Annotated in this window: 48 protein-coding genes (1 of these 48 running past the window's edge); 29 read left to right on the top strand and 19 right to left on the bottom strand. The window is 70.4% G+C overall.

Going from position 1 to position 57,671, the window contains the following annotated elements; genetic code table 11:
* The 4 genes from mmsA to idi form a co-directional block, all read right to left on the bottom strand.
* Window positions 1–349: the 5' end (the start) of a multiple monosaccharide ABC transporter ATP-binding protein gene (gene mmsA, locus ABIC61_RS12200; RefSeq protein WP_186322120.1), read on the bottom strand. Its footprint begins 1,175 nt before the window's first position; only the first 349 of its 1,524 coding nucleotides appear in the window; it begins with the start codon at window positions 347–349; its stop codon lies beyond the left edge, outside the window.
* A 416-nt stretch (window positions 350–765) separates the two neighbouring features.
* Window positions 766–1,788: a LacI family DNA-binding transcriptional regulator gene (locus ABIC61_RS12195; protein ID WP_144757054.1), complete on the bottom strand. Its 1,023-nt coding sequence runs from the start codon at window positions 1,786–1,788 to the stop codon at window positions 766–768.
* A 193-nt stretch (window positions 1,789–1,981) separates the two neighbouring features.
* Window positions 1,982–3,031, bottom strand: a complete 1,050-nt coding sequence (locus ABIC61_RS12190; protein WP_354030107.1) for a magnesium and cobalt transport protein CorA — start codon at window positions 3,029–3,031, stop codon at window positions 1,982–1,984.
* 349 nt (window positions 3,032–3,380) lie between these two features.
* Window positions 3,381–3,923, bottom strand: coding sequence for an isopentenyl-diphosphate Delta-isomerase (idi, locus tag ABIC61_RS12185; RefSeq protein ID WP_144757056.1), 543 nt, complete (start codon window positions 3,921–3,923; stop codon window positions 3,381–3,383).
* A 21-nt stretch (window positions 3,924–3,944) separates the two neighbouring features.
* On the opposite strand from idi, the gene ABIC61_RS12180 reads away from it, so the two are divergent.
* The 11 genes from ABIC61_RS12180 (at window position 3,945) to ABIC61_RS12130 (ending at window position 13,554) form a co-directional block, all read left to right on the top strand.
* Entirely contained in the window at window positions 3,945–5,003 is a 1,059-nt protein-coding gene (locus ABIC61_RS12180) for a polyprenyl synthetase family protein (protein WP_354030106.1), read from the top strand.
* Window positions 5,000–5,917, top strand: a complete 918-nt coding sequence (locus tag ABIC61_RS12175) for a phytoene/squalene synthase family protein (RefSeq protein WP_354030105.1) — start codon at window positions 5,000–5,002, stop codon at window positions 5,915–5,917. Before ABIC61_RS12180 ends, ABIC61_RS12175 begins: the two co-directional genes overlap by 4 nt.
* Entirely contained in the window at window positions 5,914–7,548 is a 1,635-nt protein-coding gene (gene crtI / locus ABIC61_RS12170) for a phytoene desaturase family protein (RefSeq protein ID WP_354030104.1), read from the top strand. The genes ABIC61_RS12175 and crtI overlap by 4 nt, the downstream gene beginning before the upstream one ends.
* Window positions 7,548–7,889: a lycopene cyclase domain-containing protein gene (locus ABIC61_RS12165; protein WP_079238008.1), complete on the top strand. Its 342-nt coding sequence runs from the start codon at window positions 7,548–7,550 to the stop codon at window positions 7,887–7,889. Before crtI ends, ABIC61_RS12165 begins: the two co-directional genes overlap by 1 nt.
* Complete coding sequence (locus tag ABIC61_RS12160) at window positions 7,886–8,266, top strand: lycopene cyclase domain-containing protein (RefSeq protein WP_354030103.1); 381 nt, start codon at window positions 7,886–7,888, stop codon at window positions 8,264–8,266. Before ABIC61_RS12165 ends, ABIC61_RS12160 begins: the two co-directional genes overlap by 4 nt.
* Entirely contained in the window at window positions 8,263–9,189 is a 927-nt protein-coding gene (locus tag ABIC61_RS12155; protein ID WP_354030102.1) for a prenyltransferase, read from the top strand. The genes ABIC61_RS12160 and ABIC61_RS12155 overlap by 4 nt, the downstream gene beginning before the upstream one ends.
* A 73-nt stretch (window positions 9,190–9,262) precedes the next feature.
* Window positions 9,263–10,306: a Gfo/Idh/MocA family protein gene (locus ABIC61_RS12150; RefSeq protein ID WP_354030101.1), complete on the top strand. Its 1,044-nt coding sequence runs from the start codon at window positions 9,263–9,265 to the stop codon at window positions 10,304–10,306.
* Window positions 10,307–10,727: 421 nt separating this feature from the next.
* On the top strand, window positions 10,728–11,249 hold the full coding sequence (locus ABIC61_RS12145) for a hypothetical protein (RefSeq protein WP_354030100.1): 522 nt from the start codon (window positions 10,728–10,730) through the stop codon (window positions 11,247–11,249).
* A 4-nt stretch (window positions 11,250–11,253) separates the two neighbouring features.
* Window positions 11,254–12,285 (top strand): YihY/virulence factor BrkB family protein, encoded by a 1,032-nt coding sequence (locus tag ABIC61_RS12140; protein WP_354030099.1) that lies wholly within the window; start codon window positions 11,254–11,256, stop codon window positions 12,283–12,285.
* A gap of 37 nt (window positions 12,286–12,322) precedes the next feature.
* Window positions 12,323–12,805: a DedA family protein gene (locus ABIC61_RS12135; RefSeq protein WP_354030098.1), complete on the top strand. Its 483-nt coding sequence runs from the start codon at window positions 12,323–12,325 to the stop codon at window positions 12,803–12,805.
* A 53-nt stretch (window positions 12,806–12,858) separates the two neighbouring features.
* Window positions 12,859–13,554, top strand: a complete 696-nt coding sequence (locus ABIC61_RS12130) for an SDR family oxidoreductase (protein WP_354030097.1) — start codon at window positions 12,859–12,861, stop codon at window positions 13,552–13,554.
* Between the two features lie 19 nt (window positions 13,555–13,573).
* On the opposite strand, the gene ABIC61_RS12125 is transcribed toward ABIC61_RS12130, so the two are convergent.
* Complete coding sequence (locus ABIC61_RS12125) at window positions 13,574–15,151, bottom strand: ABC-F family ATP-binding cassette domain-containing protein (protein WP_354030096.1); 1,578 nt, start codon at window positions 15,149–15,151, stop codon at window positions 13,574–13,576.
* Between the two features lie 277 nt (window positions 15,152–15,428).
* Here ABIC61_RS12125 and ABIC61_RS12120 point away from each other — a divergent pair, with 277 nt between their 5' ends.
* Window positions 15,429–15,860 carry a DUF3151 domain-containing protein gene (locus ABIC61_RS12120; RefSeq protein ID WP_354030095.1) on the top strand — a complete coding sequence of 144 codons (432 nt, stop codon included), beginning with the start codon at window positions 15,429–15,431 and terminating at the stop codon, window positions 15,858–15,860.
* Window positions 15,861–16,128: 268 nt separating this feature from the next.
* On the opposite strand, the gene ABIC61_RS12115 is transcribed toward ABIC61_RS12120, so the two are convergent.
* The 4 genes from ABIC61_RS12115 to ABIC61_RS12100 are packed head-to-tail and all read right to left on the bottom strand — an operon-like array spanning window position 16,129 to window position 22,521.
* Complete coding sequence (locus ABIC61_RS12115) at window positions 16,129–19,143, bottom strand: glycoside hydrolase family 2 TIM barrel-domain containing protein (protein ID WP_354030094.1); 3,015 nt, start codon at window positions 19,141–19,143, stop codon at window positions 16,129–16,131.
* Window positions 19,140–20,075 (bottom strand): carbohydrate ABC transporter permease, encoded by a 936-nt coding sequence (locus tag ABIC61_RS12110; protein WP_079238017.1) that lies wholly within the window; start codon window positions 20,073–20,075, stop codon window positions 19,140–19,142. The genes ABIC61_RS12115 and ABIC61_RS12110 overlap by 4 nt, the downstream gene beginning before the upstream one ends.
* Window positions 20,072–21,160: a carbohydrate ABC transporter permease gene (locus ABIC61_RS12105; protein ID WP_144757079.1), complete on the bottom strand. Its 1,089-nt coding sequence runs from the start codon at window positions 21,158–21,160 to the stop codon at window positions 20,072–20,074. The genes ABIC61_RS12110 and ABIC61_RS12105 overlap by 4 nt, the downstream gene beginning before the upstream one ends.
* Window positions 21,157–22,521, bottom strand: a complete 1,365-nt coding sequence (locus tag ABIC61_RS12100; protein WP_354030093.1) for an ABC transporter substrate-binding protein — start codon at window positions 22,519–22,521, stop codon at window positions 21,157–21,159. Before ABIC61_RS12100 ends, ABIC61_RS12105 begins: the two co-directional genes overlap by 4 nt.
* A gap of 193 nt (window positions 22,522–22,714) precedes the next feature.
* Between ABIC61_RS12100 and ABIC61_RS12095 the strand changes: the two genes are divergently transcribed.
* Entirely contained in the window at window positions 22,715–23,872 is a 1,158-nt protein-coding gene (locus ABIC61_RS12095; RefSeq protein WP_354030092.1) for a baeRF2 domain-containing protein, read from the top strand.
* 104 nt (window positions 23,873–23,976) lie between these two features.
* On the opposite strand, the gene ABIC61_RS12090 is transcribed toward ABIC61_RS12095, so the two are convergent.
* Window positions 23,977–25,125, bottom strand: coding sequence for an MFS transporter (locus tag ABIC61_RS12090; protein ID WP_354030112.1), 1,149 nt, complete (start codon window positions 25,123–25,125; stop codon window positions 23,977–23,979).
* A 124-nt stretch (window positions 25,126–25,249) separates the two neighbouring features.
* On the opposite strand from ABIC61_RS12090, the gene ABIC61_RS12085 reads away from it, so the two are divergent.
* A complete protein-coding gene (locus tag ABIC61_RS12085) occupies window positions 25,250–25,951 on the top strand; it encodes a GntR family transcriptional regulator (protein ID WP_354030091.1) in 702 nt (233 codons plus the stop codon).
* A 90-nt stretch (window positions 25,952–26,041) separates the two neighbouring features.
* On the opposite strand, the gene ABIC61_RS12080 is transcribed toward ABIC61_RS12085, so the two are convergent.
* Window positions 26,042–26,197, bottom strand: coding sequence for a hypothetical protein (locus tag ABIC61_RS12080; RefSeq protein WP_186322116.1), 156 nt, complete (start codon window positions 26,195–26,197; stop codon window positions 26,042–26,044).
* Window positions 26,198–26,463: 266 nt separating this feature from the next.
* Here ABIC61_RS12080 and ABIC61_RS12075 point away from each other — a divergent pair, with 266 nt between their 5' ends.
* The 7 genes from ABIC61_RS12075 to ABIC61_RS12045 all read left to right on the top strand — a co-directional run bounded on the left by ABIC61_RS12075 (window position 26,464) and on the right by ABIC61_RS12045 (window position 35,605).
* Complete coding sequence (locus tag ABIC61_RS12075; protein WP_354030090.1) at window positions 26,464–27,531, top strand: LacI family DNA-binding transcriptional regulator; 1,068 nt, start codon at window positions 26,464–26,466, stop codon at window positions 27,529–27,531.
* 508 nt (window positions 27,532–28,039) lie between these two features.
* Entirely contained in the window at window positions 28,040–29,782 is a 1,743-nt protein-coding gene (locus ABIC61_RS12070) for an ABC transporter substrate-binding protein (protein ID WP_354030089.1), read from the top strand.
* Window positions 29,779–30,759 carry an ABC transporter permease gene (locus ABIC61_RS12065; RefSeq protein WP_354030088.1) on the top strand — a complete coding sequence of 327 codons (981 nt, stop codon included), beginning with the start codon at window positions 29,779–29,781 and terminating at the stop codon, window positions 30,757–30,759. The genes ABIC61_RS12070 and ABIC61_RS12065 overlap by 4 nt, the downstream gene beginning before the upstream one ends.
* The gene (locus ABIC61_RS12060; RefSeq protein WP_354030087.1) at window positions 30,756–31,712 is read left to right on the top strand and encodes an ABC transporter permease; all 957 of its coding nucleotides are present in this window, start codon (window positions 30,756–30,758) and stop codon (window positions 31,710–31,712) included. The genes ABIC61_RS12065 and ABIC61_RS12060 overlap by 4 nt, the downstream gene beginning before the upstream one ends.
* Window positions 31,709–33,505: an ABC transporter ATP-binding protein gene (locus tag ABIC61_RS12055; protein ID WP_354030086.1), complete on the top strand. Its 1,797-nt coding sequence runs from the start codon at window positions 31,709–31,711 to the stop codon at window positions 33,503–33,505. The genes ABIC61_RS12060 and ABIC61_RS12055 overlap by 4 nt, the downstream gene beginning before the upstream one ends.
* A complete protein-coding gene (locus ABIC61_RS12050; protein ID WP_354030085.1) occupies window positions 33,502–34,368 on the top strand; it encodes an alpha/beta fold hydrolase in 867 nt (288 codons plus the stop codon). Before ABIC61_RS12055 ends, ABIC61_RS12050 begins: the two co-directional genes overlap by 4 nt.
* 28 nt (window positions 34,369–34,396) lie before the next feature.
* Window positions 34,397–35,605: a glycoside hydrolase family 1 protein gene (locus ABIC61_RS12045; protein ID WP_354030111.1), complete on the top strand. Its 1,209-nt coding sequence runs from the start codon at window positions 34,397–34,399 to the stop codon at window positions 35,603–35,605.
* Here ABIC61_RS12045 and ABIC61_RS12040 read toward each other — a convergent pair.
* On the bottom strand, window positions 35,590–36,795 hold the full coding sequence (locus ABIC61_RS12040) for an ankyrin repeat domain-containing protein (protein WP_354030084.1): 1,206 nt from the start codon (window positions 36,793–36,795) through the stop codon (window positions 35,590–35,592). The genes ABIC61_RS12045 and ABIC61_RS12040 overlap by 16 nt on opposite strands.
* 61 nt (window positions 36,796–36,856) lie before the next feature.
* Between ABIC61_RS12040 and galE the strand changes: the two genes are divergently transcribed.
* A complete protein-coding gene (galE, locus tag ABIC61_RS12035) occupies window positions 36,857–37,861 on the top strand; it encodes a UDP-glucose 4-epimerase GalE (protein ID WP_354030083.1) in 1,005 nt (334 codons plus the stop codon).
* 81 nt (window positions 37,862–37,942) lie between these two features.
* Here the strand turns inward: galE and ABIC61_RS12030 are convergent, their stop codons facing one another.
* Entirely contained in the window at window positions 37,943–39,118 is a 1,176-nt protein-coding gene (locus ABIC61_RS12030; RefSeq protein WP_354030082.1) for a glycosyltransferase, read from the bottom strand.
* Between the two features lie 37 nt (window positions 39,119–39,155).
* Window positions 39,156–39,944 carry a glycosyltransferase family 2 protein gene (locus tag ABIC61_RS12025; protein WP_354030081.1) on the bottom strand — a complete coding sequence of 263 codons (789 nt, stop codon included), beginning with the start codon at window positions 39,942–39,944 and terminating at the stop codon, window positions 39,156–39,158.
* Between the two features lie 63 nt (window positions 39,945–40,007).
* Between ABIC61_RS12025 and ABIC61_RS12020 the strand changes: the two genes are divergently transcribed.
* Genes ABIC61_RS12020 through ABIC61_RS12005 form a run of 4 tightly spaced genes read left to right on the top strand, consistent with a single transcriptional unit; the run spans window position 40,008 to window position 45,221 of the window.
* A complete protein-coding gene (locus tag ABIC61_RS12020) occupies window positions 40,008–41,273 on the top strand; it encodes a hypothetical protein (protein WP_354030080.1) in 1,266 nt (421 codons plus the stop codon).
* 14 nt (window positions 41,274–41,287) lie between these two features.
* The gene (locus ABIC61_RS12015) at window positions 41,288–42,778 is read left to right on the top strand and encodes a hypothetical protein (protein ID WP_354030079.1); all 1,491 of its coding nucleotides are present in this window, start codon (window positions 41,288–41,290) and stop codon (window positions 42,776–42,778) included.
* Window positions 42,775–43,770, top strand: a complete 996-nt coding sequence (locus ABIC61_RS12010) for a glycosyltransferase family 4 protein (RefSeq protein ID WP_354030078.1) — start codon at window positions 42,775–42,777, stop codon at window positions 43,768–43,770. The genes ABIC61_RS12015 and ABIC61_RS12010 overlap by 4 nt, the downstream gene beginning before the upstream one ends.
* Before the next feature lie 53 nt (window positions 43,771–43,823).
* Window positions 43,824–45,221 carry a tyrosine-protein kinase domain-containing protein gene (locus tag ABIC61_RS12005; protein WP_354030077.1) on the top strand — a complete coding sequence of 466 codons (1,398 nt, stop codon included), beginning with the start codon at window positions 43,824–43,826 and terminating at the stop codon, window positions 45,219–45,221.
* A gap of 21 nt (window positions 45,222–45,242) precedes the next feature.
* On the opposite strand, the gene ABIC61_RS12000 is transcribed toward ABIC61_RS12005, so the two are convergent.
* The 4 genes from ABIC61_RS12000 to dnaK all read right to left on the bottom strand — a co-directional run bounded on the left by ABIC61_RS12000 (window position 45,243) and on the right by dnaK (window position 49,320).
* On the bottom strand, window positions 45,243–45,653 hold the full coding sequence (locus tag ABIC61_RS12000) for a heat shock protein transcriptional repressor HspR (RefSeq protein WP_354030110.1): 411 nt from the start codon (window positions 45,651–45,653) through the stop codon (window positions 45,243–45,245).
* A gap of 127 nt (window positions 45,654–45,780) precedes the next feature.
* Window positions 45,781–46,785 (bottom strand): DnaJ C-terminal domain-containing protein, encoded by a 1,005-nt coding sequence (locus ABIC61_RS11995; RefSeq protein WP_354030076.1) that lies wholly within the window; start codon window positions 46,783–46,785, stop codon window positions 45,781–45,783.
* Window positions 46,786–46,809: 24 nt separating this feature from the next.
* The gene (locus ABIC61_RS11990; RefSeq protein WP_354030075.1) at window positions 46,810–47,451 is read right to left on the bottom strand and encodes a nucleotide exchange factor GrpE; all 642 of its coding nucleotides are present in this window, start codon (window positions 47,449–47,451) and stop codon (window positions 46,810–46,812) included.
* Window positions 47,452–49,320: a molecular chaperone DnaK gene (gene dnaK, locus ABIC61_RS11985; protein WP_354030074.1), complete on the bottom strand. Its 1,869-nt coding sequence runs from the start codon at window positions 49,318–49,320 to the stop codon at window positions 47,452–47,454. It lies immediately after the preceding gene.
* Between the two features lie 859 nt (window positions 49,321–50,179).
* Between dnaK and ABIC61_RS11980 the strand changes: the two genes are divergently transcribed.
* Both ABIC61_RS11980 and ABIC61_RS11975 read left to right on the top strand, forming a co-directional pair.
* On the top strand, window positions 50,180–53,191 hold the full coding sequence (locus ABIC61_RS11980; protein ID WP_354030073.1) for a hypothetical protein: 3,012 nt from the start codon (window positions 50,180–50,182) through the stop codon (window positions 53,189–53,191).
* Between the two features lie 164 nt (window positions 53,192–53,355).
* The gene (locus ABIC61_RS11975; protein WP_354030072.1) at window positions 53,356–53,808 is read left to right on the top strand and encodes a DUF3060 domain-containing protein; all 453 of its coding nucleotides are present in this window, start codon (window positions 53,356–53,358) and stop codon (window positions 53,806–53,808) included.
* Between the two features lie 152 nt (window positions 53,809–53,960).
* On the opposite strand, the gene ABIC61_RS11970 is transcribed toward ABIC61_RS11975, so the two are convergent.
* A complete protein-coding gene (locus ABIC61_RS11970) occupies window positions 53,961–56,294 on the bottom strand; it encodes a hypothetical protein (RefSeq protein ID WP_354030071.1) in 2,334 nt (777 codons plus the stop codon).
* A 103-nt stretch (window positions 56,295–56,397) separates the two neighbouring features.
* Here ABIC61_RS11970 and ABIC61_RS11965 point away from each other — a divergent pair, with 103 nt between their 5' ends.
* Window positions 56,398–57,540 carry a class I SAM-dependent methyltransferase gene (locus ABIC61_RS11965; RefSeq protein ID WP_354030070.1) on the top strand — a complete coding sequence of 381 codons (1,143 nt, stop codon included), beginning with the start codon at window positions 56,398–56,400 and terminating at the stop codon, window positions 57,538–57,540.
* Window positions 57,541–57,671 lie beyond the last annotated feature (131 nt).

The raw sequence follows: 57,671 nt of genomic DNA, 5'->3' as shown, positions 1-57,671 counted from the left end.
CGCGGAGCTGGGCGGAGGTCCAGTCGATGACGCCGAACTTGCCGGGCTCGTTGCCGAGGAACAGGTTCTCGGTGATCGACAGCTCGGGGATGAGCGCGAGCTCCTGGTGGATGATCACGATGCCCGACTGCTCGGACTGCTTGATGTCCTTGAACCGGACCTCTTCGCCCTCGAAGACGATCTCGCCCTCGTAGGTGCCGTACGGGTAGACGCCGGACAGGACCTTCATGAGGGTCGACTTGCCCGCGCCGTTCTCGCCGCAGATCGCGTGGATCTCGCCGGCACGGACGCTGAGCGAGACGTCGGACAGCGCCTTCACACCAGGGAACTCCTTGGTGATCGAGCGCATCTCGAGGATCGTCTCGGGTGCGGTGATCGACCGGGTCTCGAGGCCGGTGTCGATCGGGGTTGACGCCACGGTGCATCTCCTTCTGCCGCTGCGATGCGGCAGTCCTTCGGGTGGTTCTGCCAGCGGCAGCGAAGGGCACAGGAGGCCTGTGTGGACTTCGTTGTCGCGTCCGGTGTCCTGTCGTGTGGCGGTCCATGTGACCGTTCACATCGGCGGAACGGAGGTAATACTACGCACGGGATCGGCGCGGCTGTCAATTCGGATTGGTCGCGTTTGTGTAACGGCCCGCGTGATCTGGCGGATGGCACCCGCGCACGTCCCCCGCGTTGGGGTACCCAGGTGACGCCATTCCGGCCTGGAGGCGCGTGGCGGCGCCGCCACGCGCCTCCAGTCCGCCCGTGGCTGCGCTGGTGCGCTCAGCGCTTGCGGGGTGCGCTCGTGGAGCCGCGCACGACGAGCTGGGGGACGATGTCGATCGGACGCAGTGCCGCGTCGTCCTCGCCCGGCAGGAGCAGGTCCACGCACCGCCGGCCGAGCTCGGCGAAGTCGACCTGCACCGTGGTGAGCGGCGGCCAGAAGTGCTTCGCCTCGGGGATGTCGTCGTAGCCCACGACGGACAGGTCCCCCGGGACGTCGAGGCCGTACGAGCGTGCCGCGTGCATGACACCGAGCGCCATCTGGTCGTTCGAGCAGAAGACCGCGGTGCAGTCCCGCCAGCGCAGGAGCTCGCGGCCGGCGTGGTAGCCGAAGTCGGCGGTCCAGTCCCCGAGGATCGGCGGCGCCACGGGCATGTCGCGGTCGGACATCTCCCGCAGGAACCCCTGCATGCGGGCGTCGGCCTCGATCCAGTCCTGCGGCCCGGCGATGTGCCGGACGTACTCGTGGCCGAGGTCGAGCAGGTGGGCCGTGGCCAGTCGGGCGCCCTCCATCTGGTCGACCCAGAGCGCCGTCGGGTCCTCGCCCACGCTCGCGCGCATCGTGACGTACGGCGTGCGGATGCCGAGTTCCTCGATGAGGTCGAACACCTTCTGCTGCGGCGCGATCACCACGATGCCCTCGACGTCGAGGTCGAGCAGCCGCTGGATGCTCTCGCGGACCGCTTCGTCCGTCGTCTCCGTGAGGGTCGAGGTGGTGACGTTGAACCCGCGGGTCACGGCAGCGTCCTCGATGGCCTGCAGCGCGACCGCCGGACCGTAGTGCGCCCGACGGGCCGTGAGCACGCCGATGGTGTGCGTGCGGCTCGTGACCAGCGCCCGCGCCGCCCGGTTCGGTCGGTACTGCAGCTGCTCCATCGCCGCGAGGACGCGGTCCCGGGTCTCCGCCCGGATGGCGTCCGAGTTGTTGAGCACGCGGGAGACGGTCTGGTGGGAGACCCCGGCGATCCGCGCGACGTCGCGGATGCTGGGCGACCGCGGTTGCTGTGTCCGCGTCGACGCCATTGCTACTCGTTTCTCGCCCGGGGCCGAAGCACGCCGATGTGCACGTTCACATTCCGAGCCAGATCATTATGCACACCTCGACGATCCGCGCCACCTGAGTCGTGGATCCCGCGACGGATGGGTCACGCTGCACGTCGTGTCCGGCACACCGCCCGTGCCGGAGCGCACCACCGCAGATCGGCCGTCGTCACGGCTACAGCCAGTTGCGCTTGCGGAAGATGGCCCACAGTATGCCCATGAGGGCGAGCATCCCGAGGATCGCGACCGGGTAGCCGTACCGCCAGTGCAGCTCGGGCATGTGGTCGAAGTTCATCCCGTAGACCCCGGCGATGAGTCCAGGAGCGAAGAGGATCGCCGCCCACGACGAGATCTTCTTCACCTCCTCGCCCTGCCGGTGTGCGGCGCGTGCGAGCTGGCGGCTCTCCTCGCCCTGCGCCAGGCTGGCGCTCGTCATGCGCCGCATCGCCTCGTTCTGCTCCTGCGACACCAGGGTCGAGTGCAGCGTCAGGGCGTTCTCGAGCAGCGCGCGGAACGAGTCCACCCGCTCGGTGACGCGCAGTGCATGGTCGAGCACGTTCCGCAGGCGGTGCTGGACCTCGTCGTCGACGCCGTACTTGTCGGCCCCGCGGAGCAGTCCCTTGACCATCGCGGGCACGGGCTTCGTGGCGCGCTGGAAGGCGAGGACCTCGCTGAGGAGCTGGTAGATCCGCTTCGAGACGCCGGGGTCGACCTGGCCGGCGAACAGTTGGTCCTCGATGGCGTCGATGTGGTCCTGCAGGATCTCGACGACCGGGGCGTAGCCGTCGACGACCTCGTCGAGCACGGCGGCGGTGACGGCCTCGGAGCCCCGCGCGAGGAACTCCGGGTCCCCCTCCACCCGGGCGCGGAGCGCCGCCAGGTCCGGGCGCTCGGCGTGCCGGACGCTCACCACGAAGCGGTCGCCGACGAACAGGTGCACCTCACCGAACTCGACGGTCTCGGCGCGGGCGTCGAACCACGCGGGCCGGAGCACCAGGAAGAGGGTGTCGCCGTACCGCTCGAGCTTCGCGCGCTGGTGTCCCTTGCGTGCGTCCTCCACGGCGTTCTCGTGCAGGTCGAACTCCGTCGCGACGGCTTCGAGCTCGGCGTCGTCGGGCCGGAGCAGCCCGATCCACGCGAGGTCGCCCCGCGTGGCGAGCGACAGGGTCGACGGCGATTCGACGCGACGTCCCTCGACGTAGATCGCGTTGTCGATCAGTGCCATGCTGTGCTCCTCTCGGGAGCAGGCAGGCGCGAAGTCATCCCGGGAGCGGTCCCCGGGGGCAGGCGTGGTTCAGCGAACGGGCACGGCGACGACCGTCAGGGGCGGCCGGCCCGATCGAGGATGGTCACCCGACATCGCGCCTCACCTGCCCTTCTGGTCCGTCGTGGCCGCGGTCCGCAGCCTCGTGGCCACACTCGTGGCCGACGGCCACACCCGTGGCCGACGACCGACCCTACTCCGCAGACGTGCGAGCGCCAAGTGAGAGGGCGCTCACGTGCCCCCCGACCTCGCGGCTCGACGAGGCGACCGCGACGGCACGCACCCGGCGAGTCCGGCGGGACAGCGGCGGTCAGCGCGTGATGTGCAAGCCGGCCGAGGACAGCTCGGCGAGCTGCCACCCGAGCCAGGGACTCCACGCGAACGGTGCTCCGGCGACGGACTCGCGCAGGGCGTCCTCGGAGACCCAGGCGTACTCGGCGACCTCGTCGTCCGCGGGGGCCGGGACGTCGTCGGTGACCGCGCGGTACACCGGGCAGACCTCGTTCTCGACGATTCCAGAGGCGTCCACCGCGCGGTACCGGAAGTCGGGCAGGACGAGCTCGATGTCGCGCACGGTGATGCCGAGTTCGCGTGACGCCCGGCGGGCGATGGCGTCCTCGAAGGACTCGTCCGGGCCGGGGTGGCCGCAGAACGTGTTCGTCCACACCCCCGGCCACGTCTTCTTCGAGAGCGCACGACGGGTCACCAGGACGTCGCCGTCGGTGTTCCGCACGTGGCACGAGAAGGCCAGGTGGAGGGGCGTGTGGTCTGTGTGCACCGTGAACTTGTCCGCTGTGCCGATCGGGGTACGGTCGTCGGCCAGCAGCACCACGGTTTCCGGGAATGCGCTCATCTGCACCGATAGGTTAGGCCAATGAGCGAGGAAGCGGCCACCGTGGCGCACATCGACCTCGCGCTCGTGGACGACTGCCTCGAGCGCTTCTTCGTCGTGTCGTCGGCGCGTGCCGAGCGCTACGGGCGTCCTTCCGAGGAACTCTGGCGGGTGCTCCGCAAGGCGAGCATGGGCGGCAAGCGCTTCCGCCCGCGCATGGTCCTCACCGCGTACACCGGCCTCGGCGGGGACGACGTGCACGCGGCCGCGAACGTCGCCGCCGCCTACGAACTCCTGCACACCGCGCTGGTCGTGCACGACGACGTCATCGACCGGGACTGGTCCCGCCGCGGGCAGCCGAACGTCGCCGGGTCCTTCCGTGACACCGGGACGACCGGCGGCCTGCCCCTGCCGACCGCCGAGCACCGGGGGATGAGCGCCGCGGTGATCGCCGGGGACCTCGCCCTCGCCGCGGCGCCGCGGTTCATCGAGTCCTCCGGGGTCACGGGTGAACGACGCGCCCGGCTGCTCGAACTCCTGGACGAAGCCGTGTTCGCCAGCGCAGCCGGCGAGATGACCGACGTCGACCTCGCGCTGGGGGTCATGCCGACCGTCGACGAGGTGCTCCAGATGGAGCGGGCGAAGACGAGCGTGTACTCGTTCGAGGCGCCGCTCCAGTCCGGGGCCGTGCTCGCCGGTGCCGACGAGTCCGTCGTCGCCGCACTCGGTGCCTTCGGCCGTGAGATCGGCATCGCGTACCAGATCGTCGACGACCTGCTCGGGGTGTTCGGGGACGAGGGCACGACGGGCAAGACCGTGCTCGGGGACCTGCGCGAGGGCAAGCGCACCATGCTCATCGCCTACGCGGCCACCACCGACTGCTGGCCCGACCTGGCCCCGTACCTCGGCGACCCGGACCTCACCGAGGAGCGCGCGGCCGAACTCCGTGCGACCCTGGTCACCTGTGGTGCCCGCGCCGCCGCCGAGTCGCGGATCGCCGAGCACGCAGCACTCGCCCGTGCCGAGCTCGCCGGACTGCCGTACGACCTCGCCGACCGCCTGGAGGGCCTCGTGACCGAACTCGTGGAACGCGCCCGGTGAACCAGAACGCACCAACGCGTCTGCCCCTGTACGACGCCACGGCCGAGGCCGCCTCGGGGGTCGTCATCGACCGCTACTCGACGTCCTTCGGGCTCGCCAGCCGTCTGCTCACGAAGGACACTCGGGAGCACATCCGCAACGTCTACGCGCTGGTCCGCGTCGCCGACGAGGTCGTGGACGGCCCCGCGACCGAGGCCGGGCTCGACCACGAGCTCGCCCGCACCGTCCTCGACGAGCTCGAGTCGGACACGGAGCGTGCGATCGCGCTCGGGTTCTCGGTGAACCCGGTGGTGCACGCGTTCGCCCGCACCGCCCGCGCCACGGGGTTCGGTCCGGAGCTCACGCGCCCGTTCTTCGCCTCGATGCGGATGGACCTCGAGCGGACCGAGCACGACCAGGAGTCATTCGACCGCTACGTGTACGGCTCGGCCGAGGTCGTCGGCCTGATGTGCCTCCGTGCGTTCGTGTACCGCGCCGGCCGGCCGACCTTCGACGACGCCGTGCTCGTCGACGGTGCCCGCGCGCTCGGTGCCGCGTTCCAGAAGGTGAACTTCCTGCGCGACCTGCACGCCGACTTCGAGGTACTCGGCCGCTCGTACTTCCCGGGCGTCGACCTCCGCACCTTCGACGAGGCCACGAAGGACCGGCTCGTCGCCGACGTCCAGGCGGACCTCGACCGCGCCGCCGCCACCGTCCGGTTGCTTCCGGCCGACGCGCGGAACGCGGTCGGCCTCGCGCACGCGCTCTTCCAGGAACTCAACGACCGCATCGCGGTCACGCCGGCGCACCGCCTGATCACGACGCGCGTGCGCGTCCCGAACCCGGTGAAGGCGCGCCTGGCCGCACAGGTGCTCGCCGGACGTGCGCCGCTGCGGTCGCGCGCGACCCACCACCGGACGGGAGGCACGGCGTGACCCCGCCCCGCGCCTCCAGTCCGAAGGGAACCGGCCCGACGACCAACCGCAAGGTGCCCGCCCGGCGCGCGGTCGTCATCGGCGGCGGCATCAGCGGACTCGCGTCCGCCGCCCTGCTCGCGCGGGACGGCTTCTCGGTGACGGTCCTCGAGCAGCGGCAGCAGCTCGGCGGCCGCGCGGGATCGTGGGAGCAGGACGGCTTCCGGTTCGACACCGGACCGTCCTGGTACCTCATGCCCGAGGTGTTCGACCACTTCTTCAAGTTGCTCGGCACCTCGGCGGACGCCGAACTCGACCTCGAGAAGCTCGACCCCGGCTACCGCGTGTACAGCGAGGGCCACGACGAGCCGATCGACCTCCGCGCCGACCGCGAGGCGAACATCGCCCTGTTCGAGTCGATCGAACCCGGTGCCGGCAAGCGGATCCGGAAGTACCTGGCGTCCGCCGAGGACACCTACGCGATGGCGATCCGCCGGTTCCTGTACACGACGTTCCAGGACCTCCGCGGGCTCGCCGCCCCGGACGTCCTCCGGCGGCTGCCGAAGCTCGCGCGCCTGCTCATCGAACCGCTGTCGACGTTCGCCGAGTCCGCGGTCAAGGACCGCCGGCTCTGGCAGGTCCTCGGCTACCCGGCGGTGTTCCTCGGCACCAGCCCGTACGCGGCGCCGAGCATGTACCACCTGATGAGCCACCTCGACCTGGCCGACGGGGTGCTCTACCCGAAGGGCGGCATCACCGAGGTGATCGCCGCCGTCGAGCGGGTCGCCCGTCGCGAGGGCGCGAAGATCATCGCCGGTGCCGCGGTCGAGCGGATCATCGTCGAGGACGGGCACGTCACGGGTGTCGTCCACCGGGACCGCCGGGGCGAGCAGCACACCGCGCCCGCCGACCTCGTGGTGAGCGCCGCAGACCTCCGGCACACCGAGCTCCAGTTGCTCGACCGGGAGCACCGCACCTACCCCGCGGCGCACTGGGAGCGGCGGGACCCGGGGCCGAGCGCCGTGCTCGTGTACCTCGGGATCGACGGCCCGGTGCCCGGACTCCTGCACCACACGCTCGTGTTCACCGAGGACTGGAAGGCGAACTTCGGCGCGATCTTCGGCCATGACCGACACGTCCCGGACCCCGCGTCGATCTACGTCTGCGCCCCGTCGGAGACCGACGCCTCGGTCGCGCCGCCCGGCTCGAGCAACCTGTTCGTCCTCGTGCCGCTGCCCGCCGACCTGTCGATCGGCAAGGGCGGGATCGACGGCGCCGGGGACTACGAGGTCGAACGGATCGCCGACCGCGCCATCGACATCGTCGCGGAGCGTGCCGGGGTGACCGACCTGCGGGAGCGCATCCGGGTCCGCCGGACGATCGGTCCGCGCGACTTCGCCGACGACTACAACGCCTGGAACGGGTCGATGCTCGGACCGGCGCACACCCTGAAGCAGAGTGCGTTCTTCCGTGAGAAGAACGCCTCCCGGAAGGTCGAGGGTCTCTACTACGCGGGTGCCTCGACGATCCCCGGCATCGGGTTGCCGATGTGCCTGATCAGCGCCGAGGTGCTCCTCAAGCGCATCCACGGGGACACCACGACCGAACCGCTGCCGACGCCGCTCGGGTCCGCGCCGGCCACTGCCGTCTGATGCCCGGGCTGTACCTCGCCGGGCTGGTCGTGTCGCTCGTCGGCATGACCGTGCTCGACGCCCGCTTCCGGCTGTTCTTCTGGCGGGCACCGTGGCGGGCGGCGGCCGTGATGGTCGTCGGCGTGGCGTTCTTCCTGTTCTGGGACGCGCTCGGCGTCGCGCTCGGCATCTTCTTCATCGGGCCGCAGAACCTGCTGACGGGCGTGCTCCTCGCGCCGGACGTCCCGCTCGAGGAACTCTTCTTCCTGCTGCTGCTCTGCTACACGACCATGAACCTGGTCGGCTTCGTGCAGCCCCTCGTCGCACGCGGGCTGCGCCGGTCCGAGCGGAGCCGGTCGTGACCGGGTCGGGCGCGTACGCGCTGCTCGCCGTGCCGTTCTTCGCCGCGGTGACCGTGGTCGCGCTCGCCGCCGGGGTCGTCGCCGCACGACGTGCCCGTGCCCGGGGCCGCCGCGCGCCTACCGGCCGGCGGATCGCGCTCGTCACCGGGCTCGTCGCCGGCATCGCCCTGCTCGTCATGACGATCGTGTTCGACAACGTCATCGTGACGCTGCGGATCGTCGCGTACGACCCGGCACTCATCAGCGGTGCGAAGATCTGGGCGATCCCCGTCGAGGACCTGGCGTACTCGATCGCCGCGATCGTGCTGCTGCCCAGCCTGTGGGTGCTGTTCGACCGACCCACCCGGCCATCCCAGGAAGAAGAACCGACCCGATGAACGCGAGCACCGCCTCCAGGCCGTCGACCCTGCGCGCCCTGTTCGTGTCGTCGCGCCCGATCAGCTGGGTCAACACCGCGTACCCGTTCGGCGCCGCCTACCTGCTCGGCAGCGGGGTCGGCGTCGAGGGCGGTGGCGGATTCTCGCTCGCGGCGTTCCTCGTCGGGGTCGTGTACTTCCTCGTGCCGTACAACCTGGCGATGTACGGCATCAACGACGTCTTCGACTACGAGTCCGACCTGCGGAACCCGCGGAAGGGCGGGGTCGAGGGCGCCCTGCTCGACAAGAGTGTGCACCGCACCACGCTGTGGGCCGTCGTCGTCACGAACGTGCCGTTCCTGGTCGCGCTCGTCGTGCTCGGCGCGGGGTCCGGGAACGGGCCGTGGTCGTGGCTGGTCCTCGCGATCAGCGTGTTCGCGGTCATCGCCTACTCGGCACCTGGACTGCGCTTCAAGGAGAAGCCGTTCCTCGACTCCCTGACCTCGTCGACCCACTTCGTGTCGCCGGCGATCTACGGTCTTGCGCTCGCCGGACCGCACTGGACCGGTCAGCTCGTCGCCGTGTGCGTGGCGTTCTTCCTGTGGGGCGTGGCCTCGCACGCGTTCGGCGCCGTGCAGGACGTCCTGGCCGACCGGGCCGGCGGGATCGGCTCCGTGGCGACCGTCATCGGCGCCCGGGCCACCGTGCGCCTGGCGTTCGTCGCGTACCTGGTCGCCGGGGTCGCGCTGCTGTTCTCGGCCTTCCCGGGACCGATCGCCGCGATCGTGGTGATCCCGTACGCCCTCAACGTGCTGCCGTGGTGGAACGTCACCGATGACGGCGCGGAGTCCGCCAACGCGGGCTGGAAGCGCTTCCTCTGGATCAACTACCTCGCCGGGTTCATCGTGACGATGGCACTCATCGCGTACGCGTTCACGCACTGAGCGCGTCCCTGACAGACTGGTCGGACGCACCGCGGCGTCCGTGGTGCGTCACCAGCCACGAGGGAGTGCACGCATGACGGTCCGGATCATCCACGTCGGTCTCGGAGGGTGGGGCGGCAACTGGGCCCGCACCGCGATCCCGGAGGTCACCGAAGTGGAGGTGGTCGGGATCGTCGACCCGGTGCCCGCGACGTTGGACGCCGTGCGCACGGACCTCGGCCTGCCGGAGTCGGCGGCGTTCGCGTCCCTCACGGAGGCGCTCGCCGGGGTCGAGGCCGACGCCGTCGTCATCACCGCCCCCGCCGTGACGCACGTGCCGCTCGCGCTCGAGGCGCTCGAAGCCGGCAAGCACGTCCTGGTCGAGAAGCCGTTCGCCAACACCACGGACGAGGCCGTCACCGCCGTCCGTCGTGCCGAGGAACTCGGGCTCGTCCTGCAGGTCAGCCAGAACTACCGCTGGTACCCGGCGCCCCGGGTCGCGCAGGAGCTGCTGGCAGCCGGCACGCTCGGCGAGCTGTCGGCGATCAACATCGACTTCCGGCAGTGGGACAACGACCTCGCGTTCGAGGAGCACCCGCACTACAAGTTCCCGCACGCGATGATCAACGACATGGCGATCCACCACTTCGACCTCATCCGGATGGTCACCGGGCAGGAAGCGGTGCGTGTCTTCGCGAAGGCGTCCTACCCGTCGTACAGCAAGTACCAGGACGAGGCGGTCGCGTCGATGATCATCGAGCTCGAGGACGGGCTCGTCGTCAGCTACCGCGGCAGCTGGCTCTCGCGCGGACCCCGGACGGCCTGGGCCGGCGAGTGGAGCATCCAGGGCGAGGACGGCGAACTCTGGTTCACGAGCCGCGACGGGTCGCCGAACGCCGTCGACGGTGACCGCGTGACGGTGCGCCGCACGCAGGACGACGAGGCCGAGGCCGTCGAGCTGCCGACGATGCCGCACACCGACCGGCAGGGCGGGCTGCAGGCCTTCGCCCGCTCGGTGTCGGGCGGTCCCGCGCCCGCGACGAGCGGCCGCGACAACCTGCGGAGCCTCGCGCTCATGGAGGCGGCGGGCCGCTCGGCGGCCTCCGGCCGTCCGGAGGACGTCGTCGTCCCGTCCTGACGCGCGGCGGCGGGGCGCCGCGGCCGGTCCCGCTTCGCCCCGTTTCGCGAAAGCGACAGTCTGCCGCCGACGTTCCGCGGCACCCTGTCGCGTTCGCGACGCTGACGGCGGGCCCGACCGCGGATGTGTCGCTTCGGCGGTACGGACTGGAGGCACGCTGCGGGCCCGACCCGCGCCTCCAGTCCGTCTTCCGGTCGCGCCCACCGCTCCGCGAAAGCGACAGTCTGCCGCCGACATTCCGCGGCACCCTGTCGCCTTCGCGACACCGACGGCGGGCCGGATCACGGATCTGTCGCTTTCGCGACGCCGACACCGGCCGGCGCACCAGCCGGCCAGCCCGTGTCACCCGGCCCCGTCCGCCGCGCGCGGGACACGCCCGGGGCTGGACACGACCCCCGCCCGAGCGTGTACGAAATGGGGAATGGCCAAGGACAGTCTCCCCGAGCTCGAACTCGCGAACGTCCGCACGCGAGAGGGCATCACGGACACCGTGACCGAGATCCGTCGTCGTGCGGACATCCCCGCGCGCACCCGTCTGGCGATCGCGAAGACCAAGCAGCGGTGGCACCGTGACCCCACCCCGCTCGTGGCGATGGGCATGATCGCCGCGGCCGGTGTCGCTGCGATCGTCGTCGGCATCGCGATCCGCAACAAGCCCGCCGGGCACCTGGCCGAGCCGCCCGTGACCTCGGCGTTCACCGCGCTGCTCCCGTTCGGCGCGCGCGGCGACGGACCCTCCGCCAAGGAGCAGGCGCAGCCCGGCCGGAAGGGTCGGAAGGCACGAGCGAAGGCGGCCGAGGAAGCCCTCGAACGGGACCCGGTGCACCGCGCACGGGTGAAGCAGCGCGCCGGCATCGCAGCCGTGCAGCGCCGTGCCGACAAGAACCGCAAGGCTGCGGTGAAGCGGTCGAAGCAGGCCGTGCAGGCCGCGGCGAAGGGCTGAGACGATGGCATCCGACCACGGCAAGCCCACCCCCGACGACTCCCGGAAGGCCGACAGCCCCGCCGACCTGCAGAAGCCGACGGTCGTCTACACGCTGAAGAAGACCCTCCGGGAGTTCTCCAGCGACCAGTGCACCGACCTCGCCGCGAGCCTGACGTACTACTCCGTCCTCGCGCTCTTCCCCGGGCTGCTGGCCGTGGTGTCGATCCTCGGTCTCGTCGGCCAGGCGGACAACACGATCAAGACCTTGCTCGACGTCCTCGGGAACGTCGGTTCGCAGCAGGTCGTCGAACTCCTGCGGGACCCCATCGAGGGACTCGTCCGGTCGCCTGCCGCCCCCGTGACGTTCATCGTCGGTGTCGTCGGTGCGGTGTGGTCGGCCTCCGGCTACGTCGGTGCGTTCGGCCGGGCGATGAACCGGATCTACAACGTCCGCGAGGGTCGCCCGATCTGGAAGCTCCGCCCGACCATGCTCGGCGTGACGCTCTTCACGGTGATCCTGCTCGTGCTCGGGCTGCTCGTGCTCGTGTCCGGCCCGCTCGCCCGCAGCTTCGGCGACGTGATCGGCCTCGGTGACGTCGCGGTCACGGTGCTGAGCATCGTGCAGTGGCCGATCCTGCTCGCCATCGCGATCATCGTCGTCGCGGTCCTGTACTACTGGGCGCCCAACGTCAAGCAGCCGAAGTTCCGGTGGGTGAGCGGCGGCTCGATCCTGGCGATCCTGATCTTCGTGATCGCGAGCGTCGGGTTCGGGTTCTACGTCGGCAACTTCTCGAACTACAACGCCACGTACGGCTCCCTCGGTGGGGTGATCGTCTTCCTGCTGTGGATCTGGATCACCAACAACGCGCTGCTGTTCGGTGCCGAGTTCGACGCCGAGCTCGAACGCGGTCGTCAGCTGCAGGCCGGCATCCGCGCCGAGGAGGACATCCAGCTCCCCGAACGCGACACCCGGCAGATCGAGAAGCAGGACGAGAAGCGCGCGCAGGACGTCCTCGACGGGATCAAGATCCGCGAGGGCGCCGACCGCCGCTGACGGAGGATTCCCGGGCGGTGCCGCTACGGTTCGCCCCGTGCCGACCTTCCTCGAGGGCCTCCCGTTCTGGTGGCTCGTCCTCGCGCTCTTCGCCGTGGTGTTCTGCCGCGCGCAGGCGACGTACTGGCTGGCGCGCGGTGCGGTCGCCGGGGCGTCGCGGTCGCGGTGGGGTCGCTGGCTCGACTCGGCTGCGGTCCGCCGCGGGTCGGCGTTGCTCGACCGGTGGGGGCTGCCGGTCGTCACGGTGAGCTTCCTGACCGTGGGCCTGCAGACGATCATGAACGCGGCCGCCGGGGTCGCCCGGGTGCCGTGGTGGCGGTACACGATCGCGATGGTGCCCGGGTGCATCGCGTGGGCGTTCGTCTACGCGACCGTCGGCATCGCCCTGTTCTGGGCAGTCGTCGCGACCGTCGCCGGGTCGCCGTGGGGCATCGTCGCGCTCGTCGCACTGCTCCTCGCCGCCGGGGCGGTCGTCTGGTCGGTGCGCCGTCGACGCCGTCCCACCTCGTCGTCGGTGTGACGGCCTGGAGGCACGGTGCCAGCCCGCCCCGCCGCCTCCGTAGGCTGGTGCGCATGACCGACACCGCGCCTCCCGTCCGTCCGACCGCCCTCGTCACGGGCGCGACCCGTGGGATCGGCCGGGCCATCGCGCTCGACCTGGGACGCACGCACCACGTGATCGTCGGCGGCCGCAGCGCGGACGCCGTCGCCGCGGTGATCGCCGAGCTGCCGAGTGCGGCGCCGTTCGTGGGAGACCTCGGCGCGGGGGACCTCCCGGCGCTGCCCGACCGGCTCGACGTGCTCGCGCACTCTGCGGGCGTCGAGCAGGGCACCACCGTCGCGGACACCCCGCGCGACGTGTGGGAGCAGGTCTTCGCCACGAACGTCTTCGCGGTCGCCGAACTCACCCGGGTGGCCCTCCCCGCGCTCCGGGCGGCACGGGGGATCGTCGTGCCGATCAACAGCGGCTCGGGGTTCCACTCCGGACCCGGCGGCGGCGTGTACGCCGCGTCGAAGTTCGCCCTGCGGGCCTTCGCGGACGCCCTGCGCGAGGAGGAACGGGCGAACGGCGTGCGGGTTTCGAGCGTGCACCCGGGCCGGACGGACTCGGACATGCAGCGGGCCCTCACCGAGAAGCTCGGCGAGGACTACGACACCGACTACTACCTCGCCCCGTCGGACGTCGCCGACGCCGTCCGGACCGTCGTCGACCTGCCCGAGCGGGGCACGATCGAGTCGCTGGCGATCCGGCCGACGCGGCGACGCTGACGGCGGTCCGCTCGCCCCCTCACCCGAGCTCGAGCCTGGCGGTGAGGTCGAGCCGCTCGAGGAACGCCTCGTCGTGGCTGACCACGACGAGGGCCCCGCGGTAGGCCCGCAGCGCGTCCACGAGCTGGTCGACGCTCGTCAGGTCGAGGTCGTTCGTCGGCTCGTCGAGCACCAGGAGCTGCGGCGGCGGGTCCGCGAGCACCAGGCTCGCCAGTGCGACCCGGAACCGCTCCCCGCCGGACAGCGCCCCGACCGGACGGTCGACCGTGTCCCCGCGCACCAGGAACCGTGCGAGACGGTTCCGCACCTCGGCCGGTGGCACGTGGGGCGCGTCCCGCCGGACGTTGTCGAGCACGGTCGCGGTGTCGTCCAGCGTGTCCTTCCGCTGCGGCAGGTACGCGATCCGGTCGACGTGCGGGACCGCCCGGGTGTCCGGCAGCGGGTGGTCCCGGGCGTCGGGCACACCGACGAGCTGTTCGAGCAACGTGGTCTTGCCGACACCGTTGTCGCCGGAGACGGCGATCCGCTCCGGCCCCTGCACGATCGTCTCGCGGCCCCGGACCGTGATCGTCGCGATCTGCCGCGACGCCGGGACGTCCGGGTCCGGCAGCGTCACGTGGATCGACTCGTCGGTGCGGAGTCGGAGCTGCGCCTCCCGCTTGAGCTCGAGCGCCGCGGCCTCGTCGTCGGCGTACCCGACCCGCAGTCGTCCGGCGGTCTCCTGCGCCTTCTTCCGCGCTTCGTTCGCGAGGATCTTCGGCATGGACCGGCCGGCCTTCTCACCGGCCTTGGCCCGGCGCGCGATCTTCGTCTCCGCCTCGATCCGCTGCCGCTTCTCGGTGCGGTGCCGCTGTTCGGCGACCCGGACCTCGCGTTCGACGGCGGCCTGCTGCACGGCGAGGTGCTCCTCGAAGGCGCTGAAGGTCCCGCCGAACACCGTCATGCTCCCGGCCCGGAGCTCGCAGGTCTCGTCGACGTGCTCGAGGAGCTCCCGGTCGTGGCTGACGACGACGAGGGTGCCGTGCCAGTCGTCGACCATGTCGAGCAGCAGCCCACGGGCACGGCGGTCGAGGTTGTTCGTCGGCTCGTCGAGGAACGCGATCGGCCGACTCCGCAGGCGGATCCCGGCGACCGCGACGAGGACGGCCTGGCCGCCGGAGAGGGTGCTCGCCGGCCGCTCGAGATCGGCCGTGGTGCCGGACAGGCCGATCGCGTCGAGCGCTGCGGCCGCCCGCTCCTCGAGGTCCCAGGCGTCACCGACCGCGTCGAAGTGCTCCGGCGACGCGTCCCCGCCGAGGATCGCCCGCAGCGCGGTGAGCGTCGGTCGGATGCCGAGCAGGTCGGCAACCGCGGCGTCGTCCCCGGTCTGCAGGCGTTGCGGCAGGTGGTCGACCGGACCCGACGTCGTGACGGTGCCCGACGTGGGGTGGAGCCGACCGGTGACCAGCCGGACGAGCGTGGACTTCCCGGCCCCGTTCCTCCCGACCAGGCCGGTGCGGCCACGGCCGAAGGCGGTGGTGAGGTGGCTGAGCGCGACGGTGCCGTCGGGCCAGGTGAAACTGACGTCGTTCAGGACGACGGACGGACTGATGGGCATGGAGATGCCTCCCCGGTTGTCGAAGCTGGGCGCTCGACACCGGACCCACCGCCCGGGGCGGTGGTGCGCCCGACGGGGCGCGTCATCACGGTGTCAGCGCGTGGGCTGAGCAGAACCGGTGATGGCCAGCAAGGCGTCTCTTCCGTCGGGGAGCCCCCGTGTCCGCCATCCGTGCTACCGGTCGGTCGTCCCGCCCCGGGAGCCCCGTGATGACGACGAGGTGCCACCACGCTACGCCCGCGTCCCGCGGACACGCAAGAGGTGACAGGCTGGGGGCATGCCGGAGAACCTGCTGCCGAACCCGACCGCGAACCCCGAGACGCTGCTGCCCGCCGAACCCGAGGTGGAGGCCGCGCTCGCCGCCGATACGCCCGTCGCGAGCGTCGTCGTGTCGCACCCGTCGTCGAGCCTGGCGTGGGCGCTCCTCGCCGACGAGGCCTGGGCGCGCGGGGCCACCCTCGAGTCCTACGCGTACGCCCGGGTGGGCTACCACCGCGGCCTCGACGCGCTCCGCAAGGCGGGGTGGCGTGGGGCCGGGCCGGTGCCGTGGTCGCACAAGCCGAACCGCGGCGTGTTGCGGGCCCTTTTCGCCCTGCGCCGCGCGGCTTCGGCGATCGAGGAGCCGGGCGAGCCCGAGCGCCTGACGGAGTTCCTGAACGCGAGCGACCCCGCGGCGCTGCCAGCGCTGTCCGCGGAGTCCGCCGAGTAGCCCCGCCGGATCGCGCCCCCGAACGAACATCGCGCCCCGCAGTGTCGGGGCGTGATGTTCGCAGCGGGGCGCGACCTGGCGCGGCGCCGCTGCGCGTCCGCGCCACCGTCCGCCGGGGTGCTGTCGGCGCTGAGCGCGACGGCCGGCCGCGGGGTCGGCCGTCGGCCATCCCGGGATCGCGCCCGTTGACGAACATCGCACCCCGCAGTGTCGGGGCGCGATGTTCGCAGCGGGGCGCGACCGGGCGATGTCGGACGGAACGCGCCCCTTACGCGAGCACGACGCTCCACGAGAACGCCTGCGGCCAGAGCTGGTGCTCGGGCAGCACATCGAGGCCGCACGCCCGGCTGCCGAGCCCGTGCTGCGCGGCGTCGAGGTACAGGTACAGGTGCTCCGACGCCGGCAGCTCGTACGGGTGCATCGCGCGGCCGATCTGCTGCGCGGTCCACGGCGAGAGCGTGAAGCCCGCCCGGTGCGCCCCGACGGTCGACACGGTGAGGTCGCCCACCGACAGCTCCCGCAGGTCGGGACGGTGCCCGGTCTCCTGCGGCATCGAGTACTCCACACCGAGCGACCGCACCGGAGCCGTGAATCGTCCGACCCGGGCAGCGTGCGACGAGTCCGCGTAGGACTCCAGCGGACCGGAACCGAACCACCTCGCGTCCCCCTCCGCGAACGAGGTCGGCAGGTCGAACCGCACGCCGATCCGCGGCCACGTCACGTCCCAGGCACCGAACGGCACGGCGTCGGTCTGCAGCAGCAGCCCGTCGTCCGTCAGGGTCCAGCGGTGCGTCACGTCGACGCCCCACCCGCTGTTCGCCGCCGCGACGCGGACACGCTGCTCCAGGCCGTGGTCGGTCCGCGACACCGACACGAGCCGGTGCGTGAGGCGGTCCAGGCCGCGCTCCCGCCAGCGTGTCGCCGACGCGGGAGCGGACGGGTCGCCGACGCCGTGGGTCAGCACCGGGTCGGCCGTCTCGTACCCGCCCTGCGACGCCAGACTGTCGTTGTCGGTCGGCGCGCGCCACAGTTCGAGCCGCGGCCCGGCCACCTCGTGCCCCTTCCAGGACACCAGGTCACCGCGGGCCGAGAACGTCCCGTCGCCGAGCCGGTCGCCGTCCCACCCCTGACTGGAGGCCCGTGGTGCGTCCGCCGGTCGGCTCGCGACGAGCGTCTGGGCGCGTGCCAGGACGTGGCCGGTGTCCGCCCACGAGGTCGGCCCCGCCAGTTCCGCCGTGACGTCGAACCACAGCTCATCGCCGGGAGCGAGCGTCGCGGCCTGGGCCTCGAGCACCTCGTCCGGTACGGGCACGGTCGCGGACTCCCGCGCCGCGACGACACCCGGGGCGAACCGACCCTCGTGCTCGACGACACCGTTGCGCGACAGGGCCCAGTGGAACCGGAGCCCGGCGGTCGACGCGGAGTGGAAGCGGTTCTCGACGAGCACGGTGCGGTCCGAGAGGGTGAACCGGATCGGGGCGACCACGGCCGCGAACTCGGCGAGTCCCGGGGTGGGGGAGTCGTCGGGCAGGACGAGGCCGTCCATCACGAAGTTGCCGTCGTGGATCACCTCACCGAAGTCGCCGCCGTAGCCGTAGTACGCCTCGCCGGAAGCGGTGTGCGTGAGGAGGCCGTGGTCGCGCCACTCCCACACGAACCCGCCGTGCAGCCGCGGGTACTTGTCCACCAGGGCCTCGTACTCGGCGATCTGCCCGGGGCCGTTGCCCATCGCGTGCACGTACTCGCAGTGGATGAACGGCTTCGACCGCTGGCGGGCAGCCTCGGCGGGACCGCAGCCGAGCAGGGGCGTGGCCGGACCGCCGCCGATCGACTCGGTCTCCTGCAGCGTCGGGTACATCCGCGAGTACACGTCGGTGTACTCGCCCGTGTAGTCGCCCTCGTAGTGGACGGGTCGTTCGGCGTCGCGGTCGTGCACCCACTGCGTCATCGCCGCGAGGTTCCGGCCCGTGCCCGACTCGTTGCCGAGCGACCACATCACGATCGAGGCGTGGTTCTTGTCCCGCTCGACCGTCCGCGCGATCCGGTCGAGGTAGGCCTCGCGCCAGTCCGGATCGTCCGAGGGGTTGCCGACCCAGTCGATGAACACGAACCCGTGCGTCTCAAGGTCGCACTCCAGGATCACCCAGAACCCGAGTTCGTCGGCGAGGTCGAGCACGCGTGGGTGCGGCGGGTAGTGCGAGGTCCGGATCGCGTTGACGTTGTGGCGCTTCATGAGCGCCATGTCCGCGCGGGCGTGGGCTTCGTCGAACACCCGACCCCGCTCCGGGTGGGTCTCGTGCCGGTTCACCCCGTGGAACACCACGCGCTCGCCGTTGACCAGGAACCGGTCGCCCGCGATCGCCACGGTGCGGAAGCCGAGCCGCAGCGAGACCGTCTCACCGCCCGCGTCGCCGCCCGCGTCGGTCCCGGTGGACACCGTCGCGTCGTACAGCTTCGGGAGCTCGGCGCTCCACGGTTCGACGCCCTCGACCTCGATCGGCGTGACGTCGTCGGCCGTGTTCCACACCACGGACACCCCGAGGTCGGGCACCACGAACCGCACCGGGAACACCGCGTCGAGCGTCGGGAACGAGATCGTCCCCGTACCCGTCGACGGCCGACCCGACGCCGCGGTGCCCGCGGTCGCCGCGGACCCGAGCGTCGAGGTCCAGCCGGCACGGACGAACACGTCGTCGACCGGGGCGGTGGGCCGCGCGAGCAGCGTGACGTCGCGGAAGATGCCGGGCAGCCACCACTGGTCCTGGTCCTCCAGGTACGAGGCGGCCGACCACTGGTGCACCCGGACGCGGACCTCGTTCGCGCCCGGTCGCAGCACCGACGTGACGTCGAACTCCGTCGCGAGCCGGGAGCCGGTCGCCCAGCCGACCTCGGCGTCGTTCACCCACACCCGGAAGTGCGACTCCACCCCGTCGAAGCGCAGGAGCACCCGGGCCGCCGCGTCGAAGGTCGTCGGCACGTCGAAGGTGCGCCGGTAGTCGCCGGTCGGGTTCTCCTCCGGCGGGTGTGGCGGGTCGATCGGGAACGGGTACTGCAGGTTCGTGTAGCTCGGCGCGCCGTGGCCGTGCAGCACCCAGTGCGCCGGCACCGGGATGGTGCCCCACTCGTCCTCCGGCCCGGGTTCCGGCACGTCCGCCACCGGTGACCACCGGAAGTCCCACTCCCCGTTCAGCGACAGGGAGGGGGCGTCGGTGTGCAGCCAGGCTCGTGGGGACAGTCGGGTGTCGGAACCCGGGGACGTGGAGGAGAGTGCGGCGATGGTCAACCCTTGACCGATCCTTCCGTGAGGCCCCCGCGCCAGAAGCGCTGCAGGACGATGATGGCGATGACGAGCGGGATGACCGAGACGAGCACCCCGCCGGTGGTGAGCTGGTAGAACTCCGGCAGCCGGTCGACCTGCGATCGCCAGTTGTTGAGCCCCAGTGTGATCGGGTACAGCTTCTGGTCGGCCAGCATGATGAGCGGCAGGAAGAAGTTGTTCCAGATGCCGACGACCTGGAACAGGAACACCGTGACGAGCGCCGGTGTCATCTGCCGCAGCACGATGGTGTGGAAGATCCGCAGCTCGCCGGCGCCGTCGATACGGGCCTGTTCGAGGAGCGCGGTGTCCACCGACGCCGCGGCGTACACCCGGCAGAGGAACAGGCCGAACGGCGAGACCAGGCTCGGGATGAGCACGCTCCAGTACGTGTCGGTGAGCCCCAGCGTCGAGAAGAGCAGGAACAGCGGCAGGGCCGTCGCGGTCCCCGGCACGAGCACACCGCCGAGGATCGTCCCGAACACGAGCTGCCGGCCCCGGAACTCGTACTTCGCGAGCGCGTAGCCACCCGCGGCGGCGAAGTACGTCGCCAGCACGGCGCCGACGCCCGAGTACAGGATGCTGTTCGCGATCCACCGGACGAAGATGCCGCCGTCGTACGTGAACACCTGCTGGAGGTTGCTGAACAGCGCGAAGTCGCCACCGAACCAGAAGCCGTTCGTGGCGAACAGCGCCCCGGTGGTCTTCGTCGCGGCGATGATCACCCAGTACAGCGGGACGAGGAAGTAGATGGCGACGATGACGAGGATGCCCGTCACGACGATCTGCGACTTCCCGGACCGGTCGAGCTTGCGGCGCTGATGTGCCGAGATCGACGTGGTGTCGAGCCGTTCCGCGTTGACGCGGGTAGCCGGCGCTTCGATGGCTTCGCTGGTCATGCGTCCGCCCCCTTCGTTCCGTTCTGCAGACCGGACCCGCCCTGGAGGCTCGGCGCGGCTTGGGTGGTGACCACCTGTCGGGCGGATGCGCGCGTCTGGAGCGCGCGCTGCGCCTCCAGGCCGTCCCGCTTCGCCCGCTTGCGGCGATCCCGTTCGTCCTTCGGCGGACGGTTCGTCAACGCGAGGAACGCGAACGACAGGATGAACGCGGCCAGCGCGATGATGACCGCCTGCGCGCTGGCGACGCCGTACTCGTTGAACGCGAACGCGTTCGTGTAGGCGGCGTAGTTCGGCGTGTACTCGGTGTCGATCGCGGGGGCGACCGTGGACAGGATCTGCGGCTCGGCGAAGAGCTGCAGTGTGCCGATGATCGAGAACACCGTCGTGAGCACCAGGGCCGGCGCGATGAGCGGGATCTGGATCCGCCACGCGACCTGGAACGCGTTCGCGCCGTCGACCTTGGCGGCCTCGTAGACCTCGCCGGGGATGGACTTCAGCTGCGCCACGATGATGAGCATGTTGTAGCCGGTGTACGTCCACGTGACGATGTTCGCGATCGACCAGAGCACGCTGTTCGCGCCGAGGAAGTCCGGCTGCAGCCCGATCGACTGCAGCAGGGACACGATCGGCGAGAGGCCGGGCACGTAGAGGAACGACCAGAGGATCGTCGCGATGACACCGGGGACGCCGTACGGCATGAAGTAGATCGCCCGGAAGAACCCGGGCCAGCGGGCGCTCGCCGACTCGAGCAGCAGCGCGAGGATCGTGCAGGCGATGATCATCACCGGGACCTGCACGATGCCGAACAGCAGCATGCGGCCGATGGAGGCGACGAAGCCGGCGTCGTTCAGCGCGGTGACGTAGTTGTCGAACCCGGCGAACCGGCCGGTGACGCCGTCCTCACCGAAGAGTCCCTGCCGGTCCACCGTGGTGAAGCTCTGGAACAGCGCGCTGACGATCGGGATGATGAACGTCAGCACGAACAGGGCGAGGAAGGGTGCGAGCAGGATCCACGGGGCGCGCTTCTGGGCGACTGTGGCCTTCGTGCTCGTGCGGAAGCCGTTCTTCGGCTGCGTCGTGGTCATCGTGCCGTCCTCACGCTGAGGCCCTTGTCCTTGAAGGACTGGACGATCTCCTTCTGGGCGAGCTCCACCGCGTCGGTGAGCTTCAGGCCGCTCGTGAGCTTGCGGCGGAACTGGTTCTGCAGGCTCGTGAAGGCCGACTGCGTCACGGGCGACCAGGACCAGTCGACGTTCTGCTCCTTGGCGGCGGGGACGAACACGTCCTCGTTGTAGTTCTGCCCGGAGAACCACTTGCTCGGCTTCTCGCGCTGCGCGCCGATGTAGTCCTTCGCGGGGGACCACCCGATGCCGCAGTGCTTGATCATCGCGTCGATGCCCTCCTTCGAGGTGGTCATCCAGGTGATGAACTCGAGCGCCTCCTTCGGGTGCTTCGAGTTGGCGAGCACGGCTGCCGTCGAACCGCCGATCGCACTCGAGCCGAAGCCGGTGTCGCCCCACTTCTGCATCGGCGCGACCTTCCACTTGCCCTCGCCGCCCTGCACCGACTCGATGAGGGCGTCACCCCAGCTCGCGCTCGTGACGGCCGCGATCTTGCCGCTCGCCGCCGAGGCGTACCAGCCGGGGGAGTACGCGCCGGCGCTCGTGTCGACGAGCTTGTCGTCGATGACGCCGTCGAAGAACTCCGCGACCATCAGGGTCTTGTCGTCGGTCATGTCGACGACCCACTCGTCGCCGTCGACCTTGAACCAGCGGGCACCGGCCTGCTGCGCGTACGCGGCGAAGGGTGAGGCGTCGGAGACCGGGAAGACCTCGAGGTAGTTCTGCGCACCCGTCTTCCGGACCTTCTCGGCGAGGTCGCGCCACTCGTCCCACGTCGTCGGGGGTTCGCCGCCCGCCTGCTCGAGCAGCGCGGTCTGGTAGTAGAAGCCCATGGGGCCGGTGTCCTGGGGGATGCCGTAGATCCCGTCGACGAACGAGACCTGCGCCCAGGCGGCGTCGTCGTACTTCGCCTCGTAGTCCTTCGCGCCGTAGCGGGCGAGGTCGACCAGGCCGTTCGCGAGCATGAACTCGGGGATCTGTCGCAGTTCGACCTGCCCGATGTCCGGGCCACCGCCCGCCGCCAGCGCGGAGTACATCTTCTGGTACCCGCCGCTGTTGCCCCCGGGGATCCAGTTCGCGTTCACCTGGATGTCCGGGTGCGTCTTGTTCCACACGTCGCAGACCTTCTGCAGGTCCTTCAGCCAGGCCCAGTAGGTGAGTTCGACCTTCTGGCCGCTCACGGCGGCGGGCACGAGGGCGGCCTTGTTGACGTTCGTCGAGCCGGGCACCGCGCACCCGGCGAGGAGTCCGGCGGCGGCCGTGCCGAGGCCGAAGCCCAACAGCTGTCGTCGTGATATCGGGCGTCGGTTCGGTTGTGGCGTCATTGCCTGGACTCCGGTTCGTCGTCGAGCGGGGTGCCCTCCAGCCAACCACAAAACCGAGCGCGGCTGTACTTTCGCGCAGACTCTGGACGTTCCCTCCGGACGTCGAACACCGTGCCGCGTCCGGGTGGAGTGTGGGCGAACACGAAACGTCGGGGTTCGTGACAGCCCCGGTGACCGTCCGAGAGGAGCTGCCATGACGTCGACCAACGCGACGAGTGAACTGCACGGGATCCTGGGGCAACGGCTGGAGGGCGGTGGCACGTGGGCGTGGGCCTACGCCGACGTGTCCGGCAACGTCGAGGATCCACGACGACAGGCGGCGCTCAAGCTCCGCGGGGTCGAGGAAGCGCTGCGTGCGCAGGGTGCGTCCGACGAGGTCGTCGACGTCATCGCCGAAGAGTTCGAACAGGAGCCCGGCGTCCCGTCGCCCGTCACCCGCTACGTGCTCGTGCACGACGGTGCCGTCGTCCTGAGCGAGGTGCTGCCGGGCCACCTGCACGGCGCGGAGTCCGTCGGTGTCGGCGCCGTGCCGGACCTCGTGCCGCTCGTCGCCCACCGCCCGGTCGACCTGCCGTTCCTGGTCGTGCACGCCGGCAAGGAGGGCGGGGCCTTCCGTGCGTACCGGCTCGGCCACGCGCCGGTCTCGCACGAGGAACAGCAGGTCGCGGGCCGGAACGACACCCTGCACTACGAGAAGGCCGGCACCGGGTGGAAGCAGCCGCACTGGCAGCAGCACACCGAGGAGATCTGGAAGCAGAACTCGTCGGAGACCGCCGCGGCCGTGGACGAGGCCGTCCGCACGCTCCGGCCCGGGCTCGTCGTCGTCGCCGGTGACGTCACCGCACGCGAGCTGCTCGTGAAGGCGCTGTCGAGCGAGAGTCGTGCACTGACCTCGGTGTTCCCGGGGGACCCGCGATCGGACTCTTCGTCGAAGCAGGCGTTCGTCGAGCACGTCGAGACCGCCCTCGCCCGTGTCGTCGCCACCCGGCGGCACGATCTCGAGGACCTGCTCCGCACCCACGTCGGGCGCGGCGACAACCTCGCGGTGACCGGGCTCGGGTCCGTCGTCGCCGCACTGCAGCAGGCCCAGGGCGCGGTCGTCGCGCTCGACGCCGTGGCGGTCGGGGACCGGACGCTCCTCGCGCTCGCCGGGGCTCCGTGGGTGGCGACCGCGCCGGAGCAGGCCACCGGGACGCCCGTGATCGGACCGGTCCCTGCCGTGTGCGCGCTCGTGCGTGCCGCGGTGCTGACGGACGCCGAGCTCCAGCTCGTCAACGCGGCGTCGCTGCCCGGCGGGGTGGCCGCGGCCGCGTTGCTGCGCTGGCCGGTGGGTCCGGCCGTCCCCGCGTGAGCCTGGGCTGATCGGGCGTACCTGGTCGAAACGGGCGTACTTGGGCGATCTTTTCGACCAGGTGCGCCCGTTTCCGCATTCCATCGCGGGCGTTCTGGGATGTTTCAGTCGTGCAGCGTCCGGTCGCGGCGGGGGACCAGGGGGAGCGCCAGCAACGGCAGGACCCCGACGATCGAGAACGACGCCGCGAACCCGAGCGCCCCCACGAGCGCGCCGACACCGGGACCGACGGCGCTCGCCGCGATGAACTGCCCGGTGTTCTGCGCCCCGAGGGCCCGGCCGGACCAGAACGGCCCCGCCGCCTCGGCCACGGACGTGTACGCGAGACCGTTGTCCGCCACGGTGACGCTCGTCGCGACGACCAGGAACACCGCGGCGGCGGCGAAGTGCGTCGTGTCCACCAGTGCGAGCAGCCCCATCACGACGGCGGCGCTCACCGCGACGATGCGCAGCGGCCCGACACGTGACCCGGCCCGGTCACTCCACGCGCCGACGAGGATCCGGCCGATCGCGCCGACGAACTGCGATGCCCCGACGAGCAGCCCCGCAGCGGGGGTCGACCAGCCGAGGCCCACGAGCCACACCAGGCCGTACGTCGAGAGCGTGAACTGGGGGACGACCAGCAGGACCGACACCGCGTGGATCCGCCAGAGGAACCCGTTCGCCCGGTACGGGTTCGCGACGTGCTCGACCGGGGCGTCCGCACGGGCCGGCCGGGGAGGGTTCGCGATGCCGATCGCGCACAGCACGGCGAGCACGGCGCACAGGACGATCGGCAGCACCAGAGCCGAGCGGATGCCGTCCGCCTCGGCGAGCTGCGGAACCGTGACCGCGGCGAGCGTCACCCCGAGCGGCTGCGACATCTGCCGGATGCCCATCGCGAGTCCCCGGCGCTCCTTCGGGAACCACCCCACCACGACCCGTCCGCTCGCGGCGTTCGTCGAGGCGCTCGTCATGCCGCCGGCGAGGAACGCCAGCCCCAGCAGCACCGGGTGGCCCGCAGCGGCCCAGGCCCCGACGACCGCCAGGGTCGTGAGCACCAGGCCGCCCGCGATGACGACGCGCTCGCCGAACCGGTCCGTGATCGCGCCCCAGGCGATGAGCGTGAGGACCATGCCGAAGGTCGGGGCCGCCGCGAGCAGTCCCGCCTGGGTGAGTGACGTGCCCTGGGCGTGCAGGTAGGGGATGAGCAGCGCGGGGGCGGACACCACGAGGGTGCCGGCGGCCTGGGCGGCGACGCCGAGGGCGAGCATCGTCCAGGCGCGGGAGGAGGGGGTCACAGCGATCGTTTCGGCTCGGAACTGATTGGGCGGTGTTGATCAACCCAGTCCAAAACGGTATACCAACTGGCGGTCAACGCTACTAGGCTGGATCGCCGTGACCGAGACGACCGATGCAGCGCCCGTGTCGCAGACGAGTCAGCTCTACGACAACCTGCGTGCCGCGATCCTGACCCTCGAGATCGCGCCGGGGGAGCGCATCTCCGAACGCGGCCTCGAAGCGCGGTTCCACGCCTCACGCACCCCCGTCCGCGCGGCACTCTCGCGGCTCGAACGCGAGGGGCTCATCCTGCACGAGGGTCGCTCGTGGACGGTCACCCCGATCGACCTCGACGAGATCGCCTCACTCGCCGAACTCCGCGGCGTCCTCGAACCCGCCGCCGCCCGACTGGCCGTCGCCCGCGCGTCAGAGCAGCAGCTCGCCGAGGTCCGCGCGCACCTCGACACCCTCCGGCCGACGCCCGACCAGCAGGCCGGCATCCGGATGGGGTCGACGTTCCACCTCGACCTCGCCGCTCTCGGCGGCAACCGGTTCATCACCGACGCCATCGCCGACGCCCTCACCCGCCTGGAGCGGACGCGCTGGATCGAGGTCCGCACGCCCGAGGCCCGGGACGCCGCTTGGGAGGAGCACAGCGCCATCATCGACGCCGTGCGCGCCGGGGACGGGGACCGCGCTGCTGACCTGCTCGCGGCGCACGTCGCCGGCACGAACGACCGCCTGCTCGCGTGGATCGCGCAGGAGCGTCGCCGTCTGCGTGGCGCGGGCATGGCGATCGTGGGCAGCACCGAGCGCTGACCCGCTCACGCGCGCCGCGTGCCCTGAAGGCGACCGATCTGCAGGAGGCACGGCGCGGGGCGGACCCGCACCGTGCCTCCAGGCTGGTGACTACGGTCTCGTCGCTGCGTCCTCAGCCGCGTCGATCTGGTCGAAGATCCAGGCGTTGCCGCCGTCGGTGTGGTCGAGCAGTGCGTCGCGCACCTCGGCCTCGTCGGTGGTGAGCCGGATCGCGCTCTTGCTGCCGGACCGTGTCGATTGGGACATCGCGTCTTCTCCTGTGTGTGTGGGCATCGTGGTCGATGCGGGCGACCTGCCCGCCAATGCGCTTCCTCACGGGACGTACTGAGGTCGCACCAGTGTGCGGGCGCTGTCCGGATCGCGCAAGGGATTCCGGTCACATGTGGAAAAGTCCCGGCATGCAGCATGCCTAGGATGGTCCGGCCGCACGGCTCGCGGCACGGAACCAGCGGACGTCGGACGGGAGGCACGGCTTGGCCGAGCAGCGCACCGCACCTCCCACGGTCTACGACGTGGCTTCTGCCGCCGGCGTCTCGATCGCCACGGTCTCGCGCGTGCTGCGCACGCCCGACGCGGTCCGCGAGGGAACCCGCGACCGGGTGCAGGCGGCGATCCGGACCCTCGGCTACGTGCCCTCCGGCAACGCCCGGGCCCTCGCGGGCAAGCGGACCGGCGTGGTCGGACTCCTGCTGCCCGGGTTCGACGTGGTGCCGGACGAGCGACCCGACCTCGTGACCGACGGTGGCGTCCGCGTGGTCGACGACCGACGGCACGTGACGCAGCCGTTCTCGTCCAACCTGTACTTCGACGAGGTCCTGCGCGGCGCCGAGACCGAGGCGTGGCAGCGCGGTCTGGCGCTCATGGTGGCGGCGGGGCGCGGGTCCTCCCGGGACGTCATCGTCAACGACGTCGCCGGACGGGTCGACGGTCTCGCGGTGCTGGCGCAGACGGTGCCGGACGACCTGCTCGAGCACGTCGCCAGACGGATCCCGGTCGTGGTGCTCGCCGACGACCGTCGCTCGCACGGCTTCGACTCCGTGAGCGTGGACAACGCCGCGGGGATGCGCACGCTCGGCTCGCACGTCATCGGTCGGCTCGGCATCCGGTCGTCGCTCGTGTACCTGGCCGGACCGATCGACTCCCCGGACGACATCGAGCGCTCCGCGGGCTTCCGGCAGGCGCTCGACGACCACGGGGTCCCGGCCTCGGCGGTCCGGGTCGTGCACGGCGACTTCGGGCGGGCGCGGGCGCGGGAGCTCGCGGCGCAGCTGCTCGACGGGGAGGCCGTCCCCCGGGCGATCGTCTGCTCGAACGACCAGTCGGCGCTCGGGGTGCTCGACGCCGCGGTCGCGCGGGGTGTGCGGGTGCCGGAGGACCTCGTCGTCACGGGGTTCGACGGCATCGACGCGGGGCGGTTCTCGGTGCCCAGGCTGACCACCGTGCACCAGCCGATGGGGGAGCTCGGGCGGGCCGCCGTCCGGGCGATCGTGGACCGGCTCGAGCGACGTGAGGGGCCGCCGCGGGCGATGCGTCTGCCCGTCGAGGTGCTGCTGCGCGAAAGCTGCCCGCCGGCGCTGTAGGGGTGCGGGGTGGTCGCACGACATGCCGTCCGCCTGTCACCGAGAGGGCGCAAAACGTCGCGCTCGCTGCCCGGCGGCGGCACTTCCTGCCCGCTCGGCGAACGTGAGCGGCACGTCGTGCCCCCTCGCGGACCGGGTGCGACCCGGCGCCATTCGCACGGTGCGCCCCGCGCCGAGAGAGCACAAAACGTCGCGCTCGGCGTCCGCAGGCAGCGCTTCCTGCCGTCTCGGCGGACGTGAGCGGCACGTCGTGCCCCCTCGACGACCGGGCGCGATCCGGCGCGGCCCGCCGCGCCAGTGCGACCGGGGCGCGACCCGCCGCGCCAGTGTGCGAGGTTCCGCGCACTGTGCGGCGCTCGGACCCTCGCACGCGGGACGGAACCTCGCACACTGCGATCCGAACCGCGCCAGCCCGTGCCGCCCCGGTTCACAAACCACCCGGTTGCGCAACGCGATGTAAGCGCATACATTGTCCCAGTACCCACTCGACACGGAGGTCGACCGAGCAATGACGCTTCCCCCACAGCGCACGCGCGGGCAACACGAGCCGCGCACCCCGGGCACCCGCCGGGGACGGCGTGGCCGTCTCATCGCGGCCATCGCCGGCATCGCGGTCGTGGCCCTCGCGGCCACCGGCTGCAGCATCCAGGTCCGGTCCCAGCCGGACCCGAGCATCGGCAAGGACACGATGCTCATCAACGCGGACCACGGCAACCCGCTGTTCGACCGCAACTTCAACCCGTACATCGCGAACGCCCGCACGGCGTCGAAGTGGATGTACGAGCCCCTCATCGAGGTGAACCCCCTCGACGGCAAGCGGAACCCGTGGCTCGCGAGCTCGTGGTCGCAGCCGGACGCGAAGACGATCGACATGACGATCCGCAGCGGCGTCGAGTGGTCGAACGGCGACCCGTTCACCGCGAAGGACGTCGTCTTCACGTTCGACCTGCTCAAGAAGTTCCCCGCGATGGACATCAAGGGCGCGTGGCAGCACATCGACACGATCGAGCGGAAGGGCGACCACGTCGTCTTCCACCTCAAGTCGGAGGACGTCCCGAGCCTGACGATCATCGGCCAGACGTACATCCTCGGCGAGAACCACTGGGGAAAGGTCAAGGACCCCACCACCTGGCGTGACCCGAACCCGGTCGGCACCGGCCCGTTCGTGCTCGGCAACTACACCGACCAGCAGTACTCGATGGACAAGAACCCGAAGTACTGGCAGGCCGACAAGATCGCCATCAAGCACCTGATCCTGCCGGCGACGAACACGCAGCTCGACACCGTCACGCGCGGCTACGACTGGGCGTACTCGTTCATCTCCGACGTGAAGGGCACCTGGGGTGCCGCCTCGAAGACGAACACGTACTGGTTCCCGCCGGGCGGTGTGATCGGCCTGATCCCGAACCTCACGAAGGCGCCGTACAACGACGTCAACGTCCGCCGGGGCATCTCCCTCGCGCTCGACCGTGACGGCATCGCCGAGACCGCGACCGAGGGCAACCTCAAGGCGGCGGCGCAGACCGGGCTGATCCTGCCGAACCAGGAGCAGTACGTGAACGACGACATCCCGAACAAGGGTGTCGTCACGCAGGACACGAAGGCGGCCATCGCCAGCTTCGAGAAGTCCGGCTACACGGTCCAGGACGGCAAGATCGTCAAGGACGGCAAGCAGCTCGAGATCAACATCATGACCGCGAACGGCTACTCCGACTGGCTCCGCGCCGCGCAGGAGGTCCGCCGCAACCTGACCGCCATCGGCATCAAGGTGACGATCCAGGCGCCGCAGCCCGCCGGGTACCAGCAGAACATCAACAACGGCACGTTCGACATGGCGATGGGCGGCATGGGCAACGGCGACGTCTACCAGGCGTTCAACTCCCTGCTCAGCACCGACTTCTACCAGCCGGTCGGCAAGTCGACGGTGAACAACTACGAGCGGTACAAGAACGCCGACACGCAGAAGCTCCTCGACGAGTACAAGGCGACGACGGACACCGCGAAGCAGCAGGAGATCCTCGACCAGCTGCAGGAGGTCGTCTACAACGACCTGCCCGTGATCGGGATGTACTACGGCGGGCTCTGGGGCCTGTTCAACACCGGCAAGTTCGTCGGGTGGCCGAGCGCGAAGGACCCCTACATGGCGCCGCAGAACTACGACTCGGCCCCGTTGCTCATCTTCTCCAAGCTGCGACTGCGTGACAGCGCCGCCGGGCAGAAGATCCTGAAGGAACAGGACGAAGCCAAGTGAAGTACATCCTCCAGAAACTCGTCCTCTTCGTCCTGACCCTCTGGGCCGCGGTCACGCTGAACTTCGTGCTCCCGCGACTCATGCCGGGCAGCCCGACCGACGCCGCCCTGGCGAAGCTCAGCCAGAACGGCCCGGTCACCGACGCCACCAAGAAGGCCATCGAGGCGCAGCTCGGCGTCCCGACCGGCAACCTCTGGGACCAGTACGTCAGCTACCTGCACCAGGTCGTCACGCTCGACTTCGGCACGAGCTACACGTTCTACCCGCAGCCGGTCGGTGACCTCGTCGCCCGAGCGCTGCCGTACACGCTGATCCTGGTCGGCGTGGTGACGATCCTCGCCTTCGTGCTCGGCACCCTGATCGGTGTCGGTGCGGCCTGGAAGCGCGGCACGTGGCTGGACTCGCTCCCGACGCTGTCGGGCTCGTTCATGTCGACGTTCCCGTACTTCTGGACGGCGCTCCTGCTCCTGTTCTTCCTCGGCTACGTGGCCCACTGGTTCCCGACGACGGGCGCCTACTCGGCGACGACGACACCGGGGCTGAACGGCGCGTTCATCGGGGACGCCCTGCAGCACGCGGTGCTGCCGGCGGTCACGATCCTCGTGACGAGCCTCGGTGGCTGGATCATCGGCATGCGCAACGCGATGATCAACACCCTCGGTGACGACTACGTGACCTTCGCCGAGGCGAACGGTCTCCGCGGCCGCACCGTGGCGATCCGGTACGCGGCCCGCAACGCGATCCTGCCGAACCTGACCGGTTTCGGCCTGGCACTCGGTGGCGTGGTCGGCGGTTCGGTCCTGGTCGAGCAGGTGTTCGGCTACCCGGGCATCGGCTACCTGCTGTTCAACGCCGTGATCGGGCAGGACTACCCGCTCATGCAGGCCCTCTTCCTGATGATCACCGTGTCGGTGCTCATCGCCAACTTCATCGTGGACGTCCTCTACGGCGTCCTGGACCCGAGGACGCGTCGATGACCAGCAACGCAACCGTCGCAGTGCGGACCCAAGACAAGCAACAGAACCAGAACGACGAGCAACGGGCGCCGTCCAAGCTCAAATCAGCAGCAAGACAGTTCGGCGTCGTCTGGAGCAACACCAAGGCCCGGATCGGCATCATCATCCTCGCGGTCTTCGTCGTCGTGGCGATCGCAGCCCCGCTCCTCGCCCCGTACGGCGCCAGCCAGAACGGCTTCGCCCGGAGCGCGGACGCCAGCTGGGCGCACTGGATGGGCACGACCGCCGCCGGCGAGGACGTCCTGTCCCAGATCATCTACGGCGCCCGGATCTCCGTGCTCGTCGGTGCAGTCGCGGGACTGCTGTCCACGCTCGTCGCCGTCGCGATCGGCCTCAGCTGGGGCTACGTCCGCGGCTGGATCGCCGAGGTCATCGGGTTCATCGTGAACCTCTTCCTCGTCATCCCGGGCCTGCCGCTCATGATCGTCATCGCCGCGTACCTGCAGAACGGCGGCATCGCGGTCATCATCGCGGTGATCGTGGTCACCGGCTGGGCCTGGGGCGCTCGCGTGCTGCGCAGCCAGACACAGTCCCTCCGCGGCCGTGACTTCGTGACCGCCGCGCAGTTCTCCGGCGAGGGCGCGACCCGCATCGTGTTCCGCGAGATCCTGCCGAACATGACGAGCCTCATCGTCGGCTCGTTCTTCGGTGCGGCCACGAGCGCGATCCTCGCCGAGGCGGGCCTCGAGTTCCTCGGGCTCGGTGACTCGTCGATCGTCAGCTGGGGCACGATCCTCTACTGGGCGCAGAACTCCAACGCGCTGCTCACCGGTCAGTGGATCCTGCTGTTCGCACCGGGTCTCTGCATCGCACTCCTCGCGATGAGCCTGACCCTGATCAACTTCGGCGTCGACGCCGTGTCCAACCCGCGGCTGCGCGAGGGCGCGCGCCGGAAGAAGGAGAAGACCGCATGAGCGGGTCGCGTGCACCGCAACCAGCAGACGGCCTGGAGGCGCGGGACGGCGCCGCCACGCGCCTCCAGTCCGACTCCACGAGCGCCACGCAGGACGTCCTGCTCGACGTCCGCGACCTGTCGGTCGTCTACGAATCGGCCGGCCAGACGGCCGTCCAGGCCGTCGACCACGTGTCGTTCCAGCTCAAGAAGGGCGAGTTCGTCGGCCTGGTCGGCGAATCAGGCTCGGGCAAGTCGACCCTCGGCTACGCGTTGACCCGGCTGCAGAAGCCGCCGGCGCGCACGAACGGCGGGAACATCTTCTTCGGCGGGCACGACATCCGTGACCTCGGCGACGAGGAGCTCCGTCAGCAGCGGCAGGGCGGCTTCGCCATGGTCCTGCAGTCCGGCATGAACGCGCTCAACCCGGTGCGGACCATCCGGAACCACTTCGTGGACGTCTTCAAGGCGCACGGCCACGTGCCGCGCGAGCGCTGGGACGCCCGGATGAAGGAGCTCATCGAGAAGGTGAAGCTCCCGACGGCGATGCTCGCCCGCTACCCGGGGGAGCTCTCCGGCGGTATGCGGCAGCGCGTGTCGATCGCCCTGGCGCTCTCGCTCGAGCCCCGCCTGATGGTGTTCGACGAGCCCACCACGGCGCTCGACGTCCTCGTGCAGCACGCGGTGATGGACACCATCATCGAGCTGCAGCAGTCCGAGGGCTTCACTGCCGTCCTCATCAGCCACGACCTCGGCATCGTCCTCGAGGCCACCGAGCGCGTGCTCGTCATGCACGAGGGGCGCATCGTCGAGGACGGCGGCTCGAAGGACATCCTGCGCGACCCGCAGGACGAGTACACGAAGATGCTGCTGTCGCACTACGCCGACCCGCGCGCCGAGGTGGTCTCGCTCCCCGGCTTCCCCGACCGGTCGCTCCGTGACCCGGCGGCCACCCGCCAGGAGACCACGTCGTCGTTCAGCACGGTCGGGTCCCGCGAGCGCAGCGCCGCCCGCAACCCGATCGTCGTCGACCACATCGTCAAGACGTACCCGGCGCCCCGTCGCGGTGAGCAGCCCGTGCAGGCGGTGCGCAACGTGTCGTTCACCCTCGAGCCCGGGCAGTCCCTCGCCCTCGTCGGCCAGTCCGGTTCGGGCAAGTCGACCATCGCGAAGCTGCTCACCGGTGTCGAGAAGCCGACGACCGGCACGGTCCGGTTCGGCGACAGCGACGTGGCGAAGCTCGGGCGGCGTGGGCTGAAGGACCTCCGCTCCGAGGTGCAGATGGTGTTCCAGGACCCGTACGCGGCGCTCAACCCGCTGCACACGGTGGAGTACACGCTGTCCCGGCCCATCGCGAACTACACCGGGCTGAAGGGGCAGGACGCGCGACGCCGCGTGCTCGAGCTGCTCGACACCGTGGGGCTCACCCCCGTGGAGCAGTTCGCGCAGAAGCTCCCGCACCAGCTGTCCGGCGGGCAGCGGCAGCGAGTCGTCATCGCTCGGGCCCTCGCCTCCGACCCGCAGGTGATCATCGCCGACGAGCCGGTGTCGATGCTCGACGTGACGCTCCGTGCCGGGGTCCTCGCGCTCCTCGAGGACCTGCGCGAGCAATGGGGCGTCTCGCTCCTCTACATCACGCACGACCTGCTCAGCGCACGCCTCATCACCGACGACATCATGGTGCTGCACGACGGCGCGGTGGTCGAGCGCGGTCGCACGGCCGAGGTGCTGCAGAACCCGCAGGACCCGTACACGATCGACCTGCTCGACGCCGTGCCGAACCCGCGCCGCGCCCTCGCGGAGGGTCGCCTGTGAGCCTCCACGCGTTCCCGTCGGTCGCGGCGTTCGGGCACCAGCCGACGCCCGACGACGTCGACGTGGTCGGCATCGACCTGCCCGTCGGCCGGCTGACTGCCTACCGGGTCGTCCCGTTCGGCCCGTCGAAGGGGACGGTGCTCATCGTTCCCGGGTACACGGGTTCGAAGGAGGACTGGCGCACCTTCATGCCGCTCCTGCGCGACGCCGGCTGGACCGCGGTGGCGATCAGCCGCCGCGGCCAGGCCGACTCGGCAGCGCCGGACGACCGCGGGGCGTACACGCTCGACCAGGAGGCCGCCGACGTCGTCCGCGTCGCCGCCCTGCTCGACGACGGCGCCCCCGTGCACCTGATCGGGCACTCGCTCGGCGGCGTGATCGTCCGCGCCGCCGCGATCGCCTCGCCGTCGTCCTTCCGTGACGTGACGTTGTTCTGCTCCGGCCCGCACGGTTGGGCGAACCGCAAGGCCGCCGAGAAGACGATCGTCGCCGAGACCTGCAGCAACCGGGCGCTCTTCGACGCGCAGAACCCGCTCTGGGCCGGCCGCCCCGACGAGGAGCTGCCCGACGACCCGCGCTTCGTCCGGGAGCGCTTCGACCACACGAGCGTGCTCAGTGTGCTCGCCGGTGCCGCGATCCTCGAGGACACCACCGACGACACCGCCGCGCTCGCGAGCACCGGGCTCCCGACCCTCGTCGCGCACGGCATCTGGGACGGCGCCTGGCCGATCCCGTGGCAGCACGACATGGCGACCCGGCTCGGCGCCGACTACGCCGTCATCCCGGAGAGCTACCACGGCCCGCAGGTCGAGAACCCGCTCGGCACGCTCGCCGTCTTCGACACGTTCATGAGCAAGCACTGACATGAACGCCCACTGAAAGGACCCCGTCATCACCACGCTCGACTTCCCGAAGGGCTTCCTCTGGGGCGCCGCCACCGCCGCGCACCAGATCGAGGGCAACAACGTCAACTCGAACTGGTGGGTGCACGAGCACGAACCCGACACGACCATCGTCGAACCCTCCGGTGACGCCGCCGACAGCTACCACCGGTACCGCGAGGACATCCGCATCGCGGCCGACCTCGGGCTGAACTCCTACCGGTTCAGCATCGAGTGGGCCCGCATCGAGCCCGAGCGCGGGTTCGTCAGCCGCGCGGAGGTCGACCACTACCGCCGCATGGTGGAGACGTGCCACGAGTTCGGTGTCGAGCCGATCGTCACGCTCATGCACTTCACCGTGCCGCGCTGGTTCGAGCGCGACGGCTTCTGGCGCGCCCCCGACGCCGCCGACCTGTTCGCCCGGTACACCGAGGCCGCGCTCCCCGTCGTACAGGACGGCGTCCGCTACGTCTGCACGATCAACGAGCCGAACATCGCGGCGATGCTCGCCGGAGGCGAGGACGCCGCGAACCTGGTGGCCTACGGACTGCCGAACCCGGACCTCGGGGTCGCCGACGCCTTGCTGGCCAGCCACAAGCGGTCGCGAGAGGTGCTGGGACAGGTGTCGGGCCTCCAGTCCGGGTGGACCATCGCGACGCAGGCCTTCAAGTCGACCGGCGAGCCCGGCGCGGACGAGATGCTCCGCGAGTACGGGTACCCGCGCGACGACTGGTACCTGGAGAACGCCGCGGGCGACGACTTCCTCGGCGTGCAGGCGTACACCCGCACGTTCATCGGCGCTTCCGGACCGGTTCCGGTGGCCGACGACGTGGAGACGACCCTGACCGGGTGGGAGTTCTACCCCGAGGCCTCGGCCGACGGACTCCGGAGCGCGTGGGAGCTCTCCGGCCACGTGCCGCTGATGATCACCGAGAACGGCATCGCCACCGCGGACGACTCCCGTCGCATCGCGTACACGCAGGGTGCCCTCGAGGGCATCCACCGCTGCATCGAGGACGGCATCGACGTCCTCGGCTACCAGCACTGGTCGCTGCTCGACAACTACGAGTGGGCGTCCGGCTTCCGCCCGACCTTCGGCCTGGTGTCGTGGGACCCGGTGACGTTCGCCCGGACGCCGAAGGACTCGGCGCGCTGGTACGGGCGGGTCGCCGCCGCCAACGCGCTCGAGGTCACCACGACCGCTCAGCCGGCCGCGTAGTACTGCGCCAACTGCTCCGCGACCGCCCGGTCGCGGAGCAGTTCCGCTCGGTCGGTGGCCGTCGATCCCTCGTCGTCCTGCGCGTTCACGTCGACGTCGAGTGCGAGGACCGAGCGGACCGTGTCCACGTCGCCGGAGTCCACCGCGGCGATCAGCAGGGTCGCGCCACGCGACCCGACCGCCCTGGTGTCCGCACCCACGGCGGCGAGCGAACGCACGACCGCGCCGTGCCCGCCCCACGCAGCGCGGACGATCGGGGTGTTGCCGTCGGCGTCCCGTGCCTCCAGGTCGGCGCCCGCGCCGGTCAGCACCTCGACTGCCCGCCGAGCGTCGCGGTCGATCGCCAGCGTCAGCGGCGTTCGTCCCTCGACGTCGGGGAGTTCGATCGACGCACCGCGGCGGAGGAGCTCCTCGAGCATCTCCGGCCGGTCGAACCACGCCGCCGCGTGCAGCGGCGCGAAGCCCCAGCGCGGGTCGAGGTCGTCGACGTCGCTCGCGTCGTCGGCCAGGTGGAGCCCGCCGAGGTCGCCGTGCGCGGCGGCGCGGACGACCTCGTCCGCCCACTCGACCCACCCGTCCGGTACCGGGCCGTGCCAGCCGCGTGCCGGACGGTCCGCGAGCTCGTCGAAGGCCGACTCCGGGACGCTGCGCACCGACACCCGGGCGTCCGTGAAGCGGATCGCGACCTCGCCGACGGGGGAGACGAGCAAGCGGAGCTCCCAGGCGTCGAGGCCGCCCACGTGTTCGAGCTCGCCGCGGGCGATGTGCGCGTCGCCGGCGAGCAGGTCGGCGGGATCGACGGTCGGCGGGTCGATCACGGCGTCGTCGAGGCGGAGGGTGACCCGGGCGTGGTTCCAGCGCCGCCAGAGGCCGTCCGCAGTGTCGAGCACCTCGTCGTTGCGGACGACGACCTCGGCGTGCACGGTCACCGGGTCCGGGGTGCCGTGCCCGGGGAGGTCCGTGGCGGACGTCTCGGCGTCCTCGTCGGGCTCGGCTGCCGGACCGCCGTGGCGAGCGGAGGCCTCGACGGTGAGGGAGGCGATCCGGGCGTCGACCCAGCGCACGGTGGCGAGCGCCGCGACGGGAGGTGGGGCGTCCTCGAGCAGGCGGACCAGGTGCTCGGTGGCGCCCTCGAAGTCCTCGAGCGACACGTAGCCGACCGCGGGCCAGTTCACTCGACTCCATCGCACGAGGTCGACTGTACTGCCTCTGATCCTGGCAACCAGTATGTGATACTGGTATTCTGACCGTATGAACCCGATCCCGACTGTTCCGCGCGTCGTCCTCGTCACGGGAGCTGCCGGGTACATCGGCTCGCACGTGGCACGGGTGCTCCGGCAGCGGGGTGAGACCGTCGTCACCGTGGACGACCTCTCCACCGGCTCGGCGTTGCGGCTGGACGAGCCCCTCGACCTCCGTCTCGACCTCGCTTCGCCCGAGGCGCTCGGCGAGCTCGAAGCGGTCCTCTCCGGCTGTGGTGTGACCGACGTGATCCACCTGGCCGCGATGAAGCAGGTCGGAGAGTCGGTCGCGCGGCCCACCCACTACATGGGCCGCAACGTCGGTGGTCTGGTCCACCTGCTGACCGCGATGGAGCGGTGCCGGGTCGAGCAGATGGTCTTCTCGTCGTCAGCGGCCGTCTACGGTCAGACGACCGTCCCGCTCGTCGCGGAGGACCACGCGCTCGCACCCGTCAACCCGTACGGGCAGTCCAAGCTCATCGGCGAGTGGATGACGGAGAACGCCGCGCGCTCGTGGGGGCTGCGTGCCGCGAACCTCCGCTACTTCAACGTCGCCGGCGCCGGCTGGCCGGAGCTCGCCGACGACGGCGTCGCGAACCTGATCCCCATCGTGCTCCGCGCCGCGGACCGGGGCGAGCCGGTGCGGGTCTTCGGCACCGACCTCCCGACGCCTGACGGGTCGTGCGTGCGGGACTTCGTGCACGTCCTCGACCTGGCGCACGCGCACGTCGCAGCGCTCGACCACGTCCGGACCACCGCCGGAGCGCGGGCGTTCAACATCGGGACCGGCACGGGCACCTCCGTGCGGAGCGTCATCGAGGTCGCCGAAGCCGTGACGGGCCGTTCGATCACCGTGATCGAGGACGCGCCCCGCGCCGGCGACCCGGCGACCGTCGTCGCCGACCCGACGCACGCGTACCGGATCCTCGGGTGGACGGCACAGTGCTCGGCGTTCGATGCAGTGGACTCGGCGTGGCGCGCCCGTACGGGCGTCCGGGGCGCCGTTCCGGTCTGACCCGCGGGCACTCGGCGGCGGAGCCCTCCCGGCGCGCAGCGTGAAGGCCCCTCGGTCCACTGACCGAGGGGCCTTCGTCGTTCAGGTCTTGCGGGCCCGTCGAGCGGGCTGCGCGTCGAGGAAGTACCGGGCGCAGCGCTCCCAGACGCCCACGCGGTCGAAGTGTTCGTCGACCTCGGTGAAGGCGTTCGCGCGGACCCTGTCCCGAAGGGCCTCGTCGTCGATCATCCGATGGAGCGCCGCTGCGAGGGCTCGATCGTCGTGCGGTTCGACCAGGAGACCGGTCGCACCGTGTTCGACGAGGTCGACGATCCCGGTGCACGACGTCGCGACGACGGGGACGCCCGTCGCCCACGCTTCGAGGACCACCGTCGGCAGTCCTTCGCGGTAGGACGGAAGACAGAAGACGTCGAACGCGGCGAAGACCTCCGCGGGGTCCGCCAGGTTGCCGGCCCGGGTCACCCAGGGAGCGTCGAGCGCTGCTCGGACGTCGTCCGCGAGGTCGTCGACCCCCTCGTCCTGCCCGACGAGGACGAGCCGCGCTCGAGTGCCGACGTCGCGCAGCGCAGCGACGGCGCGGACGAGCTCCTCGATCCCCTTGTCGCGGGTGACCCGTCCGACGAAGCCGACGACGACCTCGTCGTCGTCGGCACCCACCCGCTCGCGCTGTGCGGCGCGCAGTACCTGGTCGGAGCCGATGGTGCCGGCGCGGTCACGGTCGACTCCGACCACCGATCCCTTGCCGATGACGTCGACCCCGGACACGTCGACCCCGAGTTCGCCCAGACGGTCGCGGAGCCCGTTGCTCACGGCGACGGTGTGGGTGGCGAGTCGGATCGCCAGACGCTCGGTCTCGAGCAGGAAGCGCCGGAGGATCCCCGTCGTGGTCTCGAGACGGAGGCAGTGCAGGATCTGGATGCGGACGGGCACCCGGCAGACCCACGCTGCGATGCCACCGAGCAGGGTCGCCTTGGGTGTCCCGTAGATCACCCGGTACGGCCGGACGTCGCGCATGAGCCGGATGAGCTGCGCGAGGGTCCGGAGGTCGGTCGCCGGTGCGGGGTCGCGCTCGAGGGAGAGCACGTGCGTCTCGACCCCCTCGCGCTGCCGGACGCGCTCGAGACGACCGCTGTCGTCCGAGGCGGTGCGCACGGGAGCGAGGGGGGTGCCGGCGAGGTAGCGGAGCTGGTCGCGCAGGACGACGTCCAGGGAGTAGTCCGTCTTGACGATCAGGGTTCCGGAGCGGGGTCGGGACACGGTGTCCTCCTGGGTTCGGGTGACGTGTGGGTCGATGTCAGCGCAGGTACGCGGGCGGGCGCAGGCGCCAGTGCCTGGCGGCCTGCGACGCCGTCCACGCCAGGTTGCGGAACCGCTGCCCCGCGACCGAGCGCCCCTGCGCGCGGGCGAGCGCCGTGCGGGAAGCGCGCACGCGCTGAGCGGAGACGCTGAAGGGGCTGGTCGACCTGCTGTGCATGGTCCCGTGGACGCGGTACTGGGTGAGCCGTTCGGGAAGGTTCGAGAGGCGACCGACGCGCGAGAGTCGGAGCCAGAGGTCGTAGTCCTGCATCCGGACGCAACGGCTGTCGTAGCCTCCGACCGCGTCGAGCGCCGTGCGCCGGAGCAGTACCGAGGAGTGCACGAGGACGTTCTTCCGCAGCAGTGCGGCGCCGAGGTCCGCGCTCGCGGGGTTGTCGATGGAGCCGATCGGCGTGCCCTCGGCGTCGACCACGGTCGCGCAGGTCCCGAGGGCGACGAGATCGGGTTCGTCGTCGAGGCGTGCGACCTGCGCGGCGAGCCGGGACGGTTCCGCGACGTCGTCGGCGTCGAGACGGCCGATGTACTCGCCACGGGCTCGGAGCACGCCCGCGTTGATCGCTGCTGCGCTCCCGGATCGTCGCGGCATCCGGACGACGCTCACGCGCGGGTCGTGGTCGAGCGTGCCCACGGCGGTCGGGTCGTCCACCACGACGATCACCTCGAGGTCGTCGTGGGTCTGCTGCAGCACGGAGTCGACGGCGATCTGCAGCCACGGGTCGAAGCGGACGGTCGGGACGACGAAGGACACACGGGGAGCGTTGGACACGGTTCAAGTATTGCATATCACGTGTCAGTATTGATATTGTTGACGCAACCCGAAAGCGAGTCCATGCCTTCCTCGAACTCCCGAGCGCTGCTGCGCCGTGCGACGCACCTCGTCGTCGTGACCCTCCCGGCGTTCGGCGGTCGTGGTGTCCAGTTCCTCGCCCTCGCGGCGATGGCGCTGCTCGTCAGCCCGGCGGACTACGGCCGGTTCACGACGCTGCAGGTGCTCGTCCTCGGGCTCGCCAGCATCGCCGGGTCGACGATGGGCACGTCGGCCAACGCGATCGCCGCCCGCGCGGCACGCGCCGGCACCCGGGACGTGCGCCCGATCCTCGCCAGCCTGCTGATCGGTCGCCGCCGCGTGCTCGTGCTGAACGCCCTCGTCTCCGTGGTCGCGGTCCCCGTCGGGTACGCGATCGTGGTCGAACTGCCGACCGCCACGGACGTCTTCGCCCTCGCGGGGTTCGGACTCCTGAGCGCCGTCCTGCCGCTGGGCGAGACCGTGGTGGCCGTCCTGGCGGGTACCGGCCGCTACCGGACGGCGTCGTGGACCGATGCGGTCCGCGCCGTGGTCGGCGCTGGCCTCGCACTCGTGCTGGGGATGACGGCGGGGCCCTGGTGGGCGGTCGTCGGGATGCTCTCCGTCGACGGGGTGATCGCAGCGGTCGCCGTCGTCGTCACCCTCACCGCCGTTCGGAGCGGCGCGGTTCCCGAGCCCGTCGCCGATCCGCGTGCGGGTCTGCTCGCGGGGTTCAGCGCGAACGTCATGGGGCAGGTCACCAACTGGATCGTCCTCTGGGCGATCGGGGCCGTCGGCGGCGCTGCCGGCCTCGGCGTCTACGGCGTCGCGCTCCGGTTCGCGTCCATCGTCACGCTCGCACCGCAGTACTTCGGCAAGACCGTCATCGGGCAGCTCGCTGCGCCGGACCCGTCGAAGAACCTCTGGACGCCGCGGTCGTTCGTCGCCATGCTCGGTGCGCTCTCCGTGTCGGGGTCGGCGGCCTCGCTCGGTCTGCTCGTCGTCGTGTTCCCCGCGCTGGCCGAACGCTACGACGGGCTCGTGGTGATGCTGTCCGCGGTCCTCATCGCGACCTCGCTGCGTGCCGTCCTCATCGGTCTCGGGCACGTGTGCGTCGCCCGTGGGCACTGGCGCACGTGGGTGCTCGCCGACGCGACGAGTCTGGTGGTCACGGTGTTCGGCGTGCTGCTGGTGCTCGGCGGCTCCGCAGGGGTGGCGGGCGCGACGCTCGTCGTCATCGTCACGGCGGCTGCGAACGCCGCCGGGATCGCGACCCGCTTCTTCGGTCTGTCCCGGCCCGGCGCCGCATGAGCGGAGGTCGCCCGGTGAGCGCCACGATCGAGTCCGACGCCGTTCGGTCGAGTCGTGCGACCGTCCACTGGATGCTCCGCGGGGTGGTGGTCCTCGCCGTGGTGCTCTCCGTCGTCTTCGCGACGGTGGTCGGCGGCCCGGTGGGACCGTTCACGCTGCCCGTCCTCGTGCAGGCCGTCGTCCTGCTCGTCGGGATCGAGGTGTCCCGCGCGTCCCGAACCGGCCTCCGCGTCGATGCGCTGACCCTCTTCCTCGGGTGGGAGGCTCTGCGCGGGTGCATCGCGCCGGTGATCATCCAGTGGTTCGGTTCTGGGAGCAACTTCTTCTGGCGGCCCGGAACGCACGCAGATGCCACGCTCGTCCTGTTCATCGGGGTGGCCTTCGCTGCTGCTGTGGTGCTCACGCGCGCGGTGTGCGGGGTGCTCGGTCAACGACGGGGCCAGGCCGATCCCGCCGATGTCGTCCGGGTGGCGGAACTGGTCAACGGTCCGATCGCGCCGGCGGTGCTCATCGTGCTCGGTCTCGTCGGCCTGGTCCTCCGGTTCCCGGACGTCGGTTCGGTCACCTCGTTCCTCTCCGGAGACATCGACGGGCTGACGGGCAACGACATCGTGCCGAAGGGGCCGCTGACGTTCATCGGGATGGTGATCCGTCCCCTGTTGGTCCTCGGACTCGCGATGCTGGCGCGCAAGCGTCACCAGGAGGGGCGCCGGATCTGGTGGGTCTTCCTCTTCCTCGCCGGAGCGGTGGTCTTCGCCCTCGGGTCCTACGGGCTGAACCGCGCCGCGATCGTGTTCGCCGTGATCGCACTCGTGCTCGTCCTCGTCGATCGCAGTCGACGCCGGATCGGTCTCGCGTCGTCACTGCTGGCCGTCGGTCTCCTCGGCGTGTTCTTCTTCGCGGCCGGCACCCTGCGCTCGACCCTCTGGCTCGACCGCACCGGTCTCGACGCACCAGAGGTCGGGATCGTCCCCGCCCTGCAGTCCGTGCTCGTGTACGCGGCGAGTCCGATGCAGCTTTCCGGTGCGATGCCCTGGGCGGAGGAGACCGGCGCGTTCGGCGGCGAGACGTTCGTGAAGTCGCTGCTCGGTCCGGTCCCCGGGATCCCGGACGTGTGGCGTGAACAATCCGGCGTCGCGCTCTTCAACCACGCCGTCTACCACAGCTACATCGGCCGGGACCAGCTCCTGCCGACGTGGTTCGAAGGATTCCTGTCCTTCGGCCTGCCCGGGGTCCTGGGTGTCGCGCTGGTGATGGGCATCCTGCTGTTCGTCAGTGACCGCATGCGGACTCGCCTGGGTTCCTTCCCCGCCGCGTACGGTGCCGCCCTCGTCGCGCTCTGGGTGAGCCAGCCGAGCGCAGTCGGCAGCTACTCGATCCTGCAGAACGCCATCTACTTCGCACTCCCTCCCCTCATCCTCGCCGCTGTGACGTCGCGATCCCGTCGACCGTCGAACCGCGCGGCAGCGGTCCCACCCACCACCTCCGAAAGGCTCGCCTCATGAAGGTCCTCATGCTCAGCGGCATCTTCGCCCAGTCCGCGGAGTACCGCGCCACGCACATGCCCGAAACGCCCGACAGTCTGCTCGCCGCCGGACTGTCGGAAGCGGGCGTCGACGTCACGGCCGCCGCGCCGACGTTCCGCGGTGACTGGAGCGAGTACGACGTGGTGCACCTCAACCACCTCATGAACGCCTGCGTCCGGTCACTCGTGACACCGCGCGCCCGTGTCGTCTTCACCCCGCACTTCAGCGGGTGGAAGCCGCTGCACCACCGGATCGCCCTCCGTGCGACGGAGCGTCGCGCGGACCGGCTCGTCGTCTTCACCGACGACGAGCGCCGTCGCCTCGGCGGTCGTGTCCCTGAGGAGAAGGTCGCGGTGATCCGCAACGCCCTCGACGTGCAGCACTTCTCCGCCGTACCGCGTCACCGCCCTGCGCCCGGTGAAGCGTGGGAGCTGCTGTACGTCGGGCAGCTCGTCGAGTTCAAGCGCGTACACCTCGCGCTCCAGCTGCTGCGGCGGATCCACGACCGAGGAGAGCGCGCCGTCCTCCGGATCGTCTCGCACCGGGAGAGCCTGCGCCCCGATCTCGAGGCGGAAGCGCGACGTCTCGGCGTCCACGACGCAGTCGAGTACGTGGGCGCCCGCGACCGGGCCGGAATCGGCGAGGAGATGCGACGGGCGCACATGCTCGTGCTGCCGTCGTACCGCGAGGGGCAGTCGACCGTCGCCGGAGAGGCGATCGTGAGTGCGCTGCCGGTCCACATGTTCGACGTCGCCGCCGCGGTCGAACAGGTTCCGCGTGGTCACGAGCTGCCGGCCATCGACGACATCGAGCGGTGGCTCGACCTCGGGGTCGAGCGACTTGCCTCCTACGAGGACTGCGCTGCTGCGTTCGCGGCCCAAGCGCCGGTCGAGCGGGGACTGCTGTCCCTCGACCGAGCAGTCGGTCAGCACATCGAGCTCTACGACGACCTCGTCCGCACCCGACACTGATTCAATAACATGTGATATATTCATACTCGACACCACCGACCAAAAGGAACCCGATGGACTTCGAATCGATCATCCGCCTGGTACGCCGAGGATGGGTCGCGCTCGCACTCTCGGCTCTGGTCGGAGGCGCCGCCGGCTACGCGTTGACCCTGATCCAGCCCGCCAGCTACGAGGCCGCCACGTCTCTCTACGTCTCGGTCCCGGGTGCGTCCAACTCGTCCGAGTTGGCGCAGGGGGGCACGGCGGCTGAGCAGAAGGTCCAGTCGTTCGCGAACGTCGCGGTCAGCGGTCGGGTGCTCGAGCCGGTCATCGCGGCCCTGGGGCTCGACACGACGGCAGAGGAACTCGCGAAGCGCGTCCGCACGCAGACCCCGATCGACAGCGTGCTCGTCAACATCACGGTGACCGACCGCGATCCGGCGCAGGCCGCCGAGATCGCGAACGGCATCGGAGAGAGCCTGGCGAAGGTCGTCACCACCGAACTCGAGGAACCGGCCGAGGGTGCGAGCCCGTTCCGGATCACGACCATCGAGCCGGCGGTCGCCCCGCGGTCCGCCGCATCACCGAAGCTCTCGGTGAACGTCGCAGCCGGGCTCGCGCTCGGTCTGCTGGCCGGGTTCGCGGCGGCGGCGCTCCGCACTGCCCTCGACAACCGACTCGAGTCCCGTACGGACGTCGAGACGCTTGCTGGGGCACCCGCCATCGGGGAGATCGCACTCGAGAAGTCCGTGCGGGACGACCCGCTCGTCTTCCGTGCGCAGCCCACCAGTCCGCTCGCCGAGGCCTTCCGTCGACTGCGCATGAACCTGCAGTTCCTCGAGATCGGCCGCACGTCGCGGAGCTTCGTGGTGACGTCGTCGATCCCCGGTGAGGGCAAGACCACGACGGTCGTCAACATCGCGCTCGCGCTCGCCGAGAACGGCCTGCGGGTCGCGCTCGTCGACGCCGACCTCCGGCGACCGCGCATCGCGGACGTCATGGGCATCGACGGGACCGCGGGTCTGACGGACGTGCTCATCGGACGCCTCGAACTCGAGGACGCCGAACAGCCGTGGGGGCGTGACGGACTCGTGGTGATGCCGTCGGGGGCGATCCCGCCGAACCCCACCGAGCTCCTCGGCAGCGGAGCGATGGCCGCCGTGGTCGCCGAACTCGAGCAGCGTTTCGATGTGGTCCTGCTGGACGCGCCTCCGCTGCTCCCTGTGGCCGACGCGGCGGTCCTGTCGAAGATCGCCGGCGGTGCGCTCCTCGTTGCTGCCCTCCACCGGACCACACGGAAGCAGCTCGCCGGCGCTCGAGCCGTCCTGGCGGACGTCGGCTGTGCAGCGGTCGGCACCATCATGACGATGGCGAAGGCCCGTCGACGGTCCGTCTACGACTACCAGTACGAAGCCTCCGCCACTTCGAACCGCCTGGTGGTGGACTCTGGGTCCAGTCCACGCCACAGCTGACCGGCCCGGATCGGTTGCGGCTCAGCGCGGCCCGCGGTACAGCACGATCTGCGTGTTCCGCTGCGGCCGCGAGCCGGCCTTCAACGAGATGGCGGCACCGGACGCCGTGGCAGCGAACACCCGGGCACCCGGTCGGCTGATGAGCTGGTCGGCCAGCGCGGTCTCGAGTTCGCTCACCCGCTGCCGGAGCGCCCGGTTCTCGTTCTCGAGGTCGAGCACGCGGCGGATGCCCTCGAGCGAGACGCCCTCGGACCCGAGCCGCGCGATCTCGCGCAGCTGCGCGACGTCGCGCATCGAGTACCGACGCGACCCGCCGCGCGTGCGGCCCGGCACGACCAGGCCGAGCCGGTCGTACTGCCGCAGCGTCTGCGGGTGCATCTCGGCGAGCTCCGCCGCCATCGCGATCGCGAAGACGGGCGAGTTCTCGTCCATGTCGGTCATGGCGTGTTCCTTTCCGTCGTTCGCGTGGTCTGAAAACCAGCCTGGAGGCACGGCGCGCGTTCCTGACGGAGCCGCGCCGTGCCTCCAGGCCGGGTTGTACTGCTGTTGTTGCGTGACGCTAGCTGCGCGCCTTGGCGAGGAGGTCCTCGCGGGGATCTTCATCGGGCAGGGTCTCGGCGAGGGCCTCGACGGCCTCCCGCTGCTTGTCCGACAGGTGCGACGGCACCGCGACCTGGACGGTGGCGAGCAGGTCGCCCGTCCCGTTCTTGGTCGTGACGCCGCGGCCCTTGACACGGAGGACGCGACCCGACGGCGTGCCGGGCGCGACCTTCAGCTTCACCGGGTCGCCACCGAGGGTGGGGACCTGGATCGTCGCGCCGAGCGCTGCCTCGACGAACGTCACGGGGACGTCCAGCCGGAGGTGCTGCCCGTCGCGTTCGAACACCGGGTGCTTCCGGACGGTGACGGTGACCACGAGGTCACCGGCCTCACCGCCGTCGGGAGAGGGTTCACCGCGCCCACGCAGGCGGATCTTCTGGCCGTCGGCGACGCCCGCGGGGATGCGGACGTTCACCGGACGGCCGTTGCCCTGCGAGAGCTTGACGGTGTCGCCGGCGATCGCCGTGGTGAAGTCGAGCGTCGTCGTCGCGGAGACGTCCCGGCCCTTCGTCGGTCCCCCGAAGCCGCGGTAGCCGCCGGAGGACTGGCCGAAGCCCCCGCCCCCGCCGAACATCCCGCCGAGGATGTCCTCGAAGCCGCCGGCACCGCCTGCTCCGCCCTGGCCGAAGCGGACACGCTGTCCGCCGCCGCCCTGGCCGAACATCCCGCCGAAGACGTCCTCGAAGCCGCCGCCCTGGCCCGGGCCACCCGCGGTGAAGCGGGCACCCGAGCCCATGGCGCGGACCTGGTCGTACTCCTGCCGCTGCTCCTTGTCGGAGAGGACGGAGTACGCCTCGCTGATCTCCTTGAAGCGGTTCTCGGCGGCAGCGTCACCCGGGTTGGAGTCCGGGTGGTACTGCCGCGCGAGCTTGCGGTACGTCTTCTTCAGCTCGGCGTCGGAGGCGTCCTTGGAGACCCCGAGGACCTTGTAGAAGTCCTTGTCGAACCAGTCCTGACTGGCCATGGATCACCTACCTCCTGTCCGGGTTCAGGCCGGGACCGCCACGGCGACCTTGGCCGCACGGAGGACGCGCTCGCCGAGCTTGTAGCCCGGCTCGACGACGTCCGCCACGGTCTGGCCGGTGGCGCCCGGGGTGGGGAGCTGCACGATCGCCTCGTGGATGTTCGGGTCGAAGGACTCGCCCTTCTCGCCGATCTGCACCAGCTTGAACTTCTCGAAGCCCCCGCGGATCTTCTGCCCGATGACCTGCATTGGGCCCTCGGCGAGGTCGCCGTGCGCCTCGGCACGGGTCAGGTCGTCGAGCGCCGGGAGGAGTGCACGCACGACCTCCGCGATCGCGACCTCGCGGTTGGCCTCGCGGTCGCGCTCGACGCGCTTCCGGAAGTTCACCAGCTCGGCCTGCGCACGGAGCATGTCCGCACGCATCTCGGCGACCAGGTCGCGGTCCTCGGTGCTCAGCTTGTCCTCGGCGATGCCACGGGCGGCGTCGGCGAGGAGTGCCTCGTCCTCCGGGGAGAGGTCGGTGGCACCCCCTGCCGGCGCGTCCGTCGGGACCTCGACGTCGGGGCCTTCGGCCTCGATGAGGTCCTCCGGCTGCTCCGCGTTGGTGGCGTCCCCTTCGACCTGGGGCTCGTCCTCGTTCGGGACGCTGTCCTTGGAGTCCGTCATCTACTTCTTGTCCTTGTCGTCCTCGTCGTCCACGACCTCGGCGTCGACGATGTCCTCGTCGTCCTGCGCTGCCTGGTCGTCGGCGGTCGGCTGCTCGCCGCCGGCCGCTGCGCCCGCGTCCTGCTGGGCGTAGATGGCCTGGCCGAGCTTGCCCTGCGACTCGTTGAGCTTGTCGAAGGCCGTCTTCACGGCGTCCTCGTCCTCACCCGCGAGGGCGGACTTCAGCGCGTCAACGTCGGCCTGCACCTCGGACTTGACGTCCGCGGGGAGCTTCTCGTCGTTCTCCTTGATGAGCTTCTCGATCGAGTAGACGAGCTGCTCCGCCTGGTTGCGACGCTCGTTCGCCTCACGGCGGGCCTTGTCCTCGGCCGCGTGCTCCTCGGCCTCGCGGACCATGCGCTCGATGTCCTCCTTCGGCAGCGACGAGCCGCCGGAGATGACCATCGACTGCTCCTTGCCGGTGCCCTTGTCCTTCGCGGACACGTGCACGATGCCGTTGGCGTCGATGTCGAAGGTGACCTCGACCTGCGGGACGCCGCGAGGGGCCGGGGCGATGCCGGTGAGCTCGAAGGTGCCGAGCGGCTTGTTGTCACGGGTGAACTCGCGCTCGCCCTGGAAGACCTGGATCGCGACCGACGGCTGGTTGTCGTCAGCGGTCGTGAAGGTCTCGCTCCGCTTGGTCGGGATGGCGGTGTTGCGGTCGATGAGCTTCGTCATCAGGCCGCCCTTGGTCTCGATGCCGAGCGACAGCGGCGTGACGTCGATGAGCAGGACGTCCTTGCGCTCGCCCTTCAGGACACCGGCCTGCAGCGCGGCGCCGACGGCGACGACCTCGTCCGGGTTGACGCCCTGGTTCGGGGACTTGCCGCCGGTCAGCGACTTGACGACCTCGGCCACGGCGGGCATGCGGGTCGAGCCACCGACGAGCACCACGTGCGCGATGTCGTTGACCGAGACACCGGCTTCCTTGATGACGTCGTTGAACGGCTTCTTCGTGCGGTCGAGCAGGTCGGAGGTCATCTGCTCGAACTGGGCGCGCGAGATGGTCTCGTCGAGGTTGAGCGGGCCGTCGGCCGTCAGCGTCAGGTACGGGAGCTGGATGCTCGCGCTGAGCTGGCTCGACAACTCCTTCTTGGCCTGCTCCGCAGCTTCCTTGAGGCGCTGCTTCGCGATCTTGTCGGTCGACAGGTCGACGCCGTGCTCGTCCTTGAACTTCTTGATGAGGAAGTCGACGATGCGCTGGTCCCAGTCGTCACCACCGAGGCGGTTGTCACCGGAGGTCGCGCGGACCTGGATGGTCGAGAAGTCGTCGTCCTTGCCCACCTCGAGCAGGGAGACGTCGAACGTGCCGCCACCGAGGTCGAAGACCAGGATGAGCTCGTCTTCCTTGCCCTTGTCGAGGCCGTACGCCAGTGCAGCAGCGGTCGGCTCGTTGATGATGCGGAGGACGTTGAGCCCGGCGATCTCGCCGGCATCCTTCGTGGCCTGGCGCTCGGCGTCGTTGAAGTACGCCGGCACGGTGATGACCGCGTCGGTGACGTCTTCGCCGAGGTACTGCTCGGCGTCGCGCTTGAGCTTGCCGAGGGTGCGGGCCGAGATCTCCTGCGGCGTGTACTTCTTGCCGTCGATCTCCGTCGTCCAGTCGGTGCCGATGTGGCGCTTGACCGACGCGATGGTGCGGTCGACGTTCGTGACGGCCTGGCGCTTGGCGGTCTCGCCGACCAGCACCTCGCCGTCCTTGGTGAAGGCGACGATCGACGGCGTGGTGCGGAGGCCCTCGGCGTTCGCGATGACGGTGGGCTCACCGCCCTCGAGCACGCTGACGACCGAGTTGGTGGTTCCGAGGTCGATGCCTACTGCACGTCCCATGTGGTGATGCTCCTTCGATTGGTGCGGAAGTCGTTGGACTTGCGTCCGATGGGCTCAACTCTACTCCGGACAGGAGGCACGTCAACCGCGCGTACGAAAAGTTGCGTCGTTCGCACTCAACTCACAGCAGGTCTCGAATCGGTATCGCCGTTCGTATATTGGTATGTCACGTGATATTCTGGATGTACATGCAGCGACGGCGAGGCCGTCGCGTGTGTGCTTCCCTCCCGCACAGCCGCCGTCGCGCGGCCTGTCCTGAAAGATGCACATGTCTCACAAGAAGAGGGCCGCGTCGGCCTTCAAAACCCTCGGCGCAGCCGGGCTAGCCGCGGCCACGCTCGCGTCCAATTTCTCGCCTTCTCCCGCTGAAGCCAACACCAGCGCTCCTCCTGCAATCCGTTCGAATGCTGCTACACAGGATGTGTCCCCGCGCTTGAGTGGCAAATTTGTCATGTCGCAGGGCGGGCTATATTTCGGGCTTTACGCACCTTCCGCAGGTGGGCTGATGAATGGGGGGAGCGGAAAGGCAACCAATACGGACGCGGCGCGCGACGCCGCCGTTTGGACGTTCCCTGCATTTGATGAGCGTGGCGAGGTTCGAGGCACCGGAACTGCTAGTAACACCTGCCTCCAGATCAGCAAGTTGGTGGACCGAATCACCAACCATCGGTGCAGCGGAGCGAGCTCCCAGAACTTCCAGTGGTACCAGGCCACCAACGGTCGGTGGTACCTCTACTCAGAAAACTATCCTGGCAATAGGAGCCTAGGGACGGAGTGGTCTGCTGTCGACCGCAACTCTTTCGCAGCATGGGTTGACATCACACAACTCGCCCCCGAGGCAAGCGCTTTGACTGCGGACGTGACGAAGACGAACAATATCGCGAAGTCTGCGGCGGTATCGGGGACGGCGACGCCGAAGGGGACTGTCACGATCGGCGACAAGACCGCGAACGTCGACGACAACGGGAAGTGGTCGATACTGGTCGAGAACCTGCGGGTCGGGGCGAATCCTCTGACCGCTGTGCAGAACTTCAACGGCGCGAAGGTCGACGAGAAGCCCGTCACGGTCACGATCGTCGAGGGTGGCACCCTCGTCGGCATCGACCAGGGGCCCGTCGGCCTTCAGCGCGGCGAGTCCGAGCAGGTCCCGATGGTCGTGCAGAACAACGAAGCGCGGTCGGACGTCGACGGCACCGTCACGGTCACTGCTCCAGAGAACACGACCTTCACCCGGCAGAGCACCGTTCAGGGATCGATCCGCGCGGTCGGCTCCGACGAGTGGTCGGCCTCGGACTCGGTTCCACTCGAGAACGGCCGCGTCTCGACGGACGGCAAGACCGCCACGTTCGACGTCGACTGGGCCGGGGCTCGTCCCGCTGGGCAGCAGTACCGCTTCCTGCTCGACGTCACCGCGGACGAGGACGCGGCCGCAGGTGCCGGTCAGATGGACTTCGTGTTCAGCGGCGACAGCTCGAAGGGCGACTTCCGGGCTGCGGGGAAGACGACCACCGACCTCGAGGTCGCGCAGCGCGACCTGACCGCGGAGGTCGACTCGATCGATCACGCTTCCGGTAGCGCGGTGCTCAAGGGCACGGCGACACCGAATGCAACGATCGTCGTCGGTGATCAGAGCGCGACCGCGAACAGCGACGGCGAGTGGACCCTCGAGGTCACCGGCCTCGAGTCGGGTCCGAACAGCCTGCTCGTGGAGCACAAGATCGGTGAGGACACCGTCGACTCCAAGCCGATCACGGTCACGATCAACAGCACCGCCATCGTGGGCCAGGACGGCACTCCGGCGACGCTCAAGCGTGCCGAGACTACGAAGGTCGAGACGCAGTTCAAGACGCAGGGCGACGTCTCGCGCCCCGACGCGACGGTGACCTTCACGGCTCCGGAGGGCACCACCTTCGCCGAGGGGCAGGACACGATCCAGGGCGCGTACAAGAAGCCCGGCGAGGACTGGACGAACCGGTCGACGACCCTCACCGGCGGCGACCTGTCGATGGACGGCAAGACGTACACCTTCACGTTCAAGCCGACCTCGAGCACCTGGACGCTGCCGGACGCGTCGCTGCTGCGGTGGAGCATCGACGTCGAGACGCCGGCGAACATCGCGGACGGCTCGACCTCGATGACGACCAAGCTCGTCGGAACGGCGGTCGAAGGGGCGTTCGACACGACGAGCACGACCGAGACCACGATCGAGTCCGCTGAGACCGAGCTCGAGGCTGAAGTCGAGTCGGTTGACAACGAGGCGCTGACCGCGAAGCTCGTCGGGACGGCGACCAAGGGCTCGACGGTGTCGGTCGGGACCCAGTCCGTCGACGTCACCAATGACGACGGCTCGTGGGAACTCACCGTCTCTGGCCTGCAGTACGGCGAGAACACGCTCCGGGTCGTCCAGACCATCGACGGCCGCGAGGTCGACGACAAGCGGGTGACGGTCCAGGTGGACGGTGTGAACCGCGATTTCGTGGTGACGACGCCGGAGAACGAGTCGGAGCACAAGGGTGAGATGGTCACCTTCTCCGGTGACGGTCGCGCCGGCGAAGAGGTCCGTGTCCACGTCACCAACTTCGCGAGCACGGACGTCACGACGAAGGTCGGTGACAACGGTCGCTGGTCGGTGCAGCGGTGGATCGGTGACGGTACTTACGTCATCGACGTGACGCAGCAGAACGCTGCCAACGAGATCACGGGTGAGCGGCGCGGCCTCGTGCTGAACAAGCCCGTCGACGAGGCGCCGGTGAACAAGCCGTTCGAGGTGACGTCGCCGGAGTCGGGTGAGGAGCGCCGCGGTGAGATGGTGACCTGGACCGGTACCGGCAACGCTGGTGACACTGTGACGTTCACGCCGAAGGGCGCGACCCAGTCGGCGTGGTCGACGGTCGTGAACAACAAGGGCGACTGGAAGGTCGACCGGTGGGCCGGGACGGGTTCGTACGACATCGACGTGGTGATGACCAACGCCGCCGATGAGCGCACGGGTGGTCCGGTGAACATCCTGCTCAACCAGGACGTCAACCTCGACTTCGCGGTGACCTCGCCAGAGAACAACTCCGACCACAAGGGTGAGCTCGTCACGTTCGAGGGCAACGGCAACGCGAACGAGCAGGTCACCCTCACGGTGACGAACTTCGAGAGCACGCCCATCTCCACCCGCGTGGACCGCACCGGTCACTGGAAGATCCAGAAGTTCCTCGGGACCGGGGCCTACACGATCGACATCGTGCAGACGAACGTCTCCACCGGAGCGATCACGGGTGAAGAGCGCGGCATGCAGTTCAACCAGCCGTCGGACGAGGCGCCGGTGAACAAGCCGTTCGAGGTGACGTCGCCGGAGTCGGGTGAGGAGCACCGCGGTGAGATGGTGACCTGGACCGGTACCGGCAACGCTGGTGACACTGTGACGTTCACGCCGAAGGGCGCGACCCAGTCGGCGTGGTCGACGGTCGTGAACAACAAGGGCGACTGGAAGGTCGACCGGTGGGCCGGGACGGGTTCGTACGACATCGACGTGGTGATGACCAACGCCGCCGATGAGCGCACGGGTGGTCCGGTGAACATCCTGCTCAACCAGAACGTCGACCTGCCCTTCGCCCTCACCTCTCCGGAGAACGGCGCGGACCTGCGCGGCCAGCTGGTGACGTTCGAGGGTGACGGCAACGCGAACGAGGAAGTCACCATCACGGTGACGAACTTCGAGAGCACGCCGATCTCCACGCGCGTCGACACCAAGGGTCACTGGAAGCTCGAGAAGTTCCTCGGGACCGGGGCGTACACGATCGACATCACGCAGAAGAACCGCACCACCGGTGCGATCACCGGCGAGCTGAAGGGCCTGCAGTTCAACCAGCCCGCCAACTGATCGTCGCACCACCGCACCTGATCGGCTGACGCCGATCGACACGGCCGGGCCCGGCCACCACCGGGCCCGGCCGTTCCACGAGCACGGCCCGACCGTCATCTGGTCCGGCCTCTCATGACCACGCCGCGGAGGCACGACTCCGCATCACAGACAGGAAAGCCGTCATGCGCGCCACCACCCGGATCGCGATCTCCCTGAGCGCAGCAGCGCTCGCCTCCCTCGTCCTCGTTGGCTGCTCCGCTACCGCAGACGAGGTCGACAGCTCCAGCACGAAGTCGCCGGCGCCGACCACGTCCGCCAGCTCGTCGCCGGCCGGCGGCGTCGCCGACGACAGCGGCGCCTGTGTCGACGGAGTGTCGGCGCCGGTCAAGAGCGACGCGACGTTCTCGCTCGACACCTGTGACTTCGTCGACGTCATGGGCTCGAGCAACACCATCACCACCGACGCGCTGAAGAAGCTGACGGTCGAGGGTGACGGCAACACGATCACCGTGGAGTCGGTCTCCGAGATCACCACCGCCGGGAAGGACAACACCATCTACTACGGCGGCAAGGAACCCGTGCACCACGAGGCCGGGAACGGGACGAAGCTGATGCCGCTCTCCGCGAAGGAGTAGCGCACCTCCCGACCACGACGAACGCCCCTTCCGGTGATCCGGAAGGGGCGTTCGTCGTCCCGGCACTCCCAGCGGCCGGTCGCACCGCGCGGCGGCCGGCACGGAAGAGCCCCCGCAACCAGAAGGCTGCGGGGGCTCTGGGCGGTGGCGCGTCAGCGCGCGGGCGTCATGACGATCGGGTCCGAGGACTCCGGCGCGCCGGTCTTCGGCGTCATCGTGACGACGAAGCGGTACCGACCGTTCCCGACGTACTTGCCGACCTTCCAGGTCCCGTCGCCGGCGACCGTGGTGCTGACCGAGGCGAGACCGGGCCCCGGGTCGACCAGGACGTCGGCCCCGACCGCGCCGGTACCGACGAACTCGAGCACGGTATCCGGCGTGAACGTCGTCTCGGTGGACGGAGCGGTCACCGTGAAGGGCTTGTCCTCACCCGCGACGGGCTGGTTCACCCGGAAGTCGGTGACGCGCCCGGTGGTCTCACCCGCGGTGTTCCGCTGGGTGATGTCGAACGTGTACGCCCCGGTGCCGAGGTAGCGCTGGACGCTCCACGTGCCGTCGTTCCGCACCGACGTCGTCACCGGCGTCGACGTGAAGTTGGTGACATCGAGCGTCACGTCGTCGCCGACCGCGCCCGTGCCGGTGAAGGTCACCATCTCGCCCTTGTGGTCCGACCCCGCCTCCGGGCTCGTGACCGCGAAGGGCCGCTCCGCGCCCGCGGCTGGCTGGTTCAGGCGGAAGTCGGACACGGTCGCGGTGGTGTCGCCGGCAGCGTTCCGCTGGGTCACCTCGAACGTGTAGGCGCCGGTCCCGAGGTACCGCTGGACGCTCCACGTGCCGTCGGTGCGGACCTCGGTCGTCACCGGCGTCGACGCGAAGTTCGTCACCTCGAGCGTGACGTCTTCACCGGGCTCTCCGCGACCGGTGAAGGTCACCATCTCGCCCTTGTGGTCCGAGCCGGCCTCCGGACTCGTCACTGCGAAGACGTCGGCGACCTCGGCGGTGAAGGAGATGTCCTTCATGACCGAGGTGCGACCGTCCGCGGTGGTCTGCGTGAAGGTGACCTCGTAGCCGTCGGCGCTCGCGAGGTCGGCACGAGCAGACCACTTCGCGACGCCGGAACGGGTCGCCTCGGCCTCGGCACGGAACAGTTCTGTCCCCGTCTGGTCGTGTGCGACGACGGTGGCGCCGGCTTCGGCCGACCCGGAGAAGTCGTTCTCACCGGGCGTGTAGGAGTTCTCTGCTGCCACGCCGTCGACCTGCAGCAGGCGGGGGAGCGCGACGCGCTCGGACGTCGCCGAGTAGCGCTGTCCGTCGAAACCGAGGTTGACGAGGTCGAGCTGCTTCCCGGTGAACTGGGCACGGATGTTGAAGCTCCACCCGTTCGTGCCGGACGGGATCGACCCGACGACGGTGTCGCCGTCGAGGACCTGCGCGCCCGCGATCTGCTGGACCTCGCCGATGACCTGGACGGTGCCGTCGGGCAGGACGTTGACCTCGCGCACGGCGGGCTTCGTCACGGCCGCGCTGACCGGCAGCGGCGTGAGTTCGGCCGGGGACACGGCGGACTCGGTGCCGTCGGCCGCGATGGCCACGACGTCGACCGTGGAGCCGAGGTGTTCCTGCGGGACCGTCGCCGTGAAGTCGCCGTCCACGACCCGCGTCTCACCGATCGACTTGCCGTCGGCGGTGCGGACCTCGACCTCGACCGTGCGGTCGTCGACTGCGCCCCACAGGGTGAAGTCGCCGTCGAGGCGACGTTCGGACGGCTGGACGACCGGTGCAGCGGGCGGTTCACCGGTGCCCTCGGAGAAGGCCACACGGTCGATGACGCTCTTCCGCCCGTCGGGCAGGGTCTGCGTGAAGGTGACGGTGTGGTCGCCGGCGGTGAGCTCGGCATCGGCGCTCCAGGCTCCGACGGCGGTCCGGGCAGCAGGGACCTCGGTCTCGAAGAGCGTCGTGCCGCTGGCGACGTCGGTGGCCGTGATGGTGGCGCCGGCGGACGCGGTGCCGCGGAACTGCTTCGTGCCGGGGAGGAACTGGTTGGACGCGCGGAGGCCGTCGACCTGCAGGGTGCGCGGCAGGGCGCTCCGCTCGGTCCGGGTCTTCGTGCCGTCGGCGGCGGTGTGGACCCGGACGAGGTCGAGCGCGCTGTCGCGGTACTTGTCGAGGGCGCGGAGGAGGAAGAGTCCCTGCCCGCCGGCCCAACGGCTGACGGTCTCGTCGCCGTCGAGCAGGTAGACGTCGTCGCCGCCGGCGAAGCCCATGACGGCACGCGAGCCGGCGAAGGTGTCCTCGATGCGCGACACGATCGGTGCATCGAGTCGCGGGTCGACGGGGATCGAGTCGACCGGCGGGTCCTGCGCGACCGAGGACGCGGGCGGGGGTGTCGCTGCGGACGCCATGACCGGGGTCAGGAGGCCGAAGCCGAGGGACGCGGTGACGATGCTGCAGACGACTGCAGTGCTCCGGAACGGAGAGGGGGCCATGAGAGCTCCTTCTGGTGGGGGAGCCCCAGTGTATTGATATTTCGTATACGGTCGGTGTGGACCTTCCGAGTGCGATGGGACCGCCCCCGGCTACGCTGGCGCGGTGCCACCCGACTTCGCCGACTTCTTCCGCCGCCGCGACGACGCCGCGGCGGACCTCATCGCGATCGACGGCACGGACCGCTTCATCCTCGACGAGGCCCCGCACGTGCACGGCGACGCGCTCCGGCAGCCGGGGGAGGTCGCCGTCGTCGACGACCGGTTCGGGGTGCTCACGCTCGGCGCCATCACCGTGCACGGCGCGTCCGACGTCCGGGTCGTGCAGGACTCCCTCGTCGGGGTCCGTGCGCTCGAGGCCAACGCCGGGACGTTCGGCCGTCGGGGCTTCCACCACCCGGAGACGCTCGAGCAGGCCTTCCGCGACGTCCGACTCGTGTTGCTGCGGCTCTCGAAGTCGAACGACCGGCTCGACGAGGTCGCCCGTGCGGTCGCCCGCTACGCGGCCCCCGACGTCGTGCTGTTGTGCGGCGGCGTCACGAAACACATGAACCTGTCGCAGAACGACGTCCTCCGCCGGTACTTCGGCGAGGTCACGGCGTCGCGGGGGCGGGGGAAGTCCCGGTTGCTCATCGCGCAGGATCCGCTGCGTGCCTCGGCCACCCGGGCCGACGCGACGAACCCGTGGCCGCGGTCCGTGCACGTCGACGACCTCGGGATGACCCTCGTGGCGCACGGCGGCGTCTTCGCCGGGACCTCGCTCGACCAGGGGACACGGGTGCTGCTCGACGCCGTCGACGACGCGGTCCCCACGGCACGGACGATCGTCGACCTCGGCTGCGGGAACGGTGTGATCGCCGCTGCGGTCGCCCGCCGACGCCCGGCGGTGAAGGTGGTCGCGACCGACGTCTCCGCGATCGCGGTCGCCTCCACCCGGGCGACCGCGGCGGCGAACGGCGTCGCCGACCGCGTGCAGGTCCTGCGCTCCGATGCCGGCGACGAGCTCGGCGAGGGCATCGCGCAGCTCGTGCTCTGCAACCCGCCCTTCCACGCGGACACCACGGTGACCACCGACGCGGCCGAGGCGATGTTCCGGAACGCGGCCACGATCCTCCAGTCCGGCGGTGAACTGTGGTGCGTCTGGAACTCGCACCTGCGCTACCGGCCGGTGCTCGAACGCTTGGTCGGGCCCACCCGACAGGTGGTCCGGACCCCGAAGTTCACGGTCACCGCGTCGCGACGCGGCTGACACGACAGAGGGGAGGGGGGGGGGGGGCGGGGGGCCCCCCCCCCCCCCCCGGGGGGGGGGGGGGGGCCCCCCGCGGGGGGGGGGGGGGGCCCCCCGGCCCCCCCCGGAGCCGGGGGGTGTTGGCGCCCCGC

The organism is Curtobacterium sp. 1544, from assembly GCF_040544915.1.
Taxonomy (GTDB): domain Bacteria; phylum Actinomycetota; class Actinomycetes; order Actinomycetales; family Microbacteriaceae; genus Curtobacterium; species Curtobacterium pusillum_C.
This window is presented reverse-complemented; position numbering and strand designations above follow the sequence as displayed.

Coding starts and splice junctions, on each gene's coding strand:
- ABIC61_RS12195 (WP_144757054.1), bottom strand. CDS start 1,788: ATGGCGTCGACGCGGACACAGCAACCGCGGTCGCCCAGCATCCGCGAC.
- ABIC61_RS12190 (WP_354030107.1), bottom strand. CDS start 3,031: ATGGCACTGATCGACAACGCGATCTACGTCGAGGGACGTCGCGTCGAA.
- idi (WP_144757056.1), bottom strand. CDS start 3,923: ATGAGCGCATTCCCGGAAACCGTGGTGCTGCTGGCCGACGACCGTACC.
- ABIC61_RS12180 (WP_354030106.1), top strand. CDS start 3,945: ATGAGCGAGGAAGCGGCCACCGTGGCGCACATCGACCTCGCGCTCGTG.
- ABIC61_RS12165 (WP_079238008.1), top strand. CDS start 7,548: ATGCCCGGGCTGTACCTCGCCGGGCTGGTCGTGTCGCTCGTCGGCATG.
- ABIC61_RS12155 (WP_354030102.1), top strand. CDS start 8,263: ATGAACGCGAGCACCGCCTCCAGGCCGTCGACCCTGCGCGCCCTGTTC.
- ABIC61_RS12150 (WP_354030101.1), top strand. CDS start 9,263: ATGACGGTCCGGATCATCCACGTCGGTCTCGGAGGGTGGGGCGGCAAC.
- ABIC61_RS12145 (WP_354030100.1), top strand. CDS start 10,728: ATGGCCAAGGACAGTCTCCCCGAGCTCGAACTCGCGAACGTCCGCACG.
- ABIC61_RS12140 (WP_354030099.1), top strand. CDS start 11,254: ATGGCATCCGACCACGGCAAGCCCACCCCCGACGACTCCCGGAAGGCC.
- ABIC61_RS12130 (WP_354030097.1), top strand. CDS start 12,859: ATGACCGACACCGCGCCTCCCGTCCGTCCGACCGCCCTCGTCACGGGC.
- ABIC61_RS12125 (WP_354030096.1), bottom strand. CDS start 15,151: ATGCCCATCAGTCCGTCCGTCGTCCTGAACGACGTCAGTTTCACCTGG.
- ABIC61_RS12120 (WP_354030095.1), top strand. CDS start 15,429: ATGCCGGAGAACCTGCTGCCGAACCCGACCGCGAACCCCGAGACGCTG.
- ABIC61_RS12110 (WP_079238017.1), bottom strand. CDS start 20,075: ATGACCAGCGAAGCCATCGAAGCGCCGGCTACCCGCGTCAACGCGGAA.
- ABIC61_RS12105 (WP_144757079.1), bottom strand. CDS start 21,160: ATGACCACGACGCAGCCGAAGAACGGCTTCCGCACGAGCACGAAGGCC.
- ABIC61_RS12100 (WP_354030093.1), bottom strand. CDS start 22,521: ATGACGCCACAACCGAACCGACGCCCGATATCACGACGACAGCTGTTG.
- ABIC61_RS12095 (WP_354030092.1), top strand. CDS start 22,715: ATGACGTCGACCAACGCGACGAGTGAACTGCACGGGATCCTGGGGCAA.
- ABIC61_RS12090 (WP_354030112.1), bottom strand. CDS start 25,125: ATGCTCGCCCTCGGCGTCGCCGCCCAGGCCGCCGGCACCCTCGTGGTG.
- ABIC61_RS12080 (WP_186322116.1), bottom strand. CDS start 26,197: ATGTCCCAATCGACACGGTCCGGCAGCAAGAGCGCGATCCGGCTCACC.
- ABIC61_RS12070 (WP_354030089.1), top strand. CDS start 28,040: ATGACGCTTCCCCCACAGCGCACGCGCGGGCAACACGAGCCGCGCACC.
- ABIC61_RS12060 (WP_354030087.1), top strand. CDS start 30,756: ATGACCAGCAACGCAACCGTCGCAGTGCGGACCCAAGACAAGCAACAG.
- ABIC61_RS12055 (WP_354030086.1), top strand. CDS start 31,709: ATGAGCGGGTCGCGTGCACCGCAACCAGCAGACGGCCTGGAGGCGCGG.
- galE (WP_354030083.1), top strand. CDS start 36,857: ATGAACCCGATCCCGACTGTTCCGCGCGTCGTCCTCGTCACGGGAGCT.
- ABIC61_RS12020 (WP_354030080.1), top strand. CDS start 40,008: ATGCCTTCCTCGAACTCCCGAGCGCTGCTGCGCCGTGCGACGCACCTC.
- ABIC61_RS12010 (WP_354030078.1), top strand. CDS start 42,775: ATGAAGGTCCTCATGCTCAGCGGCATCTTCGCCCAGTCCGCGGAGTAC.
- ABIC61_RS12005 (WP_354030077.1), top strand. CDS start 43,824: ATGGACTTCGAATCGATCATCCGCCTGGTACGCCGAGGATGGGTCGCG.
- ABIC61_RS12000 (WP_354030110.1), bottom strand. CDS start 45,653: ATGGACGAGAACTCGCCCGTCTTCGCGATCGCGATGGCGGCGGAGCTC.
- ABIC61_RS11995 (WP_354030076.1), bottom strand. CDS start 46,785: ATGGCCAGTCAGGACTGGTTCGACAAGGACTTCTACAAGGTCCTCGGG.
- ABIC61_RS11990 (WP_354030075.1), bottom strand. CDS start 47,451: ATGACGGACTCCAAGGACAGCGTCCCGAACGAGGACGAGCCCCAGGTC.
- dnaK (WP_354030074.1), bottom strand. CDS start 49,320: ATGGGACGTGCAGTAGGCATCGACCTCGGAACCACCAACTCGGTCGTC.
- ABIC61_RS11975 (WP_354030072.1), top strand. CDS start 53,356: ATGCGCGCCACCACCCGGATCGCGATCTCCCTGAGCGCAGCAGCGCTC.
- ABIC61_RS11970 (WP_354030071.1), bottom strand. CDS start 56,294: ATGGCCCCCTCTCCGTTCCGGAGCACTGCAGTCGTCTGCAGCATCGTC.